At 67.3% G+C, this 55,838-nt stretch carries 54 protein-coding genes and 1 pseudogene (1 of these 55 running past the window's edge); 19 read left to right on the forward strand and 36 right to left on the reverse strand.

The features are described 5' to 3' along the window. A protein-coding gene (locus tag MH112_RS03280) for an aspartate/glutamate racemase family protein (RefSeq protein ID WP_296563757.1) crosses the window boundary here: on the reverse strand, positions 1-10 show its start. It extends 842 nt beyond the left edge of the window; only the first 10 of its 852 coding nucleotides appear in the window; it begins with the start codon at positions 8-10; its stop codon lies off the left edge, out of view. Between the two features lie 136 nt (positions 11-146). Here MH112_RS03280 and MH112_RS03285 point away from each other — a divergent pair, with 136 nt between their 5' ends. Next, positions 147-2,267 carry a M3 family metallopeptidase gene (locus MH112_RS03285; protein WP_296563760.1) on the forward strand — a complete coding sequence of 707 codons (2,121 nt, stop codon included), beginning with the start codon at positions 147-149 and terminating at the stop codon, positions 2,265-2,267. Between the two features lie 69 nt (positions 2,268-2,336). Here MH112_RS03285 and MH112_RS03290 read toward each other — a convergent pair whose 3' ends face one another. Together MH112_RS03290 and MH112_RS03295 are read right to left on the reverse strand one after the other, a co-directional pair. Beyond that, positions 2,337-3,116, reverse strand: a complete 780-nt coding sequence (locus MH112_RS03290) for an enoyl-CoA hydratase/isomerase family protein (RefSeq protein WP_296563762.1) — start codon at positions 3,114-3,116, stop codon at positions 2,337-2,339. Further along, a complete protein-coding gene (locus MH112_RS03295) occupies positions 3,113-4,279 on the reverse strand; it encodes an acyl-CoA dehydrogenase (protein WP_296563764.1) in 1,167 nt (388 codons plus the stop codon). The genes MH112_RS03290 and MH112_RS03295 overlap by 4 nt, the downstream gene beginning before the upstream one ends. 92 nt (positions 4,280-4,371) lie before the next feature. On the opposite strand from MH112_RS03295, the gene MH112_RS03300 reads away from it, so the two are divergent. Beyond that, entirely contained in the window at positions 4,372-5,595 is a 1,224-nt protein-coding gene (locus tag MH112_RS03300; RefSeq protein ID WP_296563767.1) for a CoA transferase, read from the forward strand. 3 nt (positions 5,596-5,598) lie between these two features. Here MH112_RS03300 and MH112_RS03305 read toward each other — a convergent pair whose 3' ends face one another. The 4 genes and pseudogenes from MH112_RS03305 to MH112_RS03320 all read right to left on the reverse strand — a co-directional run. Then, positions 5,599-8,424, reverse strand: a complete 2,826-nt coding sequence (locus MH112_RS03305; RefSeq protein ID WP_296563769.1) for a [protein-PII] uridylyltransferase — start codon at positions 8,422-8,424, stop codon at positions 5,599-5,601. Between the two features lie 101 nt (positions 8,425-8,525). Beyond that, positions 8,526-9,581: a RhuM family protein gene (gene rhuM, locus MH112_RS03310; protein WP_296563772.1), complete on the reverse strand. Its 1,056-nt coding sequence runs from the start codon at positions 9,579-9,581 to the stop codon at positions 8,526-8,528. A gap of 166 nt (positions 9,582-9,747) precedes the next feature. Beyond that, the gene (locus MH112_RS03315; protein ID WP_296563775.1) at positions 9,748-9,909 is read right to left on the reverse strand and encodes a hypothetical protein; all 162 of its coding nucleotides are present in this window, start codon (positions 9,907-9,909) and stop codon (positions 9,748-9,750) included. 1,212 nt (positions 9,910-11,121) lie between these two features. After that, a pseudogene (locus MH112_RS03320) lies at positions 11,122-11,340 on the reverse strand (molybdopterin biosynthesis protein MoeB); the annotation flags it as partial. Between the two features lie 280 nt (positions 11,341-11,620). Here MH112_RS03320 and MH112_RS14955 point away from each other — a divergent pair. Then, complete coding sequence (locus MH112_RS14955) at positions 11,621-11,851, forward strand: energy transducer TonB (RefSeq protein WP_365786074.1); 231 nt, start codon at positions 11,621-11,623, stop codon at positions 11,849-11,851. Here MH112_RS14955 and moeB read toward each other — a convergent pair. Beyond that, positions 11,808-12,605: a molybdopterin-synthase adenylyltransferase MoeB gene (gene moeB, locus MH112_RS03325; RefSeq protein WP_296563777.1), complete on the reverse strand. Its 798-nt coding sequence runs from the start codon at positions 12,603-12,605 to the stop codon at positions 11,808-11,810. The two genes, MH112_RS14955 and moeB, sit on opposite strands and share 44 nt — an antisense overlap. 41 nt (positions 12,606-12,646) lie before the next feature. Here moeB and hslV point away from each other — a divergent pair, with 41 nt between their 5' ends. Together hslV and hslU are read left to right on the forward strand one after the other, a co-directional pair. Continuing rightward, positions 12,647-13,198: an ATP-dependent protease subunit HslV gene (gene hslV / locus MH112_RS03330; RefSeq protein ID WP_296563967.1), complete on the forward strand. Its 552-nt coding sequence runs from the start codon at positions 12,647-12,649 to the stop codon at positions 13,196-13,198. A 31-nt stretch (positions 13,199-13,229) separates the two neighbouring features. Then, positions 13,230-14,534, forward strand: coding sequence for an ATP-dependent protease ATPase subunit HslU (gene hslU / locus MH112_RS03335; protein ID WP_296563779.1), 1,305 nt, complete (start codon positions 13,230-13,232; stop codon positions 14,532-14,534). 10 nt (positions 14,535-14,544) lie between these two features. Here hslU and MH112_RS03340 read toward each other — a convergent pair whose 3' ends face one another. Then, on the reverse strand, positions 14,545-15,600 hold the full coding sequence (locus tag MH112_RS03340; protein ID WP_296563780.1) for a lysine-2,3-aminomutase-like protein: 1,056 nt from the start codon (positions 15,598-15,600) through the stop codon (positions 14,545-14,547). A 48-nt stretch (positions 15,601-15,648) separates the two neighbouring features. Continuing rightward, positions 15,649-16,698 (reverse strand): EF-P lysine aminoacylase EpmA, encoded by a 1,050-nt coding sequence (gene epmA / locus MH112_RS03345; RefSeq protein ID WP_296563782.1) that lies wholly within the window; start codon positions 16,696-16,698, stop codon positions 15,649-15,651. 143 nt (positions 16,699-16,841) lie between these two features. Here epmA and efp point away from each other — a divergent pair, with 143 nt between their 5' ends. Continuing rightward, on the forward strand, positions 16,842-17,408 hold the full coding sequence (gene efp / locus MH112_RS03350; RefSeq protein WP_296563784.1) for an elongation factor P: 567 nt from the start codon (positions 16,842-16,844) through the stop codon (positions 17,406-17,408). Between the two features lie 26 nt (positions 17,409-17,434). On the opposite strand, the gene MH112_RS03355 is transcribed toward efp, so the two are convergent. From MH112_RS03355 to MH112_RS03385, 7 genes are all read right to left on the reverse strand, one after another. Continuing rightward, positions 17,435-18,949 (reverse strand): carboxylesterase family protein, encoded by a 1,515-nt coding sequence (locus tag MH112_RS03355; protein ID WP_296563787.1) that lies wholly within the window; start codon positions 18,947-18,949, stop codon positions 17,435-17,437. Between the two features lie 81 nt (positions 18,950-19,030). Further along, entirely contained in the window at positions 19,031-19,312 is a 282-nt protein-coding gene (locus tag MH112_RS03360) for a BrnA antitoxin family protein (RefSeq protein ID WP_296563789.1), read from the reverse strand. Next, positions 19,242-19,544 (reverse strand): BrnT family toxin, encoded by a 303-nt coding sequence (locus MH112_RS03365; RefSeq protein ID WP_296563792.1) that lies wholly within the window; start codon positions 19,542-19,544, stop codon positions 19,242-19,244. The genes MH112_RS03360 and MH112_RS03365 overlap by 71 nt, the downstream gene beginning before the upstream one ends. Before the next feature lie 77 nt (positions 19,545-19,621). Next, entirely contained in the window at positions 19,622-22,822 is a 3,201-nt protein-coding gene (locus MH112_RS03370; protein ID WP_296563795.1) for an error-prone DNA polymerase, read from the reverse strand. Between the two features lies 1 nt (position 22,823). Next, positions 22,824-23,228 (reverse strand): VOC family protein, encoded by a 405-nt coding sequence (locus MH112_RS03375; protein WP_296563797.1) that lies wholly within the window; start codon positions 23,226-23,228, stop codon positions 22,824-22,826. Positions 23,229-23,254: 26 nt separating this feature from the next. After that, positions 23,255-24,682 carry a DNA polymerase Y family protein gene (locus tag MH112_RS03380; RefSeq protein ID WP_365786077.1) on the reverse strand — a complete coding sequence of 476 codons (1,428 nt, stop codon included), beginning with the start codon at positions 24,680-24,682 and terminating at the stop codon, positions 23,255-23,257. 13 nt (positions 24,683-24,695) lie between these two features. Then, positions 24,696-25,547, reverse strand: coding sequence for a protein imuA (locus MH112_RS03385; RefSeq protein WP_296563803.1), 852 nt, complete (start codon positions 25,545-25,547; stop codon positions 24,696-24,698). 208 nt (positions 25,548-25,755) lie between these two features. Between MH112_RS03385 and MH112_RS03390 the strand changes: the two genes are divergently transcribed. Then, positions 25,756-26,301, forward strand: a complete 546-nt coding sequence (locus tag MH112_RS03390; RefSeq protein ID WP_296563806.1) for an NUDIX hydrolase — start codon at positions 25,756-25,758, stop codon at positions 26,299-26,301. Between the two features lie 18 nt (positions 26,302-26,319). On the opposite strand, the gene serA is transcribed toward MH112_RS03390, so the two are convergent. The 4 genes from serA to MH112_RS03410 all read right to left on the reverse strand — a co-directional run bounded on the left by serA (position 26,320) and on the right by MH112_RS03410 (position 30,127). Beyond that, positions 26,320-27,903 (reverse strand): phosphoglycerate dehydrogenase, encoded by a 1,584-nt coding sequence (gene serA / locus MH112_RS03395; RefSeq protein WP_296563970.1) that lies wholly within the window; start codon positions 27,901-27,903, stop codon positions 26,320-26,322. Between the two features lie 96 nt (positions 27,904-27,999). Further along, positions 28,000-29,184, reverse strand: coding sequence for a phosphoserine transaminase (locus MH112_RS03400; protein ID WP_296563811.1), 1,185 nt, complete (start codon positions 29,182-29,184; stop codon positions 28,000-28,002). Between the two features lie 97 nt (positions 29,185-29,281). After that, positions 29,282-29,743, reverse strand: a complete 462-nt coding sequence (locus tag MH112_RS03405) for a hypothetical protein (protein ID WP_296563814.1) — start codon at positions 29,741-29,743, stop codon at positions 29,282-29,284. Positions 29,744-29,794: 51 nt separating this feature from the next. After that, positions 29,795-30,127, reverse strand: a complete 333-nt coding sequence (locus MH112_RS03410; RefSeq protein ID WP_296563817.1) for a hypothetical protein — start codon at positions 30,125-30,127, stop codon at positions 29,795-29,797. A 191-nt stretch (positions 30,128-30,318) separates the two neighbouring features. On the opposite strand from MH112_RS03410, the gene MH112_RS03415 reads away from it, so the two are divergent. Both MH112_RS03415 and MH112_RS03420 read left to right on the forward strand, forming a co-directional pair. Then, positions 30,319-32,259: an ATP-binding protein gene (locus MH112_RS03415; protein WP_296563819.1), complete on the forward strand. Its 1,941-nt coding sequence runs from the start codon at positions 30,319-30,321 to the stop codon at positions 32,257-32,259. Positions 32,260-32,391: 132 nt separating this feature from the next. Next, positions 32,392-32,880, forward strand: a complete 489-nt coding sequence (locus tag MH112_RS03420) for a hypothetical protein (protein ID WP_296563821.1) — start codon at positions 32,392-32,394, stop codon at positions 32,878-32,880. A 66-nt stretch (positions 32,881-32,946) separates the two neighbouring features. On the opposite strand, the gene MH112_RS03425 is transcribed toward MH112_RS03420, so the two are convergent. From MH112_RS03425 to thiD, 3 genes are read right to left on the reverse strand one after another with little or no spacing between them, the layout of a single operon-like run. Continuing rightward, the gene (locus MH112_RS03425; protein WP_296563824.1) at positions 32,947-33,765 is read right to left on the reverse strand and encodes a PhzF family phenazine biosynthesis protein; all 819 of its coding nucleotides are present in this window, start codon (positions 33,763-33,765) and stop codon (positions 32,947-32,949) included. 25 nt (positions 33,766-33,790) lie between these two features. Continuing rightward, a complete protein-coding gene (locus MH112_RS03430) occupies positions 33,791-34,372 on the reverse strand; it encodes a nucleotidyltransferase family protein (RefSeq protein WP_296563826.1) in 582 nt (193 codons plus the stop codon). Then, entirely contained in the window at positions 34,369-35,178 is an 810-nt protein-coding gene (gene thiD / locus MH112_RS03435; RefSeq protein ID WP_296563829.1) for a bifunctional hydroxymethylpyrimidine kinase/phosphomethylpyrimidine kinase, read from the reverse strand. Before thiD ends, MH112_RS03430 begins: the two co-directional genes overlap by 4 nt. 84 nt (positions 35,179-35,262) lie before the next feature. Here thiD and MH112_RS03440 point away from each other — a divergent pair, with 84 nt between their 5' ends. Both MH112_RS03440 and MH112_RS03445 read left to right on the forward strand, forming a co-directional pair. Further along, positions 35,263-36,015, forward strand: a complete 753-nt coding sequence (locus MH112_RS03440; protein ID WP_296563831.1) for an SDR family oxidoreductase — start codon at positions 35,263-35,265, stop codon at positions 36,013-36,015. Continuing rightward, complete coding sequence (locus tag MH112_RS03445) at positions 36,008-36,775, forward strand: hypothetical protein (protein WP_296563834.1); 768 nt, start codon at positions 36,008-36,010, stop codon at positions 36,773-36,775. The genes MH112_RS03440 and MH112_RS03445 overlap by 8 nt, the downstream gene beginning before the upstream one ends. Before the next feature lie 5 nt (positions 36,776-36,780). Here the strand turns inward: MH112_RS03445 and folP are convergent, their stop codons facing one another. Then, entirely contained in the window at positions 36,781-37,572 is a 792-nt protein-coding gene (gene folP, locus MH112_RS03450; protein ID WP_296563974.1) for a dihydropteroate synthase, read from the reverse strand. Positions 37,573-37,807: 235 nt separating this feature from the next. On the opposite strand from folP, the gene MH112_RS03455 reads away from it, so the two are divergent. After that, positions 37,808-38,005, forward strand: coding sequence for a hypothetical protein (locus MH112_RS03455; RefSeq protein WP_296563836.1), 198 nt, complete (start codon positions 37,808-37,810; stop codon positions 38,003-38,005). Between the two features lie 31 nt (positions 38,006-38,036). Here MH112_RS03455 and ftsH read toward each other — a convergent pair whose 3' ends face one another. Both ftsH and rpsU read right to left on the reverse strand, forming a co-directional pair. Beyond that, positions 38,037-39,920: an ATP-dependent zinc metalloprotease FtsH gene (gene ftsH, locus MH112_RS03460; protein ID WP_296563840.1), complete on the reverse strand. Its 1,884-nt coding sequence runs from the start codon at positions 39,918-39,920 to the stop codon at positions 38,037-38,039. Between the two features lie 224 nt (positions 39,921-40,144). Continuing rightward, positions 40,145-40,378 carry a 30S ribosomal protein S21 gene (gene rpsU, locus MH112_RS03465; RefSeq protein ID WP_296563978.1) on the reverse strand — a complete coding sequence of 78 codons (234 nt, stop codon included), beginning with the start codon at positions 40,376-40,378 and terminating at the stop codon, positions 40,145-40,147. Between the two features lie 179 nt (positions 40,379-40,557). On the opposite strand from rpsU, the gene MH112_RS03470 reads away from it, so the two are divergent. After that, positions 40,558-41,226: a COQ9 family protein gene (locus tag MH112_RS03470; protein ID WP_296563843.1), complete on the forward strand. Its 669-nt coding sequence runs from the start codon at positions 40,558-40,560 to the stop codon at positions 41,224-41,226. A gap of 13 nt (positions 41,227-41,239) precedes the next feature. Here MH112_RS03470 and MH112_RS03475 read toward each other — a convergent pair whose 3' ends face one another. Further along, positions 41,240-42,322, reverse strand: a complete 1,083-nt coding sequence (locus tag MH112_RS03475) for a 5-(carboxyamino)imidazole ribonucleotide synthase (RefSeq protein ID WP_296563845.1) — start codon at positions 42,320-42,322, stop codon at positions 41,240-41,242. A 2-nt stretch (positions 42,323-42,324) separates the two neighbouring features. After that, positions 42,325-42,840, reverse strand: a complete 516-nt coding sequence (purE, locus tag MH112_RS03480; RefSeq protein WP_296563848.1) for a 5-(carboxyamino)imidazole ribonucleotide mutase — start codon at positions 42,838-42,840, stop codon at positions 42,325-42,327. A 109-nt stretch (positions 42,841-42,949) separates the two neighbouring features. Between purE and MH112_RS03485 the strand changes: the two genes are divergently transcribed. Both MH112_RS03485 and MH112_RS03490 read left to right on the forward strand, forming a co-directional pair. Beyond that, positions 42,950-43,669 carry a GGDEF domain-containing protein gene (locus tag MH112_RS03485; RefSeq protein WP_296563851.1) on the forward strand — a complete coding sequence of 240 codons (720 nt, stop codon included), beginning with the start codon at positions 42,950-42,952 and terminating at the stop codon, positions 43,667-43,669. Beyond that, entirely contained in the window at positions 43,669-44,460 is a 792-nt protein-coding gene (locus MH112_RS03490; protein ID WP_296563853.1) for a pseudouridine synthase, read from the forward strand. The genes MH112_RS03485 and MH112_RS03490 overlap by 1 nt, the downstream gene beginning before the upstream one ends. Before the next feature lie 3 nt (positions 44,461-44,463). On the opposite strand, the gene MH112_RS03495 is transcribed toward MH112_RS03490, so the two are convergent. The 3 genes from MH112_RS03495 to otsB all read right to left on the reverse strand — a co-directional run bounded on the left by MH112_RS03495 (position 44,464) and on the right by otsB (position 47,709). Beyond that, positions 44,464-45,417, reverse strand: a complete 954-nt coding sequence (locus MH112_RS03495) for an alpha/beta hydrolase (RefSeq protein ID WP_296563857.1) — start codon at positions 45,415-45,417, stop codon at positions 44,464-44,466. A 121-nt stretch (positions 45,418-45,538) separates the two neighbouring features. Continuing rightward, entirely contained in the window at positions 45,539-46,945 is a 1,407-nt protein-coding gene (locus MH112_RS03500; RefSeq protein WP_296563860.1) for a trehalose-6-phosphate synthase, read from the reverse strand. Further along, on the reverse strand, positions 46,942-47,709 hold the full coding sequence (otsB, locus tag MH112_RS03505) for a trehalose-phosphatase (protein ID WP_296563863.1): 768 nt from the start codon (positions 47,707-47,709) through the stop codon (positions 46,942-46,944). Before otsB ends, MH112_RS03500 begins: the two co-directional genes overlap by 4 nt. A 209-nt stretch (positions 47,710-47,918) precedes the next feature. On the opposite strand from otsB, the gene zwf reads away from it, so the two are divergent. Beyond that, positions 47,919-49,388 carry a glucose-6-phosphate dehydrogenase gene (gene zwf, locus MH112_RS03510; protein WP_296563866.1) on the forward strand — a complete coding sequence of 490 codons (1,470 nt, stop codon included), beginning with the start codon at positions 47,919-47,921 and terminating at the stop codon, positions 49,386-49,388. 8 nt (positions 49,389-49,396) lie between these two features. Here zwf and dut read toward each other — a convergent pair whose 3' ends face one another. Together dut and coaBC are read right to left on the reverse strand one after the other, a co-directional pair. Further along, complete coding sequence (gene dut / locus MH112_RS03515) at positions 49,397-49,852, reverse strand: dUTP diphosphatase (protein ID WP_296563869.1); 456 nt, start codon at positions 49,850-49,852, stop codon at positions 49,397-49,399. Then, positions 49,849-51,060, reverse strand: a complete 1,212-nt coding sequence (gene coaBC, locus MH112_RS03520) for a bifunctional phosphopantothenoylcysteine decarboxylase/phosphopantothenate--cysteine ligase CoaBC (protein WP_296563873.1) — start codon at positions 51,058-51,060, stop codon at positions 49,849-49,851. The genes dut and coaBC overlap by 4 nt, the downstream gene beginning before the upstream one ends. Positions 51,061-51,186: 126 nt before the next feature. On the opposite strand from coaBC, the gene MH112_RS03525 reads away from it, so the two are divergent. Further along, entirely contained in the window at positions 51,187-51,684 is a 498-nt protein-coding gene (locus tag MH112_RS03525) for a hypothetical protein (protein ID WP_296563880.1), read from the forward strand. Positions 51,685-51,719: 35 nt separating this feature from the next. Here MH112_RS03525 and ubiB read toward each other — a convergent pair whose 3' ends face one another. Continuing rightward, the gene (gene ubiB, locus MH112_RS03530; RefSeq protein ID WP_296563888.1) at positions 51,720-53,216 is read right to left on the reverse strand and encodes a 2-polyprenylphenol 6-hydroxylase; all 1,497 of its coding nucleotides are present in this window, start codon (positions 53,214-53,216) and stop codon (positions 51,720-51,722) included. A 1-nt stretch (position 53,217) separates the two neighbouring features. Then, entirely contained in the window at positions 53,218-53,976 is a 759-nt protein-coding gene (locus MH112_RS03535) for a class I SAM-dependent methyltransferase (protein WP_296563891.1), read from the reverse strand. A 115-nt stretch (positions 53,977-54,091) separates the two neighbouring features. On the opposite strand from MH112_RS03535, the gene mutM reads away from it, so the two are divergent. Both mutM and MH112_RS03545 read left to right on the forward strand, forming a co-directional pair. After that, positions 54,092-54,955 (forward strand): bifunctional DNA-formamidopyrimidine glycosylase/DNA-(apurinic or apyrimidinic site) lyase, encoded by an 864-nt coding sequence (gene mutM, locus MH112_RS03540; RefSeq protein WP_296563894.1) that lies wholly within the window; start codon positions 54,092-54,094, stop codon positions 54,953-54,955. 5 nt (positions 54,956-54,960) lie between these two features. Continuing rightward, positions 54,961-55,827, forward strand: coding sequence for a TraB/GumN family protein (locus MH112_RS03545; RefSeq protein ID WP_296563896.1), 867 nt, complete (start codon positions 54,961-54,963; stop codon positions 55,825-55,827). Positions 55,828-55,838 lie beyond the last annotated feature (11 nt).

Below are 55,838 nucleotides of genomic sequence, written 5' to 3' on the forward strand. Positions count from 1 at the left end.
CAATGGCCATGTCTGGCCTTTAGCCTCCCCTTGCCTGTCTCGCCAGGGGTGAGGCATGTGACATTACAAGCCTGTCATGTGACGTTCAGGCGGGAGGTGCCTAAGGTCGCGCCAAACGTCCCCCTTGATGAGACCGGAGTTCCCCCATGGATCGGCGCATGTTCCTGGCTGTGTCGAGCGCCACGCTCGCCGCTGCCGCCCTTCCGCTCACAGCCTTCGCCGCCGACGGCACCCCTCTGCTGGCCCCCTGGACCGGCCCCTTTGGCGGGGTGCCGCCCTTCGACAAGGTCAAGATCGCCGATTTCGCCCCGGCCCTGGAAGCCGCCATGGCCCAGGAGCTGACGGAGATCGAGGCCATCGCCGGCAACCCTGCTCCGCCGACCTTCGAGAACACCATCGCGGCCCTTGAGCGTGTCGGCGCGGCGGGCGAGCGCGTGGACACCATCTTCTGGATCTGGGGCAGCACCCTGTCCAATCCGGAGGTCCGGGCGGTGGAGACGGCCATGGCGCCGAAGATGTCGGCCCACGCCGACAAAATCCTCCAGAACGCCAAGCTGTTTGCCCGCGTTGAGCAGGTTTATGAGGCCCGCGAGAGCGCCGGTCTGACGCCGGAACAGCAGCGTCTGACCTGGAAGCGCTGGAACGCCTTTGTCCGCGCCGGCGCCAAGCTCGACACCACCGCCAAGGCTCGGGTGGCCCAGATCAATGGGGAGCTGGCCCAGGCCTTCACCAGTTTCAGCCAGAACCTGCTGGCCGACGAGACCGACTATGTTCTCTATCTGAAGACCGAGGCCGAGCTGCGGGGCCTGCCGGAGGACGTTCGCGCTGCTGCGGCTGCGGCGGCCACCGAGCGCAACCGCCCCGGCGAATTCGCCATCCTGAACACCCGGTCCTCCATGGACCCCTTCCTGACCTATTCCGAGCGCCGGGATCTGCGGGAAAAGGTCTGGCGCACCTTCTACAGCCGCGGTGACAACGGCGACGCCCATGACAACAACGCCCTGATCCGGAAGATCCTGAAGCTGCGGGCCGAGCGGGCCAAGCTGCTAGGCTATCCGACCCATGCCCACTGGCGCCTGGAGGCGGCCATGGCCAAGACGCCGGACGCGGCCATGGCGCTGATGATGCGGGTCTGGCCCTCGGCCATCGCCCGGGTCGCCGAGGAGGTGGCCGAGATGCAGGCCATTGCCGATGCGGAAAAGGGTGGTGTGAAGATCGAGCCCTGGGACTACCGGTACTATGCCGAGAAGGTCCGGACCGCCCGCTACGCCCTCGATATGAACGAGGTGAAGGCCTATCTGCAGATGGACCGGCTGGTGGACGGCATGTTCTGGGCCGCCGGCGAGGTCTTTGGCATGAGCTTCGCCCCGGTGACCGACGTGCCGGTCTATCATCCCGATGTCCGGGTCTGGGAGGTGAAGCGCAACGGCGGCCACCTGGGCCTGTTCTACTTCGATCCCTATGCCCGCACGGGCAAGCGGTCGGGGGCCTGGATGAACGCCTATCGCAGCCAGCAGAAGATGGACGGGGTCATCACCCCGATCGTCTCCAACAACTCCAACTTCGTGAAGGGGGCTGCGGGCCAGCCGGTACTGATCTCCTGGGACGACGCCACGACCCTGTTCCACGAGTTTGGCCACGCCATCCATGGCCTCTTGTCCAACGTCACCTACCCGTCCCTGTCCGGCACCCGAGTGCCCCGGGATTATGTGGAGTTCCCCAGCCAGGTCTATGAGGCCTGGCTGCCGACCCGCCAGGTGCTGAGCCAGTTTGCCCTGCATCATGAGACCGGCGCGCCCATGCCCGAGGCCCTGGCCCAGAAGATCGAGCAGGCCTCCACCTTCCGTCAGGGGTTTGAGGTCACCGAGTATCTGTCCTCGGCCCTGATCGACATGCAGCTGCACCTGGCCGGCGACGCCGACATCGATCCCGACGCCTTCGAGCGGGAGGAACTGGCCAAACTCGGCATGCCCCGGGAACTGCCCATGCGCCATCGCACCCCGCAGTTCGCCCACGTCTTCGCCTCCGACGGCTATTCCGCCGGCTACTATTCCTATCTCTGGGCTGAGGTCCTGTCGCAGGACGCCGTCGAGGCCTTCGAGGAGGCGCCCGGCGGGCTCTATGACAAGGACGTGGCCCAGCGCCTCACCGACCACATCATGTCGGTGGGCGACACGGTGGATCAGGCCGAGACCTATCGCGCCTTCCGCGGTCGGGACCCCGATGTGGGGGCCTATCTCCGCGACAAGGGCTTCCCGGTCAGCTGAGGGGTTCTGCGCGCCGCGGGCCTTGAGGCTCGCTGCGCGCGTACCTGAGCCTCAGGCGGGCGGCGGGCCTTACCGCCCCTTGAAGCGGCCGAGGCGTCGCTCGTTCACGGCCGCCACGCCTTCGGCGAAGTCCTCCGTGGCCCGCAGGATGGTCTGCTGCTGATGCTCATGGGCGGTGGCGGCGACGACGGCCTCAGCCAGCTTACCGCGGGTGGTCTTGCGGGTGGCGACCACGGCCAGGGGGGCGTTCTCCGCCAGCTCGGCGGCGAGCGCAAAGGCCGACTGGCGCAGCTCCTCATGGGGAACCAGTTCATCCACCAGACCCCAGGCCAGGGCCTCGTCGGCCCGCACCCGCCGGCCGGTGAGGAACATCAGGTCGGCCCGCTGGGCACCGATCACCCGGGGCAGGGTGTGGGTCAGACCAAAGCCCGGATGGAAGCCCAGCTTGACGAAATTGGCCGAGAACCGCGCCTCAGGGGCGGCGACCCGAAAATCGGCCACCAGGGCGAGGCCAAGGCCAGCCCCCACGGCGGCGCCCTGGACGGCGGCGACGATGGGCTTTTCCACCGAAAACAGTCGCGCGGCCTGGTCATAGAGCTCGGAGACCCCGTCCATCCCCGACCCGCCAATGCCGGTGGGGGAGGCGAGGTCGGCGCCGGCGCAGAAGGGCTTGCCCTCCGAGGCCAGCACCGTGGCGCGCACGGCGGGGTCGCGGTCGAAGGCCAGCAGGGTGTCGGCGATATCGCGGACCAGATCCACCGAAACATGGTTGGCGGGCGGGCGATGGAAGATCAGCTGGGCCACATGGTCCTGGACGCTGATGACGAGATGATCGGACTTGGTGGTCATTTGCGGGTTCCCAGAAGATTGCGGGCCACCACCCATTTGTGGACTTCGGTGGGGCCGTCATAGATGCGCATGGTGCGCAGGCGCGCGGCCATGAGCTGCAAGGGCAGCTCCTTGGTCATGCCCATGGCGCCGAAGGTCTGCATGGCGTGGTCGACCACCTCCCAGGCCATCTCCGTGGCATAGGCCTTGATCATGGAGATCTCCACCCGGGTGTCGCGGCCCTGGTCGAGTTTCCAGGCGCAGTCATAGGTCATCAGGCGGGCGGCGTGGATGCGGGTGGCGGCGTCGGCCACCCACCACTGGATGGCCTGGCGCTCTGACAGGGGCGAGCCGAAGGTGGTCCGCTGCGGGGCGTATTCCACCATCATGTCCAGGGCCCGCTGGGCCATGCCGATGGACCAGGCGGCCATCTCGATCCGCCGGGTGCCCAGGCGGATCTGCATGGGGGCAAAGCCCGCACCCTCCTGGCCGAGCAGTTTCCAGCCCTCGACCCGGCAATCCTCCAGCACCACCTCATAGGTGGACTGGCCGCCGATCATCGGGATCTGGCGCAGGACGTGGAAGCCCGGGGCGTCCCGGTCCACCAGAAAGGCCGAAATGCCGCCCCGGGCGCGCTTTTCGCCGTCAGTCACCGCCATCAGGATGGTGAAGTCTGCGTCGGCGGCCCGGGTGATCCAGATCTTGCGGCCGTTGATGATCCAGTCGTCCCCGTCGCGGACAGCCCTTGTGGTCATGGCTGAGGGGTCAGCCCCGGCACCGGGCTCGGAAATGCCGATGGCCGAGACCGTCTCGCCGCGCACATAGGGGGCGAGATAGGCCTCGCGCTGCCGCTCGTTCACCGTCGCCATGAGCATGCGCAGGTTCGGGCTGTCTGGGGGCAGGGTGTAGGGGGTGATGGTTCGACCCAGCTCCTCACCGACGCCGACCATGGCCACGAAGGGCAGGTCCGAGCCGCCCACATCCTCCGGGGCGTCCAGGCCCCAGAGGCCCAGCTCCTTGGAGATCTGATCCAGGCGGGCGTGGTCCTCAGCCCCCAAGGACAGGCCCTGGCCCTTGGCCTCCCGATCCAGCACCCCGGCCTCCAGGGGCATCAGCTGATCGCGGACAAACCGGGCGGTCAGTTCCTTGAGCATCCGATGCTCGTCGGACAGTTGAAATTCCATCGCACGCTCTCTTCAGGTCACTCAGATCGTCGCTTGGCGCAGCGCCAGGGCCACAGCATAAGCACGCATAGGGACCATATCGGAGAACGTCCATGGCGGAAGGCAAGCAACTGGGTCAGTCGGCGACCGGACCCCTTTCGGGGGTCCGCATCCTCGACCTGACCAGTGTGGTGTTCGGGGCCTACGCCACCCAGATCCTCGGGGACCAGGGCGCCGATGTGATCAAGCTGGAGGATCCGGGCTCGGGCCGCGGCGACGGCGGCGATATCATGCGCTGGGCCGGCCATCCCCCAGAGGGCGCGCCCAAGGACCTCGGCCCCATCTTCCTGACCATCAACCGCAACAAGCGCTCGGCCCTGGTGGACCTGCGCGACCCCAAGATCCGCCCGGCCCTGGAGGCCCTGATCGCCAGCTGCGACGTGTTCGCCGCCTCGGTCCGCTATGAGGGTCTCAAGCGGCTCGGTCTCGACTATGAAACGGTGAAAAAGCTTCGCCCCGACGTGGTCTATGTCCATGCGGCAGGCTACGGGTCTGAGGGCCCCTATGCGGGCGAGCCGGCCTATGACGACTTGATCCAGTCGGCCTCAGGGCTCGCCGATCTCCTGCCCCGCACCGACGGTGATCCTACCCCGCGCCTGCTGCCGACCCTGGCGGCCGACAAGGTCTCGGGCCTTTTCATGGCCCAGGCCATCACCGCGGCCCTGTTTCACAAGGCCCGCACCGGCGAGGGGCAGTTCGTCGAGGTGCCGATGCTGGAATGCGTCACCAGCTTCAATCTGGTGGAGAACCTCTATGACCACGCCTACGAGCCGCCCACCGGCCAGTGGTCCTACCAGCGGGTGACCAACCCCCACCGCAAGCCCTTCAAGACCAAGGACGGCTATATCGGTCTGCTGCCCTATACCGACAAGCAGTGGGACCAGTTCTTCGCCGTGGCCGGCTGGACCGAGACGGTGGCCCAGGACCCGCGCTTTGCCGACTATGCCGAGCGGGCCAAGCACACCCATGAGCTCTACGCCATGGTCGAGGATGTCACCTCCACCAAGACCACCGCCGAGTGGCTGACCCTGCTCAAGGGCCTGTCGATCCCGGTGCAGAGGACCAACCGGTTTGAGGATCTGGAAAACGATCCGCACCTTAAGGCCGTTGGCCTGTTCGAGCCCTACGACCACCCGCATCTGGGCCGCTACAAGGCCATCCGCCCGCCGGTGAAGTTCGAAAAGACCCCGTCCAACATCCGCCGCCACCCGCCCCGCCTGGGGGAACAGACTGCCGAGATCTTCGCCGAGGTGACCGGCGGGGACGACCGGGGCTGAGCCTTACCGGGCGATGCTGGCCGGGGCCCGTTGCAGGCCCGAGCGGTTGCGGATCCGGGCGGCGTCGCCCTCATTGAGGGCGGCCAGCAGGGCGGTCTTCAGGGGGGCGAGCGCCTTGGTTTCCGTCACCTTCCAGCCCGCCGCGTCGGTGACATAGAAGGCGTCCACCGCCCGCTCCCCATAGGAATCGATATGGGCCGAGGTGATGGAGAGGCCGGCGTCGGCGATCGTATTGGCCAGGGCCGTCAGGAGGCCCGGCCGGTCGCGGCCTGAGGCTTCAACGATGGTGGCGCTTTCTGAGGCCTCATTGTCGATCAGCACCGTAGACTTGATGGCAAAGGCTGCCGTGCGGGCCTCGCCCCCGGCCCGGGGCGCTTCCCCATGGGGCATGACCCCCCGGGCGGCGGCCTCCAGCTGTTCGGCCAGCTTGGGCAGGGCCTGGGGATTGTCCTGGCCAAACGGCCGGCCGGTGATGTCCTGCAGATAGAAGACGTCCAGGGCCTGGCCCTGGCGGGAGGTAAAGACCCGCGCCCCCAGGACGCTGGCCCCGGAGACGGTGATCGCCCGGGTCAGGTCCGCAAACAGCCGGGTGCGGTCCTTGGCGGCGACCACCAGTTCGGCGGCGTTGAGGTCCTCGCGCACATAGCCCATGGCTGCCGCGCCCTCCGCATGGGCCCGCTGGGATACCGCCGCATGGATGGCGATCTCGTCCTGACCAAAGCCCGTGAAATAGGCGTCCTCCATGGCCTCGCCCCAGGCCACGGCGGCGGGGTCGGCCTCGGTCAGGCGGGCGCGGATCTCGGCGGCGGCGAAGGCCTGGCGCTGGCGCACCACGGCCACGGCGTCATCGGCCCGCCCGCCCCGGAACACCGCTGAGGCCGAGGCGTAGAGATCGCGCAGAAGCTGGCCTTTCCAACCGTTCCAGACGCCGGGACCCACGGCGCGGATGTCGGCCACAGTCAGCACCAGCAACAGGCGCAGACGCTCAGGGGTCTGCACCATGCGGACAAAGTCGGCCACCGTCCGGGGGTCGGAGATGTCGCGCTTCTGGGCGTAGTCGCTCATCTCCAGGTGATGCTCCACCAGCCAGGCCACCAGGTCGATGCGGGCCCGGGGCAGGCCCAGCCGCTCGCAGGCCGCCCGGGCCGAGCGGGCGCCGGCCTTTTCCTGGCCGCCGGCCACGCCCCCCTTGCCGGTGTCGTGCAGCAGCATGGCCAGGAAGAGGACGTCCTTTTCCTGGATCTGCGGCATCAGGGCGGTGGCCAGGGGGTGCTCGTCGGCCATCCGCCCGCCGGCGATGTCGGCGATCACCCCCACGGCCCGCAGGGTGTGCTCGTCCACCGTATAGGAGTGGTACATGTTGAACTGCATCTGGGCGACGATGCGGCCAAACTCCGGCAGATAGCGGCCGAGCACGCCGGCCTCGGTCATCAGGGTCAGGGTCCGCTGGGGATCACGGCCCCCGGCCAGGATATCCAGGAAGATCTTGGCGGCCTTGGGGTCGCGGCGCATCTTCGAGGTGATCAGGGCCAGTGACCGGGTGGCGGCGGTAAAGGCGTCGGGATGCAGGTCCAGGTCCCGCCGGTCGGCGATCTGAAACAGCCGCAAGAGGTTGAGCGGATCGGCCTCGAACACCTCGGGCCCGTCCACATCCAGGCGCCCGCCCTCCTCGATGAAGCCCTCCACGTCCAGGGGCTTGCGGGTGGATTTGCGACCGCCGGGGAACAGCCGCGAAATGCCCCGCGGCGCGGACTTGACCCGTTCGGCCTCCAGCTTGGCGGCGAACACCCGGGTGAGCGCGCCGACCTCCTTGGCGATCAGGAAGTAGCGCCGCATGAAGCGCTCGACGGCCGGGTTGTCGGCCCGGTCCCCATAGCCCATGCGCTGGGCGATCTCCGGCTGCAGGTCGAAGGTCAGGCGCTCTTCGGGGCGGCCGGTGGCGAAATGCAGGTGGGCGCGCACGGCCCAGAGGAAGTCAAAGGCCCGGATGAAGGCGCGGATTTCCCGGCCCTCGAACATTTCCAGCTGCGGCACCCCGTCCACCGGCTTGGACGGGTTCAGATATTCGGCGATCCAGAACAGGGTGTTGAGGTCCCGCAGGCCCCCCTTGCCCTCCTTCACATTGGGCTCGACCATATAGCGGCTGGCCCCGGCCCGGGCCTGGCGCTCATCGCGCTCCTTGAGCTTGGCGGCGACGAACTCCGCGCCGGTGCCCTTGACCACCTCATTACGGAACCGGGTGGTCAGCTCCTGGGCCAGGGCCTCGTCGCCGGTCAGGCGCCGGGACTCCAGGATCGAGGTGCGGATGGTGAAGTCTTCCCGGGCGAGTTTGACGCACTCGTCCACCGTGCGTGAGGCATGCCCCACCTTGAAGCCCAGATCCCACAGGGCATAGAGCATGTACTCGATCACGCTCTCCACATGGGCGGTCTGCTTGTAGGGGCGCAGGAACAACAGATCGAGGTCGGAGAACGGCGCGAGGGTGCCCCGCCCATAGCCCCCCACCGCCATCAGGCACAGGCGTTCCCCCTCGGTGGGATTGCGCGCCCGGATCATGTGGACGGTGGTGAAGTCATAGAGCGCCGTGACCACCTCGTCGGTGACCCCGGACAACAGCCGCGCGGTCTCGATGCCGCCGGCCCCATTCTCCAGCCGCTCCTTGGCAATCATCCGACCGCGAAACAGGGCCTGTTTGAGGATCTCCAGCGCGCGGCGGCGCTGCTCGGCCTCATCGCCCGCCGCATCCAGGGCTGCGGCCGACAACTGCGCCCGCAGCCGCACCCCATCGACGACATATTCCAGGCGGGTGGGTTTGAGACGAGGGGGCATGGGCTCTGGGGGCTGTGGCGGCGCATTACAGCATATAGGCTCTCAGCCTTCGCCCGTCAGGTCGAGGGGTTTGGGCGCGCTATCTGGTTCGGATGCAGCCCCTAGTCAGGCTGCTTGGCGCGACGCGGCTTGGGCAGCCCCTTGGCGGCGTCCTTCAGGGCGGCATAATCCTCGTCGGCTCGCTGCTTGGCTTCAGCGCGGCGCTGCTCGGAGAAGCGTTGGTATTGCGTCTTGGCGTGCTGGTCGGCGCTCTCCTTAGAGACGGGACCACCGCCGCCCAGCACCAGACGGCCGAGTTGCCGAAGATTGCGGTCGAGGATTTCGCTCGCCTGCCCCATGGTCGTGAGCCGGCCGAGGTCGAGCTGATCTTCGAATATGCTCAGCAGGATGTCGGTGAGCCGGTTCAGCTCTTTGATCTCTGGCGGCCGGAGGAAGTTTTTCGCGACCGTCACATCGTTTGAACGGACATGGTCGCCCGACCACGCCTGAAGGCCCATATTGTCCTCCAAGGCGTTAGCGCGGGATTTGATGACCTGCGCCGGCGTCAGGTTGGTCACCGCGTAACAGAGCTTGGCCTGGGTGTTCCGATAGAACTCGCGCCATGAGTCCGACTTTGGATCGTAGTCCTGGCACATGGCGCAGATGTTGCGAATCTCCGCGTAGAGGTTCGCTTCTGCGCTTCGGATGTCGCGGATGATCTCGCGCAGTTCCGCCGCGCGGTCCTGCTCGGCGGGATTCTTCAGCCGCTCCACGTCGACCACGAAGCCCTTCGTGGCAAAGCGGACCAGCACGTCCGTCGCCCACCGCCGAAAGAGCGTGGCCTGCGCGGAGCTTACCCGGTAGCCCACCGAAATGATGACATCGAGGCTGTAGAGCGAGACCGGCTTCGTCGAGTGAGCAATGTGCACGCTTTGCACATTGCTCTCCTGTGGCAACTCACCCTCTCCGAAGATATTCCCGATGTGCCGGGCGATGACCGAAACGTCGCGGCCGAAGAGGTCAGCCATTTGCGCTCGGGTCATCCACAGCGCGTCACCCTCATAGCGCAGCTCGATCCGAACGCCCTTCTCCGTTCCGTAGACGAGGAAGCGGTCGCCGGTATCGGCGTCTTCGAAGAGTTGCACGGGCTCATCGCCCGACGGGTCAGGTCTCGACATGGAGTAAGGTCTCGGCGACTTTACGGGCGAGAACGATAGTAGAACATCGTCCCCCGTCTGGGCAATGGCGCTATCGTTTGCCAGGTCAGCGCCGACCCGCAAGACCAGCCGAGACCATCCTTCACAGACAGTCACAGAGCCAGCGTTCGGGCCGTTCCGACCAGCCTCAGCCCGGCCCTGCGCCGCAGACGGGACAAGTCAGGTCGCCGCCAGTGTGCACCGTGCGGGCCTCGGCGACCCCCTCCAGCGCTGCGTCCGACAACTGCGCCCGCAGCCGCACCCCATCGACGACATATCCCAGGCGGGTCGGTTTGAGACGAGGGGGCATGGGCTCTGGGGGCTGTGGCGGGGCAGGTACAGCAGATAGGGGATTGGCGTGGGCGCGTCAGGTCGAGGCTTGGGGGGTAAGCCCCTAGCCCGCTAGCGTGGCATTGCTGGCCGCTTTTGTGCGCTGAAGACGTTGGCGCCCAAAGCGGCGTTGGGCCGAGTTTGCGACAGTTCCACACTCCATCCTCGGAAATTTCGCACAATACCCATGTTGCCCATGAAGGCTGCGGGTTGAAATCCTACGTCAGTAACAACCCAAGGGGAGAAGGCCGAAGGCGCGCCCAATGCACTCGCTGCGTCATCTCTGGCGCCAGTTTCCGAAACAAGGGGATCAAACTGGCAAACGATCTTTCGTTGCCAAGGACCCCTCCCCCAAGATCGGTGATGGCTCGTCGGAATCATTATTTTCATTACGTGGGGACCGACCGTCACCGTCTTTGCTGCGGTTCTGCGAACTACTGAGGTGTGGATCGATGCGACGTGTGCCGCGAGCTGAAGCTCGTTTAACCGTTGTAAAATCGGCGCTTCTGAGCGGGCTTCATCTATCGTCGCACGAGTTGGGATGGTGCCTATCATCGCCTCCCGCCCAGCTTTGTCTGTCGATGGCCGCATCGTCATCATAGGGGCCTTCAGTGTCCCCTCGGCTCCATCGAAGGCAATTAGGAGAGGGGTGAACCGATTGCGGTAGTATCTGTACCCGACGGCCATGATCTCGACCTGATCACCACCCGGAGTCGCTCGGAGCCGATTCCTAAGCCCAAATAGAATTTGATTAATCCGCTTTCGGCCAGGGCGTTGGCCGCCCACCATGGGTATGCCCCCGGAGTCGTCCGCAACTATAGGCGCACCCCATAGCTCTTGGGCAAGCCATTGGTCAGTTGGGATTCGATCCAAATAGGCCACACCAGTGTATCCGAATACAAGAACGCAATCCGAACTAATAAAAATCACCGACTTATTAGACGAGGGATCAAATATTCTGGTTGGGTGCCCGCGCCGGCTGACGGTGATCATGCGGTCGCTGACCATCACAGCAAAGTAGCGCGACGCCGTTGCGATCACCAATGTCACAGTGGCAACCCCGATCCATGCACCAGCGCCCACTGAAAATGCGAACTGGATTCAAATTCCAGTCTAGGCCCTAAGATGTCGACACTGAAGCCTCTTGCTGCTTTCTCGGCCACTTTCTGAGGTGGATATCGCGCAGCTCCCCCTAGCCTCGCTGCCCCCTACACACCACACACCCCGGATCAGCGCCAATCCGCACCGTCCGCGTCTCTGCGGCCAGGCCGTCATGGATCAGCAGCCGGCCCTCCAGCGCCGCCCCCGCCCCCGAGATCACCTTGATCGCCTCCAGGGCCATCATGGAGCCGATGACGCCGGCGAGCGCGCAGATGAAGCCGACGGCGGCGCAGGTTTCGGCGTCGGGGGGATGGCCGGGAGCAGGCGCTGTTCGAAGGTCTGGCTGATGAGGATGTCAGCCCGGCCTGTCTAGCGGTCGTTGACTAAGGCCAAGCTATCCATTTGAACTTAGGCGAGCATCAGCTCGCAAGACGCGCGAAGGTTGGGTGGCTGATGGACATTCTGCGCACGGCCCGTTTCTCGACGCGGTTCGCGGTCACCTCCGCTGCGACACCAGAAAGGCACTGATGTCTTGGCTCCTTCTTTTCTTGCTGATGGCGACGCCGGAGACCATGACAACGGAAGCGCCGATGGCGGCGCCTGCCCATGATCAGCCCGGTCAGGTGGTTCTGATCTGCACAGTGGTTGCCAACGCTAAGCTTGATGACTGCACCGTCCAGAGCGAAAGCCCGGCTGGCGCTGGATTCGGCGAAAAGGCGATAAGGGCGTCAAAGGAAATGAGGTTCAGGGGACCGGTCGGTGCCAGAGTGAAGATTCCTATGACCTTTCGTCCCCCGGAATCAGAGGACTCGGAGCGATAGGCTGAACGCCTACCTCCCCGCCCCCACACACCGCACACCCCGGATCAGCCCCAATCCGCACCGTCCGCGTCTCCGCGGCCAGGCCGTCATAGATCAGCAGCCGGCCCTCCAGCGCCGCCCCCGCCCCGGTGATGACCTTGATCGCTTCCAGCGCCATCATGGCGCCGATGACGCCGGCCAGGGCGCCGATGACGCCGACGGCGGCGCAGGTCTCGGCGTCGGGGGGGATGGCCGGCACCAGGCACTGGTAGCAGGGCTGGCCTTTGAACACGCCGACCTGGCCGGTCCAGCGGCCGAGGGCGCCGGAGACCAGGGGCTTGGCGTGGGCCACGCAGGCGGCGTTGACCGCAAAGCGGGTGGCGAAGTCGTCGGTGCCGTCCAGCACCAGGTCGGCGCCGGCGATCAGGGGCCCGGCGTTGGCGCTGTCGAGGGCCAGGCGCACAGGGTTGATCTTCACATGCGGGTTGAGGGCGGACAGCTGGGCTGCGGCGGCCTCCACCTTGGGCGTGCCCACGTCTGCGGGGCGATAGATCACCTGGCGTTGCAGGTTGGAGAGGTCAGCGGCGTCGGGGTCCACCAGGGTGATCTGGCCGACGCCGGCAGCGGCCAGATAAAGCGCAGCGGGCGCGCCCAGGCCGCCGGCGCCAATGATGAGCACATGGGCGGCCTTCAGCTTCTGCTGGCCCGGCCCGCCCACTTCCCGCAGCACCAGATGGCGGGCGTAGCGCTCAACCTCGGCGTCGGAAAATTCCATGGCGCTTGACCTCACCTGCCCTGGTCGCCACATCCCGGCGGATGTCGCAGACAAATCCCAACTTCCCCGACTGGCACGGCACGACCATCCTGGCGGTGCGCAAGGATGGCCAGACCGTCATCGCCGGCGACGGTCAGGTCTCCATGGGCCAGACCGTGGTCAAGGGCAACGCCCGCAAGGTCCGCACCCTGGCCGGCGGTCGCGTCCTGGCCGGGTTCGCCGGGGCCACGGCGGATGCCTTCACCCTGATCGAGCGGCTTGAGACCAAGCTCGAACAGTACCCCGAACACCTGGCGCGGGCCTGTGTGGACCTGGCCAAGGACTGGCGCACCGACCGCTACCTGCGCAAGCTCGAAGCCATGCTGCTGGTGGCCGACAGGTCCGCCATCTACACGGTCACCGGGGTCGGCGACGTGCTGGAGCCGGAAAGCGGCGTGGCGGCCATCGGGTCTGGCGGCAACTATGCCCTGGCGGCTGGCCTTGCCCTGATGGACTCAGGCCTCACCGCCGAGGAGGTGGCCCGCAAGGCCATGGGCATCGCCGCGCGCATCTGCGTCTACACCAATGGCGAGCTGACGGTGGAGCGCCTTTAGGGCGCTGATCAGGCTCAAACCTTGTGAACCCATGACAGACTTCTCCCCCCGCGAGATCGTTTCCGAACTCGACCGCTTCATCGTCGGCCAGCAGGACGCCAAGAAGGCCGTGGCCGTGGCCCTGCGCAACCGCTGGCGGCGCCGTCGCGTGCCTGAGGCCCTGCGCGACGAGGTGACGCCCAAGAATATCCTGATGATCGGCCCCACCGGCGTCGGCAAGACCGAGATCGCCCGGCGGCTGGCCAAGCTCGCCAACGCGCCGTTCCTCAAGGTCGAGGCCACCAAGTTCACCGAAGTGGGCTATGTCGGCCGCGATGTGGACCAGATCGTGCGGGATCTGGTGGAGAGCGCCATCGCCATGGTCCGCGACAAGCGCCGCGCCGCCGTCGCCGCACGGGCCGAGGCGTCGGCCGAGGAGCGCCTGCTGGACGCGCTCACCGGCCCCGGCTCCACGGCGGCCCGCGAGAGCTTCCGCAAGAAGCTGCGGGCCGGCGAGCTGGACGACAAGGAGGTCGAGCTGACCCTGGCGGAGTCCGGCGGCATGCCCCTGTTCGACGTGCCGGGCCAGCCCGCAGGGTCCATGGGGGTGCTGAACCTCTCCGACATCATGGGCAAGGCCTTTGGCCAGGGCCGCACCAAGACCCACAAGACCACCGTGATCGGCGCCTGGGCGCCGCTGATCGCCGAGGAAAGCGACAAGCTGCTGGACCAGGAGGCCTTGACCCAGGAGGCCCTGCATCTGGCCGAGAACGACGGCATCGTCTTCCTCGATGAGATCGACAAGGTGGCCAGCCGGTCGGACCGGGCTGGTGCCGATGTGAGCCGCGAAGGGGTGCAGCGCGACCTCTTACCCTTGATCGAGGGGACCACGGTGTCCACCAAGTACGGGCCGGTGAAGACCGACCACATCCTGTTCATCGCCTCGGGCGCCTTCCATGTGGCCAAGCCCTCGGACCTCTTACCCGAACTGCAGGGCCGCCTGCCGATCCGGGTGGAGCTGAAAGCGCTGACGCGGGATGACCTGCGCCGCATCCTCACCGAGCCCGAGGCCAATCTGATCCGTCAGAACCAGGCGCTGCTGGCCACCGAGGGGGTGACGCTGACCTTCACCGAGGAAGCCATCGATGCCCTGGCCGATTCGGCTGTGGCCGTGAACGGCTCCCTGGAGAATATCGGCGCCCGACGCCTGCAGACGGTGATGGAAAAGGTGCTGGAGGAGATCAGCTTCACCGCCGCCGACAAGGATGGCGAGACGCTCACCGTCGACGCCGACTATGTCCGCGAGCGCCTGGGCGGCCTGACCGGGGACACCGACCTGTCGCGCTACATCCTCTAGGGCTCAGCCCTTAGGTAGAATGGGGCGGCGGATAGGCGTGCCGGACCCCTTGCGGGTCCTCGACCTCGTATGCGCCGTCGGCCCCTTCGATATAGGCCGGGCCGATGGGCGACTTGCCGTAGCCCCCGGGGATGTCCAGCACATAGGTCGGCTGGCAGAGGCCCGAATAGTCGCCGCGTAAGCTGCGCATCAGGGCCTGGCCTTCTGAGATCGGCACCCTTAAGTGGCTGGTGCCCGGCGCGAGATCCCCCTGGTGCAGATAGTAGGGCTTGATGCGGGTTTCGACGAAGCCGCGCATCAGGGCACCCAGGACCGCCGCATCGTCATTGATCCCGCGCAGCAGCACGCTCTGGCTGACCATGGCGATCCCTGCGTCGATCATCTTGGCGCAAGCCGCGCGGGCCTGCGGCGTCAGCTCATCGGGGTGGTTGGCGTGCAGGGCCACATAGACCGCCTTGCCGGGCGCGCTCAGGGCCGCGACCAGCTCGTCGGTCACCGCGGCTGGATCGACCACCGGCAGGCGGGTGTGGAAGCGCACCACCTTCACATGGTCGATGGCGGAAAGGCCGGCCATAAGCTCAGAGAGCCTTCGCGGCGACAGCACCAGGGGATCGCCGCCGGTGACGATGACCTCCCAGATCTCCCTGTGGTCGGCCAGATAGGCGAGCGCGTCGGCCAGTTCGGCGGGCGTCAGGGCGCCTTCGCCCCCTGGCCCCACCATCTCCCGGCGGAAGCAGAAGCGGCAATAGACCGCGCAGACATGGGTGATCTTCAGAAGCGCCCGGTCGCCATACCGATGGACGATCCCCTTGACCGGCATATGGGCGTGATCGCCGATGGGATCGGCCCGCTCCTCGGGCTGGATGTCCAACTCGGCGGGGTCCGGCAGGTACTGGCGGGAAAGCCCCGGCCCACCCTTGGCGATCTGCTGGGCCAGATAGGGGGTGATGGCCACGGCGTAGCGGGCGGCCACAGCCTCCAGGGGGGCAATGTCGGCAGGCGCAATCAGCCCGGCCTCGGCCAGGGCCGAGGGCGTGCGCAGGGTCTTGGTGGCCGGGCTCGTCATCGGCGGCATATGGCTGAGATGGGGCCGGCCTGCAATGGAAGCCCCCTGTCAGACCTGCGCCACCGGGGTCCAGATCACCTGTTCGATCCGCTGGGCGCCCGACGCCAGCATCACCAGACGGTCAAAGCCAAGCGCCGCCCCACTGGCGGGTGGCATGTGGGTCAGTGCCGCCAGAAAGTCTTCGTCGATGGGATAGCGCTCCCCATAGACCCTGGCCTTCTCGTCCATCTCGGCGTCGAAGCGGCGGCGCTGTTCGGCAGGGTCGGTGAGCTCGCCAAAGGCGTTGGCCAGCTCCACCCCGCAGGCATAGAGCTCGAAGCGTTCGGCCACCCGAGGATCGCTGGCCTTGGGGCGGGCCAGTGCGGCCTCGGCGGTGGGATATTCACAGAGGATGGTGGGCCGGCCAAAGCCCAGGTTGGGCTCCACCTTCTCCACCATGATCCGGCTGAAGATATCGGCCCAGGTGTCGTCGGCCGCCACCCGGATGCCTGCCTCGGCTGCCACGGCCGCCAGGGCCGCCCGATCGGTGGTTCCGTCCTCGCCCACCGTGGCCAGGAGGTCGATGCCGGCGAAGCGCGCATAAGCCTGGGCCACGCTCACCCTTTCTGGCTCGGCGAAGGGATCCGCCACAGCGCCCCGCCAGGTCAGCGTCCGGGTGTCCAGGGTCTGGGCTGCCAGGGCCAGCAGTCGGGCGCAGTCCTCCATCAGGGTCTCGTAAGCAGCGTGCGTCCGGTACCATTCCAGCAGGGTGAACTCCGGATGGTGCAGGGGTCCACGCTCCCGGTTGCGCCACACCCGGGCCAGGTCGAAGATCTTCGTCTCCCCAGCCGCCAGCAGCTTCTTAGCCGCGAATTCCGGGGAGGTGTGCAGGTGCATGGCGCTGCGCTGTCCATCGGGCCCGATGGCCTCTGTGGAAAAGGCGTGCAGGTGGGCCTCATTGCCCGGGGAGACCTGCAGGGCGGCGGCCTCTACCTCGGTGAAACCCTGGTCCTCGAACCAGCGGCGCACGGCCTTGGTGATGGCGCTACGGGCGGTCAGGAAGGGCCGGCGATCCTGGTGCGCGCCCTTGTCCCACCAGGGTGTGGTCGTCTGCGTCATGGGAGAAGCTGTCCGGGGGAAGGGGAAAATGGGCGCAGACGCTGGCGAAAACGCCTGCGATCCTATAGGTGCCCGTGAACCTTTAGAGGTTTTGAGATCAAGCGGGCCCCTGCCGGCCCGACCAGGTTTGAGGAAGACATCACGTGAAGGTCGCCGCCAGCTCGCTCCGCAAGGGTAATGTCGTCGATATGGACGGCAAGCTCTACGTGGTCCTGACCGTCGAGAACATCCATCCCGGCAAGGGCACGCCGGTGACCCAGCTGAACATGCGCCGCATCTCCGATGGGGTGAAGGTGTCCGAACGCTATCGCACCACCGAGCAGGTGGAGCGGGCCTTTGTGGAGGAGCGGGAGCACACCTACCTCTACAATGACGGCGAGGGCTATCACTTCATGAACCCGGAGAACTACGACCAGCTCGTGGCCCCGGAAGACGTGATCGGCGACGCCAAGGTCTATCTGCAGGACGGCATGAAGGTGCAGCTTTCCACCCATGAGGGGGTGCCGATCGCCATCTCCCTGCCGTCTCGGGTGACGGTGGAGATCACCGACACCGAGCCGGCGATGAAGGGCCAGACGGCCTCATCCTCCTACAAGCCGGCCATGACCGATGTGGGACTGCGGGTCATGATCCCCCCCTACATCACCGCGGGCACCCGCATCGTCGTCCTCACCGAGGACGGCTCCTATGTGGAACGCGCCAAGGACTAAGCCGCCGCCTTCGCGCCCGCCGCCGGCTACTGCGCCGGCAGGGCCAGGGTGGGCAGGGTGAACTGTTCCAGGGCGTCGAAGGGGCGCCTGGAAAAGCCCTGGCGCACACCGGTCTCGGCGCCGAACTCCAGCAGCTGGTCCTCCACCGGGCTATAGGCGGGCCAGGGCTGGCCCTCGCACTGCGGGGTTCCCGTCCGGGCAAAGGCGACCCAGCAGCCGTGCATCAGCCGGGCCATGGCCCGATCTTCTGCCCCGACCATGCTCTCAGGGGTGCGGCGGCCCCAGTACTCGAACACATACTGGATCTCGGCGGCGTGGTGGGCCCGGCTCAGCATTCCCCGGAACCGCTCGCCCACATAGGAGAAGTGGTAGAGATAGGCCGGGGCGCCACCGGACGCCTGGCTAGCGACCCAGCGGGCCGGGGCACCGAACACCCGGTCGGTGAACACCGCCCGGCCAAAGGCCTCGTCACCCTCACCTGCGGCATCTGGATAGAAGGCCCTGGCCATGGGGGGCAGGCCAGCGGCGAACCGCGCCCCGCCGCCGGGTCCGCCGAGCAGGCTGTCCTCGCCATTGTTCCAGCCGATGATCAGCGGCACATCGGCGGCCTGGCCGGCGGCGAAAGCCTGGCTTGCGGTCCGGGGCAGGAGGCGGCCATCGGGGAAGGGGCCGAAGTCCCCCTCGACCGTCTTGATCAGGCTATCGACGGGGACGGCCCGCAACTGGGCCACTGTGGCCCTGGGGGGCAGGCCGAGCTTTTCACCGGCGGCGACGCCGATCTTTTCCTGGGCCGCCAGATTGTCTGGCTCAAACCAGCCGCCCCCGGACTGGACGATAGCTTTGTGGAACAGGCCCTTGGCCTCTGGGGTGGCGAGGATCGCCAGGGTGCTCATGCCGCCGGCGGATTCGCCAAACACCGTCACATTGTTCGGATCGCCCCCAAAGGCGGCGATATTGCGCTGGACCCACTTCAGGGCCGCGATCTGGTCCATCAGACCATAGGACCCCAGCGGCGCTTTGGCCCCGGCCGCCTTGGTCAAGGCGGGGTGGGCGAAGTAGCCCAGGGGGCCAAGCCGGTAATTGATGCTCACCAGCACCACCCCGTCCCGGGCGAAGTTCTGACCGTCATAGACCCAGCCGGCGCCGGTACGGTGCGAGCCCCCATGGATCCAGACCATGACCGGGGCGGGTTTGGCCCCGGGGCTCGACAGGGGGGCGAAGACGTTGAGCTGCAGGCAGTCCTCGCTCATGGGGCCATTGGCGCCACCGGCATTGGGGGCACCGTCCTCGCGCATGGGCTGGGGACAGGAGGGGCCCGCGGCCACCGCCGGCCGGGTCCCACTCCAGGGGGCGGGCGCCTGGGGCGGGGCCCAGCGCAGCGCCCCTACCGGGGCGGCGGCGAAGGGGATATTACGGAAGATCTGTGCCCGCGCGGTGGCTTCCCCGGCCAGGACCCCGCTCTCGACGGTGGCCCGCACCGTCTCGGCGCCGGCCGGCGTCCCCAGGAGCGCGATGGCCGCCGCTACAACCCAAGCTCGCATGGTCAAGATTCCCTCCCTGTCCGGGAGGGGAGGAAACGGGGCGGCGGCGGCGGGGTCAAGGGGGTTGAGTTTCGGAGGGTCTTAGACCCCGACCGCCTTGCGCAGGAGGTCGTTGATCCGGCTCTGCCAACCTGGTCCCGTGGCCCGGAGCTGGTCCAGAAGGTCGCTGTCCAGACGCAGGGTCACCTGGCGCTTCGGATTGTCCAGCGGTGGGCGTCCGCGTTTCGTCAGGGTGCCGGAGGCTGGGCGCAGAATCCGGTCACCGTCTCGCAATTCGGCCCGCGACAGAACCTCATCGGACCATTCGACCGCCTCGTCCGGATCCGTCCAGCCAGGGGGCGTAACGTCGCTGCTCGCGGTCATTGCATTTCCTCATTGAGATGACATGGCGCGCCTCGATCCGAGGCGTCCAGACCACCATCACCATTCGTCCCTTCAGCCAGCCGATGCTTTGAAAGCGTGGCTCTCCATAATCTTGCCGGTCATCTCTCAGGGTCAGGTGTCGGCCGGCGAAGACCTGATGGGCGTCGGCAAAGTCCAGACCCCGGTGAGTTAGGGTGTCGGCTCGCTTACCTTCGTCGAAGCTGATCTCCATCCAGCGACCCCAAAAATGTAGTTACAATAATTCTGCGGTCAAGGGTTCTGGAGCTGTAGAAACAGGCGCGCCCGCCCTCAATGAAAGTCCCGGCTGCGGATCAGGCGGCCGGTGACCTTAGAGCCGACGCCGATCTCGGCCCGGTCTTCGCGCAGGCGGGAGAGCTGGGGGGTCAGGTCCTCGAAGCGTTCGGCAACCACATGGATCACCTCACCGGCCTTCTGCAGCCGGCCATGGACCAGCAGGAAGGCCGAGGTCATCACCAGGCGGCGGTGGGCCTCGAAGGCGTCCTTCCAGATCACCAGATTGGCCGGCCCGGTTTCGTCCTCCAGGGTGACGAAGGTGACCCCCTTGGCTGTGCCGGGCCGCTGGCGGACCAGGACGAGGCCGGCCACACAGACCTTGGCGCCATGTCGCAGGGCGGGAAGCTGGGCGGCGGGAACCGCGTCCTGCTCGGTAAGCCTGCGGCGGAAGAAGCCGCAGGGATGGGCCTTCAGGGACAGGCGCGTGGTCCGGTAATCCTCGGCCACCTGGTGGGGCAGGCTCATGAGGGGCAGGTCGGCCTGGATCTCTGACGCCCCCATGCCCCCCCTGTTGGCGAACAGGGGGGCTGTGTCCTCCACCCGGCCCTCGCCCACCAGCCCCTTGGCCAGCCACAGGGCTGCGCGCCGGTCGAGGCCAAGCGACCGGCAGGCGTCGGCCTCGGCCAGCAGCTCCAGGGACCGCTGCGACAGGCGAGCCTGACGGGCCAGCTGCGGCAGGGTGTCGGCACCGGCCGCCCGGGCCTCGATCAGTCGGTCCATCTCCTCGCGGTTCAGGCCCTTGATCATCCGCAGGCCCAGGCGCACGGCCTTCAGCCGCCCCGCCGCGTCCGGAGTCTCGAGCGTGCAGTCCCAGGCGCTGGCCAGAATGTCGGGGCCGCGCACCTCCACCCCGTGGTCACGGGCGTCCCGGACCAGCTGGGCGGGCTGGTAGAAGCCCATGGGCTGGCTGTTGAGCAGGGCGGCGCAGAACACGTCGGGCCAGCGCTGCTTGACCCAGGCCGAGGCGTAGACCAGCAGGGCGAAGCTGATGGCGTGGCTTTCGGGAAAGCCATAGGCGCCGAAGCCCTCGATCTGGGCGAAGCAGCGCCTGGCGAAATCGGGGTCATAGCCCCGGGCGACCATGCCCTCGATGAACTTGACCCCATAGTCCCCCACATTGCCGTGGTGGCGGAAGGTGGCCATGGCCCGGCGCAGGCCGTTGGCCTCGGCGTCGGTGAACTTGGCCGCCTCGATGGCCAGGCGCATGGCCTGCTCCTGGAACAGCGGCACACCGAGCGTCTTGCCCAGCACCTGTTTCAGCTCATCGGCCGGCCCGTGGTCGGGATGGGGGGCGGGGAAGTGTACCGGGTCCTTGCCTTCGCGCCGGCGCAGATAGGGGTGGACCATGTCGCCCTGGATCGGGCCTGGCCGCACGATGGCCACCTCGATCACCAGGTCATAGAACCTGCGGGGCTTCAGGCGGGGCAGCATGGACATCTGGGCCCGGCTCTCCACCTGGAAGACACCGACGGAATCGGCCCGGCTCAGCATGTCATAGACCGCCGGGTCCTCCTGGGGGATGTCGGCCAGGTCGTGCAGGTGCTGGCCATGGTCGGCCCGCAGCATGGCGAGGCTCTTGCGCAGGGCGCTCAGCATGCCCAGCGCCAGGACATCGACCTTCATCAGGCCGAGCGCGTCGATGTCGTCCTTGTCCCATTCGATGAAGGTGCGGTCCTTCATGGCCCCGTTACCGATGGGCACGGTCTCGTCCAGCCGCCGCTTGGTGAGGATGAAGCCCCCTACATGCTGCGACAGGTGACGGGGAAAGCCGATCAGCTGGGTCGCCAGGGTGGTGGCCCTGCGGATCTGGGGGTTGTCCGGATCAAGGCCGGTCTGGCGGATATGGTCGTCGGGCGTGCCGGTTCCGTAGCTGCCCCAGACCGTGCCGGCCAGGGCCGCGGTCACGTCCTCGGTGAGGCCCAGCGCCTTGCCCACCTGGCGGATGGCCATGCGGGGGCGATAGTGGATGACGGTGGCGCAGATCGCCGCCCGGTCGCGGCCATAGCGGCCATAGACATACTGCATCACCTCCTCGCGGCGCTCGTGCTCGAAATCCACGTCGATGTCCGGGGGCTCGCCGCGCTCTTCGGAGATGAAGCGGGAAAACAGCAGGTCCTGGTCGGGCTTGGTGGGGTCCACCGCCGTGACGCCCAGACAGAAGCAGACGCAGGAATTGGCCGCAGACCCTCGCCCCTGGCAGAGGATGCCCTGAGCCCTGGCCCAGGCGACGATGTCGTGGACGGTGAGGAAATAGTTGGCGTAGTCCAGCCGCTCGATCAGATCGAGCTCGTGGTTCAAGAGCTTGCGGACCTTGTCCGGCACGCCCCGGCGGTAGCGCTGAGAAGCCCCGCGCCAGGTGATGTCGCGCAGGTGGGCGATGGGGGTCTTGCCCACAGGCACGGGCTCGTCGGGATATTCATAGCGCAGCTCTGACAGGTCGAAACCAATCAGGCCGGCGACGGCCACCGACTGTTCCAGGGCCTCTGGGAAGCGGGCAAACAGCCGGGCCATCTCGGAGGGTGACTTCAGGTGCCGCTCGGCATTGGCCGCCAGGTGCCAGCCGGCCTGATCGATGGTGGTCTTTTCAGCGATGCAGGTCAGCACGTCCTGCAGGGGACGCCGCTCTGGCCCGTGATAGAGCACGTCATTGACTGCGGTCATGGGCGCGCCGCTGGCCTTGGCCAGGGCCTGCAGATGGGCCAGCCGGGGCAGGTCGCGGGCCCCATAGCTCCGGGCGGCCGCCAGCCAGACCTGGCCCTGGAAGTCGCCGGCGATCCTGGCCAGGGCCTGAGCGAAGGTCTCGTCCAGCTGGGTGGGCGGCACGGCCAGCACCATCTGGCCCTTCGCATGGGCGGCGAAGTCCTCGTAGAAGAGCTCGCAGCTCCCCTTCCTCGCCCGCCGTTGGCCGAGCGTCAGCAGGCGGGTCAGGCGGCCATAGGCTTCCCGGTCCTTGGGGTAGCAGACCAGGCTCGGCGTCCCGTCGGCGAAGTCCAGCCGGGCGCCGGTCAGAACCTTGATGTTGCGCTCGCGCCCGGCGCTCCAGGCCCGCACCACGCCGGACAGGCTGTTGCGGTCGCAGACGCCTATGGCCGAAATCCCCAAAGCCTCGGCGGTGGCCACCAGCTCCCAGGGGTGGGAGGCACCCCGCAGGAAGGAGAAGTTGCTGGCCGCCATCAGCTCGGCATAGGCGGGCATGTCAGCTCAGATCGGTGAATGGATTGTGAGCGACTTCCCAGAGGTTGCCCTCGGGGTCGGCGAAGTAACCGGAATAGCCGCCCCAAAAGACCTCATGGGGCGGTTTGATCTCCTGGGCTCCAACGCTCAGCGCATGAGCAAAGACGCTGTCCACCTCGGTGCGAGAGGGCGCGTTGTGAGACAGGACCACGCCTGAAAAACCAGAGCCCTCTGGAGAAACGCCTGCGTCCTCAGCAGAGGCCTCGCGAGGGAACAGGGCCAGCCAGCTGCCCTCCAGGGCGAACATGCAGAAGTCTTCCCCCTCCTGGAAGTTGTGGGTCGGGAAGCCTAGCCCGTCTCGATAGAAGGTCAGCATCCGCGGGAAGTCGCGAACCGCCAGGGTGATCAGTGAAATCTTGGGTTTCATCAGGTCCTCGTGTCTGAGTGTGAGGGTCAGGGAAAAAGGCCGTGCAGCCACCACCTGGCCGGGGCGCCCGCCGCATAGAGGCCTGAGCGGAAGATCCAGAACCGGCCGCCGTCCTGGTCCTCCACCCGGTAATAGTCCCGCACATGGGTTGTGGAGGCGGCTTCGATGGGCACCTTCCACCATTCCTCGGCGATCCGCTCGGGCCCCTCGGCCAGGCGCACCCGGTGCAGCCGGCCCCGCCAGCGGAACTGCACCGGCGGGTCGTCGGGGACGGGCGCTGTCGCCTCAATGGGCTCGGGCCGGCGAAACAGGCGGATGGGCCTTGGCCGCGCCGGGTCCCAGCGGGCTGGCGTCTCAGGGGAAAAGGGCGCGCGCCGGGCCACCGCCCGCTCAGGCACATGGCTTTCCACCGCCTGGCTGGTCCAGACGCGTTCGGTCCCCAAGCGGTTGGCCAGGCGGTCCACCAAAGGCGCGATCTCCACAGAGCTCTGGCCCACAGGCTCCCGGGCCAGGGCCGCCTGGCGGGCGCTTAAGGTTTCCACCTCGAAGGCCGCGAGCGTCACCTGCTCCACCCCAAAGCCCGGATCCACCTGGTCGAGCCTCGGCAGGAAGAGGCGGGTGATCCGAGCAGCCTCCCGGGCGCCCACGGCCAGGCCCACCTCCACGGTCTGGGGGCGACCATCCACCCGGTGATAGGCGAGCTCGAAGCGCCGGGCGCCCTGGCCCTCGGCGCTCAGCCGGGCGCAGAGGCGTTCGACGATGTCGCCGCACACCCGGGCCAGATCCTCTGGCGTGCTGATGGGCTCGGCGAGGGCCAGGCGGTCAAACCAGGGATTGGGGGGCCTGCGAAAGGTCAGGGCCTCGGGCGCCTCGCCCATCGCCTGATCCAGGCGGGTGATCAGCTCCAGGCCAAACCGCCGGGCCAGCTGGCTGCGGGGCAGGCGGCGGACCTCTGCGATCCTGCGCAGGCCCAGGCGCTCCAGCTGGGCGCAGGCGGCCGCAGAAATCCTCAGGGCGCTGGGGGGCAGATGGTCCAGCAGCTCGCCCTGCCGGCTAGGCGGGCAAAGGCTGGCCCCGTCCCCATGGCGGGCCAGGGCCCAGGCGGCGCCCGGCGTATCGGCCACGCCGCAGACCACCGGCAAGCCGTTGCGGGCCAGACGCCGGCGAAAGTCGGCCACCAGGGCGGCCTCGCCCCCCCACAGATGGGCCAGCCCCGTCACGTCCAGGAACAGGCCGTCGGGGGGATCGGGCGCGACGGCCGGCGAAAACCGCACGCACCAGTCCACCAGGGCCAGCAGGGCCTGGGCGTCGGCCTCGGGCTCGGCCTCGGCGGTGACGAGGTTCGGAACATAGGCCAGGGCGTCGGCGGCCTTCTGGCCGGGAAACAGGCCCAGGGCCGCAGCCGCCCGATCCACAGCCGCCAGCCGGCGGGTTCCGCGGCTCGTCTCCACCAGGGCCAGGGGCGCCTCAGGCGCGGCGGCGGACGGCACCGTCGCCCCTGACGGGGAAGGGGATGGCGGGGCTTGCGGGGCGGGCGGGTTGCGCCGGTGCCAGTTGTCGATCGCCCAGCTCGGCGACCAGGCGCAGAGGATGCGCGTCATCCTGGATCTCCGTGTCTGAATAGGCCCCGGGACTTTCGAACAGCCAGGTGCCGGGACGCCCGCCGCGACAGCGCTCCAGGGTCGCCCGCCAGCGGGGCGCTCCCAGGCCAGGCCGCCCGGCTGCGGGCGCGCTAGGTGCCGAGGCGATGGACCAGCGGGTGGCCGCCGCCGATCCGCCTGCCGTCCCCTTCGCTCCGCCGCCAAAGGGCCGGCGGATGATCAGAAAGCCGGTGGCCTGCCCCTTTTCGCAGGCCAACTGCAGCCGGCGGCCCGCCGTCAGGTCGCAGGCGTCGGCCTCCACCACCACCGCCCCCACCCCGGACGCCCCCAGGGCGTCCTCGGCTGCAGCCAGGGCCTGGGCCTCGTCCCGGACCCAGACCTCGACCAGCCCGCCTGCGGGAAAACCCAGCCCCGCCAGGCCGGGCGGGTGCAGGTCGTCCCGCCGGGCGATCCAGACCGCTGGCCCCATCTTCAGCAGTGGCCGCGCCAGCAGGGCGACGAAGGCGGCCGGCGCCGCAGCCGTCTCGGCCTCCATGCCTTCGCCCCCCACCTCATGCCAGCGGTGCAGGGGCAGGCCCCGGCCGCCGGGGAAGCAGCGGTCGATGCGCGGATCGCCGAAGGCGAGCGACGGAGTCTCTCCCCGCCCGCCGGTCTCCAGGGCGGCGATCTTCGCCCGTACGGCGTCCAGAGCGCGTTCGGTCACGGCGGAACCTGACATCCTCCTCATCCCTTTGTTCTACTTTTGTTCTAGTCCGGAGTCCGCCAGAGTCAATCAACCCAGAATGAGTCACAGGCTTCCCCGCCCTCGCCAGGGCTGCCGAATCTGATACGCCCAGGGATCGTGTGGGCTGCTCCGGACCGAGAACCTGGGGCCTGCGTCTCGCGTTGCGTCCGAGAGACGCCGCATCGCCAGGAAGGGCGCGCAGATGTTGCGATGGATCATCAACCGGTGGCGGGGGCATGCGCCGATCCCCCAGCCCAACCCCGAGGCCTTGGAGCTACCCGTCTCGCAGGCCGGGGCGATCCCCTATCGGGTCACCAATAAGGGACTGTCGCTGCTGCTGGTCACCTCCCGGCGCACCGGGCGTTGGGTGTTTCCCAAGGGCGGGCTCATGAGCGGTCGCACGCCGTGGGCGTCCGCCGCTCAGGAGGCTCTGGAGGAGGCCGGCGTCGAGGGCGAGGTCGAGGACCAGCCGCTCGGCGTCTATGCCTCAGTCCGTATCCGGGGGGAGCGGCAGCAGCCTTTGGAGGTCACCCTCTATCTGCTGCGGGTCACCCGCCAGCTGGACCGCTGGCCTGAACGGGGCCAGCGCCGCCGCCAGTGGATGAGCCTGCCCGACGCCCTCGCCCGCCTGGGCGACCCAGGGCTGATCGAGGTGCTGGAACAGGCGGCCCCACGCCTTGCCGCCCTGGCCCCGCCTGCCAAGCGAGGCAAGGGGGGCGGAAAGGACAAGATCAAGGCGGGGCCATGATGATCCCGGCGAAGGGATTCAGAAGCGCAGGGTGCGCGCTTCCTTCACGTGGGGCAGGGCCTGGATGTTGGCCAGCAGGGCCTCGCTGGGCACCTGGTCGACGCCCACCAGGGCGATAGCGTCATCGCCGGCCGAGACCCGGCCAAGGTTGAAGGTGGCGATGTTGACGCCCGCCTCGGCCAGCATGACGCCCAGGGCACCGATAAAGCCCGGCTTATCCTCGTTGTTGACGTAGAGCATGGTCGGGCCGAAGGGGGCGTCCAGGTCCATGCCCTTGACCTCCACCACCCGGGGCGTACCGGCCAGGACGGAGCCTGCGAAGGAGCGCTTGCCCTTCTCGGTGGTGACGGTGATGCGGATCAGGCTTTCATAGATCGGCGAGTCTTCCTGGTGCGATTCCGAGAGCGTGATGCCACGCTCCTTGGCCACGGCCGGGGCCGAGACCATGTTGACCGCGTCGCCCAGCATCGGCCGCAGGACGCCGGCCAGCGCCGCAGCCGTCAGCGGCTTGGCATTCAGCTTGGAAACCTCGCCCTCATAGGCGATGTCGATGACGGCCACTCCGTAATCAACCATCTGACCCGCAAAGACCCCGAGCTTTCCGGCGAGCGCGATGAAGGGGGCCAGGCGCGGGGCCTCTTCAGCGGTCACCGAGGGCGAGTTCAGGGCATTGGTCACAGCGCCAGTGAGCAGATAGTCGCTCATCTGTTCGGCCACCTGCAGGGCGACATTTTCCTGGGCCTCGTTGGTCGAGGCACCCAGGTGCGGGGTGGCGATGAAGTTCTCGGCCCCGAACAGCACATTGGCCTTGGCCGGCTCCTCGACGAACACGTCAAAGGCTGCGCCGCCGATGTGCCCCTCGTCCAGCAGCTTGCGGAGCGCAGCTTCGTCCACCAGGCCGCCGCGGGCGCAGTTGATGATCTTCACGCCCTTCTTGGCCTTGGCGAGGTTTTCCGCCGACAGGATGTTGCGGGTCTTGTCGGTGAGCGGGGTGTGCAGGGTGATGAAGTCGGCCCGGGCCAGCAGCTCGTCCAGCTCGACCTTCTCGACGCCCAGCTCCACGGCGCGCTCCGGCGACAGGAAGGGGTCATAGGCCACCACCTTCATCTTCAGACCCAGCGCCCGGTCGGCGACGATGGAGCCGATATTGCCGGCTCCGATCAGACCCAGTGTCTTGGCGTAGACCTCCACGCCCATGAAGCGGTTCTTCTCCCACTTGCCGGCCTGGGTGGAGGTGTCGGCGGCGGGGAGCTGGCGGGCGAGCGCAAACATCATGGCGATGGCGTGTTCGGCCGTGGTGATCGAGTTGCCGAAGGGAGTGTTCATCACCACGATGCCGGCGGCGGTGGCGGCCGGGATGTCGACATTGTCGACCCCGATGCCGGCCCGGCCGATGACCTTCATGTTCTTGGCGGCGGCGATGACGTCCTTGTCGGCCTTGGTGGCCGAGCGGACGGCCAGGCCGTCATAGTCGCCGATGATCTGGAGCAGTTCGTCCTTGGTCAGGCCGGTCTTCACATCGGCGTCGACGCCGCGCTGTTTGAAGATCTCGATGGCGGCGGGGCTCAGCTTGTCAGCGATCAGGACGCGGGGCATGGGGATGTCTTTCTGGGTGCGCGCCTGCCGGTCGCGGCGAGGCGGTGAATTCTGGGAAAAAGGGGCGCGCTGGGGGCGCGCCACCTCAAGGTCTGTCGGGGATCAGGCGGCCTGAAGGTCGGCGGCCAGGGACTCAAAGGCCCAGTCGAGCCAGGGGGTCAGAGCCTCCAGGTCGGAGGTCTCCACCGTAGCCCCGCACCAGATGCGCAGGCCCGGGGGGGCGTCACGGTAGCCGCCGATATCCAGGGCCACGGCTTCCTTTTCCAGGAGCGAGGCCAGCTTCTTGGCGAATTCGGCCTGGGCGGCCTCATCCAAGGCGGTGACCCTCTGGTCCACCACCTTCAGACAGACCGAGGTGTTGGAGCGGATGGCCGGATCGGCGGCCAGGAACGCCACCCAGTCGGTTTTTTCAACCCAGCGGGCCAGGACATCGAGATTGGCGTCGGCCCGGCGGCGCATCTCCGTCAGGCCGCCAATGCGCTCGCCCCACTTCAGGGCGTCGATGGCGTCTTCCACGCACAGCATGGACGGGGTGTTGATGGTGGCGCCCTCGAAGATCTCGAGGTTCACCTTGCCGCCCTTGGTCATCCGGAACAGCTTGGGCATCGGCCAGGCGGGGACGTAGCTTTCCAGGCGGGCGACGGCGCGGGGCGACAGGATCAGGACGCCGTGCGCGGCCTCGCCGCCGAGTGCCTTCTGCCAGGAGAAGGTGACCACATCGAGCTTGGCCCAGGGCAGGTCCTGCGCGAACGCCGCGCTGGTGGCGTCGCAGATGGTCACGCCTTCCCGATCGTCAGCGATGAAGTCGCCGTTCGGGACCCGCACCCCAGAGGTGGTGCCGTTCCAGGTGAAGACCAGGTCGGCGTCCTTGCGCACCTTGGTCAGGTCGGGCAGTTGGCCATAGGGGGCCGACAGGACCTCGGCCTCGATCTTCAGCTGCTTGGTCACGTCGGTGACCCAGTCCTTGCCGAAGCTCTCAAAGGCCAGCAGTTGCACGGGCCGCGGGCCCAGCATCGACCACATGGCCATCTCGACGGCACCGGTGTCGGAGCCAGGGACGATGCCGATCAGGAATTCGTCGGGGACAGCCAGCACCTGGCGGGTGCGGTCGATGGCGTCCTTCAGCCGCGCCTTGCCCGGCTTGGAGCGGTGCGAGCGCCCTAGGACGGCGTTGGTGAGGTTTTCGGGGGTCCATCCGGGGCGCTTGGCGCACGGGCCGGACGAAAACTCGGGGCGAGCCGGCCGCATGGCGGGCTTGGTATGATCAGTCACTGCGATGTCTCCCATCCTTGCAGATGAGCAGCGCCCCGTTGGGAGGGCGTGGCCCGCCGGGCAGAAACGCGCATTTGCCTCTCAGGACAAGCAGTTTTTGCGGGGGTCGATCTCAGAGGGTCTCGGCGGGGCTCGACGCCGCCCCGCCCTGGGTCAGCCTTCGGCGGGCAACCCAAGTGCCCACGGCCAGACAGATCAGAATCCCAAGGAAGTTCAGATTATTCAAGACGACATAGAATATGTCGTGGTGGCGATCTGTTACAAAGTAAAAGGCTTGGATTGAAAATTGTGCGGCCTGCAGGATCATGACGCCGCCAATCCAGAGGCTCGAAAACCTGAAGGCCAAAGCCAGAAAGCCCAGGGCGGCCACCCCTTCAGCAATCAGCCTTGGAACCAGGATATCTTCCTGACTGAAGAAAATGCGGGCAACTGTACTTAAGATAGCAATCAGCAATATGAGGACAGCTGCTGATCTCTCGGCAGGCCCCCCATATCGAAAGGCATAGCCGCAGGACGCGGCAAGGGCGAGCCAAAGCAGCAGCCATGCCGCGAGATAGGTTAGATTGGGTGACATCGTTGCGCCTCTAACGCTGATTAGAGGCGCAACGAAGTTAATCTATTGCAATCAGCCCACGTCACGCATGGCGGGCATATCCCGAGCAGGCTCGAACGGCTTATCGGGGCCAAACAGCTTGGTGCGGATGCCCAGGCGGAGCTTGGCTTCGTTGAGCTCCCCATGCACGCCGACCATGGCAGTGCGGGCCTCGCCGAGCGCCTTGATGGCTTCGATGAGCTTGGCCGCAGCCTCGTCCCCGAACACGGTGGAGACGCCGACTTCCTTACGGGCCTTGAGCATCTCGGTCATCAGCTCGGTGGCCTCGACCAGGGCCGCATCGACGGACTCTTCGGTCGCAAACAGCTTGTTGGCGACACGCTGGGCGACAAACGCTTTTTCCATGGGGGCATCCCTCCTGGGGGTTAACGGAATGTTAACCAAGCTAAACCAGAAGTTAACGTCTGTCACCACTTGCAACCGCGACACCTTCACGCACAGGTTGCGCTTTCTTCGGGGGGCCGGTGACCAGAAGCGAATGATTAGGACTATTCCCCTAGAACGAGGGACCCGCCCGCCAAGGAGCTCCCCCGATCTTGGTCAAGGACCGCCCTTCTGACCCTGCCGGTGCCCGGCATGAGGCGACCTTCCATGCGAAGGTCGCCGGTGTGGCGCTTGTCACGACGGTGGTGGTCCTGCTGGCGGCCTGCGCGACCTTCATGCTGCAGCAGTGGGCTGTGGCCCGGGAACAGGCGCGGTCCAGTTATGAAGCCCTGGCGGTGGTCACCGCCGATCTCGCCGCCCCGGCCGTGGCCCGAGGCGATCTTGCGGCGGTGGGTGCTGCCGTAGGTGCCCTCAGCCGAGATCCGCGGATTTCCAGCGTCCGTCTCACCGACGCCAAGGGCGGCGTCCTGGCCCAGTTCACCGCGGCAGGCGAGGCTCCCAAATCGGTATTGACAGTGGCCCACCGTCTGAGCTGGGGCGGGGCCATGATCGGCGAGCTCAGCGTCCAGGCGCGGCCCCCCCGGCTGGCGAGCCTCCTGCCCCAATTTGCCGCCCTTACCGGCGCCCTGTTTTTCGGCGGCGTCGGGGTAGCCCTGTTCCTGTCCCGCAGCCTCGCCCATCAGGTGATCGCGCCGGTGCAGAATCTTTCGGAGGCCATGCGCAGGGTGGCGGCCAGCGGCCAGTTCACGCCCATCAGCCTTACGGCCCGGGACGACCTGTTCGGCAGTCTGGCGGTCAGTTTCAATCATCTGCTCAGCCGTCTGGACGCCCGGGAGCAGGACCTCAACAAGACCTTGGACGAGCTGGTGGAGGCGCGGGATGCGGCCAATGCCGCCAATGTGCTCAAGTCCCAGTTTCTGGCCAATATGAGCCACGAGATCCGCACCCCCCTGAACGGGGTGCTGGCCATGGCTGACGTGATGGCCATGGACCGGCTGCCTGCCGTTCAGCGCGGGCGGCTGGAGGTGATCCGCCAGTCCGGCGGACTCCTGCTCACCGTGATCAATGATGTCCTCGACATCTCCAAGATCGAGGCCGGCAAGCTCACCCTGGTGGAGGAAGACTTCGACCTGGAAACCGTGGCGGCCACCGCCCGGGCAAGCTATGGCGTCATGGCGCAGAGCCGTGGCCTGGCCTTCTCCGTCGAGATCGAGCCCAGCGCCCAGGGATTGTGGCGGGGCGATCCCAATCGCATCCGCCAGATCCTCGGCAACCTGTTGTCCAATGCCGTCAAGTTCACCCTGACCGGCAGTGTTTCGGCCCGGTTTGTCGCCGATCCGCTGGGGGGGCTGATCCTGACGGTCCATGATACCGGGGTCGGCGTGCCGGCCGGCAAGCTGCCGCAACTGTTTGAGAAGTTCACCCAGGCCGATTCCACCGCCACCCGGCGGTTTGGCGGCACGGGCCTTGGCCTGTCCATCTGCCGAGAACTGACCGAGATGATGGGCGGCGAGATTCTCGCGCGCAGCCGAGAGGGCGAGGGCTCCCTGTTCGAGGTTCGCCTGCCGCTCGCCCGGGGACAGGCCGCGACGACGGTGCAAAGGGTCGAGTCACACGATCTGACCTTGGAGCCCATCCAGGATCTCGACGCAGATCCTGACAATGGGGCCCCCGATCCGGGCCAGGGGCCGCCCCTGCGCATCCTCGCGGCGGAGGACAATCCCACCAATCAACAGGTGCTGTCAGCGGTGATGAGCGCCCTGGGGCTTGAGGTCGAGGTGGTTGCGGACGGTGCTGCGGCGGTGGAGGCCTGGACCCATGGTGCCTACGACCTGGTCTTGATGGACATTCAGATGCCGGTCATGGACGGCATCGCCGCGGCCCGGGAAATCCGTCGTCAGGAGGCCCAGGCCCGGCGGCCGCGCATTCCGATCATCGCCTTGACCGCCAACGCCCTGTCGCATCAGGTGAGCGACTATCTGGCGGCCGGCATGGACGATCATGTGGCCAAGCCCATCGAGATCGCCAAGCTCTACGAGACCATCTGCACGGTCATGCGCCGGGCCGATGAGGCGAACGCCCAGGTGGCTTGAGCGCGTAGGCGCCACCCGCTGGGTGCTTGGTGAACACCACATAACCGCCCGCTCAGAATCCGGTCAGCGCCCCTGTGGCTTTCTCTCCTCAACGCCGCCGAGCGCGGTGGAACCTGTCCCGAGGAGTTCGCCATGAAGACCCTGCTGATTGCCCTGAGCGCGGGCGCCGCCCTTTCTGCCGGCCTTGCCACTGCCGTCGCCGCTGCACCGGGCGGGTATGGCGCCCCCCATCATGCTCCGGCCTATGGCGCCCCCCATGGGGGAGGCCCGCAGTATGGCCCGCCCCGGGGACCCGTGGGTCAACCCGCCTGGATTTCCATCGCCCAGCGCAAGGCCAATCTGGAGCGCCGCATCGACATGGGTCAGCGCAATGGCAGCCTGACCCGCAGAGAGGCCTTTCACCTGCGCGCCGAGTTCCACGATCTTCAGCGCCTGGAGCACCACTATCGCCAGGGGGGCCTGACCCGCTGGGAAATGGTTGACCTGGATCGCCGCATGGACGCCCTCAGCGCCCGGATCTATGTGGAGCGCCGCGACGGTAACCGCCGCTATGGGCAAGGCTATGGCCAGGGCCAAGGTTATGGCCAGGGCTACAGCCAGGGTCACGGCTATCGTCGCTAAGACCTGCAGTGAACGTTCGGACGAGCCGGAGCCCATAGCTCCGGCTCGTTTGCGGTGGTTGAGGCCTCAGGGTGCCTCTGTGCGCAGGCGGCTTTCAATCACGGTGACGGCTTGGCCGCGCAGGATCACCCGGTCGCCCACCTGTTCGCAGTCCAGGTCCCCACCCCGGCCCGGATAGGCCTGATGGAAGGCCAGTCTTGAACGCCCGAGCTTCTCCGCGAAGATCGGGCTCAGCATGCAGTGCAGAGAGCCTGTGGCGGGGTCTTCCGGGATGCCTGACCCCGGGGCGAAAAAGCGGCTCACCACCTGATAGGACGGACCTGCCGCCACGGCGCTGACCCCTACATTGCCGCGACCTTGGGTGGCGACACTGGAAATGGCCTTCAGAGCCGCCAGATCGGGGTCCACGGCGCGTACGGCGGCCTCATCCTTGAGGATCGCCACCAGAAACTGGCCGGCCCAGACTTCCTCGGGTTCGACCCCAAGGGCGGCGGCCAGCCCGGGCGGCGTCTCGATATGCCGGACCTGTGAGGCCGGGAAGTCCATGGCGTAGACCTCGCCCTCCCGCGACACAGTCAGGGGTCCCGAAAGGGTGTCGAAGGTGATGGCGGCGGCCTTAACACCCAGTTCGGCAAAGAGCATGTGCGCGCTGGCCAGGGTGGCGTGGCCGCATAGGGGCACCTCCAGAGCCGGGGTGAACCAGCGCAGGCCAAACCGGACTGGGTCCTCGGTGCACAGCAGGAAGGCGGTCTCGGCCTGGTTGTTCTCCGCCGCCAGGGTCTGCATCCAGCTCGCCTGCGGCCAGGCGGAAAACGGTTCCACCACACAGGCCGGATTGCCCCGGAACGGGGCTGAAGCGAAGGCGTCTATGGTCCACTGGCGCATGACAGCGCTCCTCAGGTGAAGGCGTTCAGTCAGCCAGGGTCAGTTCTGGCCATCGGTCCAGGGCGGCCGCAGCGGTCCTGGCAAATCCCTGGGTCTGGCGCAGGGGATTGGGCACCAGCCGCAGGGCAAAGAGATCAGCCAGGCCAAAGGGAGCAAAGATCCTCAACCGTCCGTCTGGCTCAAGGCGGGCACCTACGGCGAACATGGTGGTGGTGAAGCGGCGCAGCGCCTCGGCGCTGGAGGCCAGGGGAGCATAAGGTTCGCCAAACCGGTCTTCGAACCAGAGATGCACCCGGGCCTGGTTGCGCACCTCCACCAGGGTGTCCAGGGGCGGCGGATAGGACGCCGCCGCCCGGCGGATAACGGCATCCTCAGCGTCATAGCTGAGGTCGCCGGCATCGAAATAGCCGAGGTCATAGTCCTTCAGGCCATAGTCGGGATCGCGGCCAGTCAGGTGGTTGACCGCCTTCTGATAGATGGCGCCGGAAAAGATCATCCAGTCGGGCAGGGCAAGGTCGCGGGCGATCTCCATCACGCCCATCAGGCTGGGGGCGTCGCGCAAAATCGCCTCCAGCCGTCGTTCCAAAATGGCGTCTTCGGGAGTCATCTGCTCAGGGGCCAGCCATGGTCCAGGGGGCCGTGGCCCTGGCCAAGGCCCGGCGCACTGGCCAAGGCTTCCTGGACATAGGCCCAGGCCTGGGCCACGGCCGTCGACAGGTCCAGCCCCTGGGCCAGACCCGTGGCGCAGGCCGAGGCCAGGGTGCAGCCGGTGCCATGGGTGTGGCGGGTTTCCAGGCGATCGGTTTCGAACACAGTGTCGCCGGTGGGGGTCAACAGCAGATCTACCACCCGTTCGCCGCTCACATGGCCTCCCTTCATCAGCACCGCCCGGGCGCCGAGCCTAAGCAAGGCCTCTCCGGCCCGGCGCTGGTCGTCGAGGGTTTCCACTGTCAGGCCGGTCAGGGCGGCGGCCTCCGGGGCATTGGGCGTCAGCAGGGCGGCCCTTGGGACCATCAGGCTGCAGACGGCGGAAATCGCCACGTCGGCCAGCAGGGGGGCACCGCCCTTGGCGACCATCACCGGATCAATCACCGCTGGAATGGGGGTGGCCTCATCCAGCAGGGCGGCCACGGCCTCGACCATGGCCACATCGCCAAGCATGCCGGTCTTGATGGCATCGGCACCGATGTCCCCAAGGACGGCGCGGGCCTGGGCCTGGACGATGTGGAGGGGGATGGGATGGACGCCGGTGACACCCAGGGTGTTCTGCACGGTCACCGCGGTAATCGCCGTAGTTCCATAGCCCCCGAGGGCCATGACGGTCTTGAGGTCGGCCTGGATTCCGGCCCCGCCGCCGGAATCGGAGCCGGCGATGATCAGGACCCGGCCAAGGGGACGCGCTGAAGTGGTCATGGCCGCTTTTTCCATATCCGCTCGTCTCTGACGAGGGGCGCTTGCGGGCTTGCCCACAGGACGGCGCCGGGCGAGGCTGGCCCCATGACGCAGCTTACGAAAATCGCCCTGGTCACCGGGGCAGGCTCAGGGATCGGCCGGGCCTGTGCGCGCGCCCTGTATGAGGCCGGTTTCGCCCTGGTCCTCACCGGCCGACGCCAGGAGGCCTTGGAGGCGACCGCCGCAAACCTGCCGGCCTCCCATGTGTTGATCCACCCGGCCGATGTCTCAGACGAGGACCAGGCCAAGGCCCTGTTTGCAGCGACGGCGGCCCGGTTTGGCCGGCTGGACCTGTTGTTCAACAATGCCGGGACGGGCGCGCCGCCGGTTCCCCTGGAGGACCTGTCGCTCAAGGCCTGGCGGCGGGTGGTGGACGTCAATCTCACCGGGGCCTTTCTCTGCACCCAGGGGGCCTTTCGCCTGATGAAGGCCCAGGACCCACGGGGCGGGCGGATCATCAATAACGGCTCGATCTCGGCCCACGTGCCCCGCCCCCGCTCGGTGGCCTATACGGCCACCAAACACGCCATCACCGGCCTGACCCGGTCGACCAGCCTGGATGGCCGTGCCTATGACATCGCTTGCGGCCAGATCGATATCGGCAACGCCGCCACGGAAATGACCGCGGCCATGGGCAGCGGCGTACCCCAGGCCGATGGATCCCTGCGGCCTGAGCCCATGATGGATGTGGATGCCGTGGCCCGGGCGGTCGTCTACATGGCCAGCCTGCCCCTGGAGGCCAATGTGCAGTTCATGACCGTGATGGCCACCCAGATGCCCTATATCGGCCGTGGCTGAGCCTTTCGATTCCCGACGGGTCCGGGCTGAAGCCTATCGGGACTATGTCGGCCTGCAGTTGCGTTTCGCCGAGGCTTTGGCGGACCGGGGGGACCTCAGCCTTGGGGAGGCCCTGCGGCGCTATACCAGCCTCCACCGCCGCCTGGGTCTGGGCAATGTGACGGCCGACCCCCCGGGCCCCGATTGGACCCTGTTTGCTAAGCGGCTTGAAGAGGCACCGGATACCCAGGCGCGGCTGGACTGGATCGTGACCACCTTGGCGGCGGCGCCCGACGAACAGCCCCAGCCCAACCAGGTTCGCTTCGGCTGCTTCAGCTATGAACCGCCGCAGGACGGCGTGCTTCGCATCCACTTCACCAACCGCGACAGCGAAGGCGGGGCAGGCCCTTTGGCGCTGTCCAAGGCGGCGATCCGCCGGTCCGAGCTTTCGCGGATGTTTGATCATGTGCGGCGTCTGGAACCGGAGGCGAAGATCGTGGCCGGGGCCTCCTGGCTCTATCATGTGCAGGCCTATCGCCGCCTGTACCCCCCCGACTACACGGCCACCGCCACCCCGGCGGGGGAGATGAACCTCACGGGAAATTCCAGCTGGGGCCAGTTCCTGACCCATGGAGGGGCCATACGCCCGGCGCTCAGTGCAGAATTCCTGGCTGGCCTGGCGAAGCTGGACCCGCAGGCACCCTGGCTGGCCTTTCCCCTGCGCCCCCTGCGGGTTAGCGCGCCCCTGGCGGTCTTCACCGCGCACTTCAGCCTGGGTTGACGGCCTCAGGCCCGCGCCGAGGCGATGGCCGACCAGACGGCCAGCCCCTGGGCAGTCAGGGCCACATCATGGACCCGGAGGGCGGCGACGCCGGCCTGGGCACCTGCCAGGGCTGCTGCCAGGGAGCCTGGCCCGCGCCCGTCGGGTGCCTCCGCAGCCGGGTGGAGCGCCTGGATGAACCGCTTGCGACTGGCCCCCAGGATCACCGGGAACCCCAGGGCGCAGACCGTGTCCAGATGCGCTAGCAGGGCCAGATTATGGTCCAGGGTCTTACCAAAGCCGATCCCGGGGTCGAGCCAGATCTTCTCCCGTGCCACCCCTGCGGCCATGGCGGCGTCCGCCCGGGCCCCAAGAAACTGACAGACCTCGGCCACCACATCCTCATAGTGCGGGGCCGCCTGCATGGTGCGCGGCTCGCCCTGCATGTGCATCAGCACCACCTGGCAGCCTAGCTCGGCGGCCACGTCAGGCGCCTCGGGGGCGTGGCGCAGGGCGGTGACATCGTTCCAGATCGCCGCCCCTGCAGTGATGGCTGCCCGGGCCACGACCGGCTTCATGGTGTCCACCGACAGGGGCAGTGCCGTCTCGGCGGCCAGGGCCGCGATTACGGGCACGACCCGGGCGATCTCCACCTCAGGGCTGACCTGAGTCGCCCCCGGGCGTGTGGACTCGCCGCCGAGATCGAGGAGGTCGGCACCCTGGGCGATCAGGCGCCGCGCCTGGGCCAGGGCGGGCTCGAGGGCGTCAAATCTTCCCCCATCGGAAAAGCTGTCGGGGGTCAGGTTCAGGACCCCCATGATCAGGGGGCGGAGAGGCGCGGCGGGACGGGTCACGGCAGGCCTCCTGGGGTCAGGTGATCGATCCGCCCAATCCCTTGCCCCATAAGGGCCTGGGGTGCCAATCCAAGCGGCGCCTGGGGTGAAATTCGGCGAGGGCTCACAACGGGCGCAGGAAGTCTGTCACAGGCGCATCCTAGGGTGTCGGGAGGGATGGCCAACCGAGCTTTTGGCCAAGCACCTGGGATGCAAGATCGTGATCATCAATCCGCTACGCCACTTCCGGCGGCGCAAACGGCTCATGGCCGAGGCCGAGGAAGAGGTCCTCTATCTCCGCCGGCGGTTCGGCGCCGAGGCCCATGCCGCCGCCCTCGGAAAACTGAGCCGCTCAGACCTGACCCGTTGGGGCCGCCAAGTGATCACTGAGGCAGCCCGGCGCCTGAAGGCGGGCTAGTCCCCACCCCAGGCGCCGATCACGGTAATCGTCAGGCCGGCTCGGGGCCCGGGCGCGGCGAGATCGGTACCGCCACGGTGGGGCCGAGGCTCCGATGGCTTTCCGGCTCCTCGCGCTTCGGCATCACGCCCTTGATCACATTGATGATTTCATCGCCGGACAGGGTTTCGTACTCAAGCAGAGCCTGAGCGATCTTGTGCAGCTCCTCGGTTTTCTCGGTCAGGATGCGGCGGGCCTCGTCAAAGGCGTTCTGCACCAGCAGCTTGACCTCCTGGTCGATCAGTCGGGCGGTCTCCTCGGAGACACTCTGGGTGCGCGACACCGAATGGCCGAGGAACACCTCGTCCTGATTTTCCCCATAGGAGACCACGCCGAGCTTATCGGAGAAGCCCCACTTGGTGACCATGGCCCGGGCCAGGCGGGTGGCCTGGTCGATATCTGAGGAGGCGCCAGAGGTGATCTTTTCCTTGCCGAAGATCAGCTCCTCGGCCATGCGGCCGCCCATCAGGATGGTCAGGCGTGAGGTCATCTGCTCATAGGACATGGACAGCTGGTCCCGCTCGGGCAGCTGCATGACCATGCCCAGCGCGCGGCCCCGGGGGATGATGGTCGCCTTGTGCACCGGATCGGTGGCCGGGACGTTCAGGGCCAGCAGGGCGTGGCCGCCTTCGTGATAGGCCGTCAGACGCTTTTCATCGTCGGTCATGGCCATGGATTTGCGCTCGGCGCCCATCATGACCCGGTCCTTGGCGTCCTCGAAGTCCCGCTGCGTGACCATGCGGCGGTTCTTGCGGGCCGCCATCAGGGCCGCCTCATTGACCAGATTGGCCAGATCGGCACCGGAGAAACCCGGGGTGCCGCGGGCGATGGTCTTGACTTCCACATCGGCAGCCAGCGGCACATTCTTCATGTGGACCCGCAGGATACGCTCGCGGCCATTGATGTCGGGATTGGGCACCACGACCTGACGGTCGAAACGGCCGGGCCGCAGCAGGGCCGGGTCGAGAACGTCGGGACGGTTGGTCGAGGCGATGACGATGATGGCGTCGGTGGGATCAAAGCCGTCCATCTCCACCAGCAGCTGGTTCAGCGTCTGCTCGCGCTCGTCATTGCCGCCGCCCAGGCCTGCGCCACGATGGCGGCCCACGGCGTCGATTTCGTCGATGAAGATGATGCAGGGCGCGTTCTTTTTGGCCTGCTCAAACATGTCGCGGACCCGGCTGGCGCCGACGCCCACGAACATTTCCACGAAGTCCGAACCTGAGATGTAGAAGAACGGCACACCGGCTTCGCCGGCCACGGCACGCCCGAGCAGGGTCTTACCGGTACCCGGAGGGCCGACCATCAGGGCGCCCTTGGGAATCTTGCCCCCCAGGCGCTGGAATTTCTGCGGGTCCTTCAGGAAGTCGACGATCTCGGTCAGCTCTTCCTTGGCCTCGTCAACGCCGGCCACATCATCAAAGGTGACGCGGTTTTTGTTTTCCGTGAGCATCTTGGCCTTGGACTTGCCAAAGCCCATGGCCCCGCGGGCCCCACCCTGCATCTGGCGCATGAAGAAGATCCACACCCCGATCAGCAGCAGAATGGGCAGGCTCTGCAGGATGAAGCCCACCAGGGTGAAGCCCCCGGCCGGCTTGACGGAGATGTCGGCGTTCTGCGCCTCCAGGCGCTTGACCAGCTCTTCCTGGTTGTTCGGGGTCACCGCCGTGAAAGCCTGGCCCTCGGCGTTGCGCACCTCGACGGCGGATCCGCGGATGACAGCCGACGCCACCTGACCGGTATCGATCTGGGTGAGCAGCTGCGAGTAGGTGATCTCGCGCGAATTGGCCGCCTGGCCTCCGCCGCTCATCATGCTGTAGAGGCCAATCAGGACGACGACGATGACGCCCCAGATCGCCATATTGCGCATGTTCATGGTCTTTTTGATCCGTCTCGGGAAAACTCGGGTTCAGGACCTAAGATAGGATGGCCTGAGCCGTTTCACCAGCAAGGGGCGGGCCAGAGTCTCACTGGGGCGCTCCTTTTGGCTGGAAACTGCACCAGCGCCCACGAGAAAGGCCGCGCAGGCAGGCTGCGCGGCCAGACTTTAACCAAGTATGTCCCTGTAAAGCGGCCCAGGGGGCCGCCTGTCCGCGTCCCTTAGCGGGTCGGCCGCTTCGGCGCAGCGATCAGGCCTTCACGCTGGGCGCGCTTGCGGGCCAGCTTGCGGGCGCGACGGACGGCTTCGGCCTTCTGACGGGCCCGCTTCTCCGAGGGCTTCTCGTAATGGACGTGGCGCTTCATCTCGCGGAACGAGCCTTCGCGCTGCATCTTCTTCTTCAGGGCCTTGAGGGCCTGGTCGACGTTGTTGTCGCGGACGAAAATCTGAACCAGGGGACTCTCTCCTGCCTACCTGAATGTTGCGCCACCCGGCGCACATGGCGGTGGCGGTGAAACAAAAATACCAATGAACCCCGCAAGCGACCGCTCCGGAGCCGAGGGCGGCGAAATAGCAGAAGGCTTAGGCTGTGTCCACGCAAGACGGCGGCTTTCGACGGGGTTAGACTGGGCAAATGTCAGACGCCGCCTCAACGCCCCACCCTGATCCCGATGCCTGGGCCCGTGAAGTCGAGGACCAGGTGCTTTCTTGCGCCCTGCCCCACGTAGCGCAGATGGGCTGGAGTCCCCTGCTGGTGGCTCGCGCGGGGGCCGAGGCCGGACTGTCGACCGGGGAGATCGAGCTTCTGTTCCCCAATGGGGCGGCGGACTTGGCCGCGCTGCTCTGCCGCCGCCATGACCGCGAGACGGGGGCCATCCTGGCCAACATCGATCCCCAGACCCTGAAGATCCGCGAGCGCATCCGGCTGGCGGTGGAAACCCGTCTGGATGCCGCCGCCCGGGACGAGGTTATCGCCCGTCGCTGGTGCGGCTTCCTGGCTCTGCCCTACAACCTGGGCCTGGCCAGCCGTCTCCTGTGGGACAGCGCCGACCAGCTCTGGCGTTGGGCCGGCGACACCGCCACCGACGAGAACCACTATTCCAAGCGCGCCATTCTGTCGGGCATTCTGTCAGCCGCGCTGGCTCTCCGGGTGGCCTCAGGCCGCGAGGCGGCCATGGCCTTTGTCGACGCCCGCATCGCCAATGTGATGAGCTTTGAAAAGTGGAAGGCGACCACCAAGATCCGCCCATCTGAAGCCCTCAAGACCCTCGCCCAGACCTTGGGCCGCCTGCGCTACGGCTGAGGGACGGCCCCGCCTAAAGCCGCGATAGCCGGTTGATGTGGCCCATCTTGCGGCCGGGCTTGGCCTGTCGTTTGCCATAGAGGTGCAGCCGCGTCTCCGGCTCGCTGGCCAGCTTGGCCCAGGCATCAGCCTCATCGCCCAGCAGGTTCAACATCTCCACCCGGGCCCGGGCATCGGTGGGTCCCAGCGGCCAGCCGGCTACGGCGCGGATGTGCTGCTCGAACTGGCAGACCTCGCAGCCGTCCTGGGTCCAGTGGCCGGTATTGTGCACCCTGGGCGCAATCTCATTGGCCAGCAGGCGACCATCGGCCAGCTCGAACAGTTCGATGCCGATCACCCCCACATAGTCCAGGCGGGTGAGGATCTGGGCGGCGATGCGTTCGGCCTGGGCGGAAAGGTCAGGGCTGGCCGGGGCCGGGGCGACGGTGCGGCGCAGGATGCCGCCTTCGTGGTGGTTCTCCCCCAGGGGATAGATGGCCAGGGCCCCATCGCGGCCGCGGGCGGCGATCACCGAGAGCTCGCGCACGAAATCGGCCGGGGCTTCCAGAATGCAGGGGACCCCGCCAAGGGCGTCGAACACAGCGCCAGCCTTGGCGGCGTGCTCGACCCACTTCTGGCCCTTACCGTCATAGCCCTCCCGGCGGGTCTTCATCAGGGCCGGGGCGCCCAGCTGAGCTGCTGCGGCCACAGCATCCTGGGCGCTGTCCACCGGCAGGAAGGCCACCGTGCGGACCCCGGCCTCATTGAGGAAGGTCTTCTCCGCCACCCGGTCCTGGGCCACGGCCAAGGTCTTTTCATTGGGGGCCACAGGGGCGCCCAGGGCCTTCAGCCGTGCGACGGCAGCGGCCGGCACATTCTCGAATTCATAGGTGATCACGTCGCAGAGGTCGGCCAGCCGGCCCAGGGCGTCGGGATCATCAAAAGGAGCGATCAGGGTTTCCCGGGCCACCCGGGAGGCCGGGGCATCCAGCTCAGGGGTCAAGATCACCACGTCGAAGCCCAGGCGACCGGCGGCCAGGGCCAGCATCCGGCCAAGCTGTCCGCCGCCCAGGATGCCGATGACGGTGCCTGGCGCCAGGGGGAAGCCCTCGTTCACCTTCAGAGGTCCTCGACGCTCTCGGCCACGGCCTCGGCCAGGGCCTGGGCGAAGGCGGTCAGACGGTCGGCCAGGTCAGGGTCGGACAGCGCCAGGATACGGGCGGCCAAAATGCCGGCGTTCTTGGCCCCGGCCTCACCGATGGCCAGGGTGGCCACGGGAATGCCGCCGGGCATCTGGACGATGGAGAGCAGACTATCCATGCCCTTCAGCGCCTTGGATTCCACCGGCACGCCCAGCACCGGCAACTCGGTCATGGAAGCGGCCATGCCCGGCAGATGGGCAGCCCCGCCGGCCCCGGCGATGATCACCTTATAGCCCGCCGCCTTGGCGGTGGTGGCGAAGTCATAGAGCCGCTGTGGGGTGCGGTGGGCCGAGACCACCTTGGCCTCCCAGGCGACGCCGAGGCCATCGAGCTGCTCGGCCGCCAGGCGCAGGGTGGGCCAGTCGGAGCGGCTGCCCATTATAATGGCGACGGGCGGGCGACCGCCTGGACCGGCGGGGTTGGAACTGGCCATCAGACGGCCCCCTTGATGGGAAAGGCGCGGAGTATAGGCGCCACCTTTGCGCCGGCAACCGATCACCGGTACGATTCTTATGGTTAAGGCTGGATGTGATTCCCTCACCATGAAGATCACGGGCGCGCGTACTGAACCCTTTGCGGCCATCCGCAAGCGGGCTCTGGCTCAGGCTGGCGCCCAAAGCTCTGCGGCCCGGGCCCTGCCTGCGGACAAGGCCGGCTTTCTCGGGGTGTCAGAAACCGAGATGACCCCGGCGGTTCGCGGGGCGCTGCAGACCCTGTTGACCGAGATCGACGACCTGCGCGGCGAGGTCGGGCGGCTCAAGGCCAAGCTGGTGGAGGCCGAAAGCCTGGCCGACCGGGACGCCCTGACGCCGGTGCTCAACCGCCGGGCTTTCATGCGGGAACTGGCCCGGGTCCAGACCTTCTCCCGGCGCTATTCTTCGCCGGCCAGCCTGGTCTATTTCGACCTGGACGACTTCAAGAGCGTCAATGACCGGTTTGGCCATGCTGCTGGCGATGCGGTGCTCAAGGCGGTGGCCGAGCGCCTCACCGGCCTGGTGCGCGACAGCGATATTGTCGGGCGCATGGGCGGAGATGAGTTCGCTGTGGTCCTGGTCCAGGTCACCGCCCTGACCGCCCAGGCCAAGGCCGAGGCCCTGGCGAGGACCCTGGAGCAGGCACCCATCCAGTTCGGTGACTGGTCTGCGCCCCTGCATCTTTCCTATGGGGTCTGCGAAATCCCCCATGATGGCGAGCCCGAGGCCATCGTCGCCGAAGCGGATGCGGCCATGTACCTGCGCAAGCGCGAGCGCCACGCCGGCTGATGGCGTTTGTCCGCACCTATGAGGAAGAGGCGCCCCAGCGGATCAACCGCTGGCTGGCCCAGAGCGGCGTCTGTTCGCGGCGGGAGGCTGAAGCCCTGATCGCCGCCGGTCAGGTTTCCATTGACGGTCATACCGTCACCGATCCCGGCCGCAAGATCGAGAAAGGCCAGACGCTTACCCTCGACGATGGCGCCCAGGCGCGGCTGCAGGGTCAGCTGACAGTGATCATCAACAAGCCTGTCGGTTACGTCTCAGCCCAGCCGGATCCGGGGCAGATTCCAGCCGCCAGACTCCTGACCCGGGAAGGCTTGTGGGGAGACCCCGTCGAGATTCCCGCCGCCGATCGTAGCCTCGCGCCGGTGGGCCGCCTGGATCTGGATAGCCGGGGCCTGCTGATCCTGTCGGAGGACGGGGTGGTGACCAAGGCGGTGATCGGCCCGGACTCGCAGATGGAGAAGGAATATCTGGTCCGGGTGCGCGGCGATATCTCAGAGCCGGTCCTGACCAGACTGCGCCACGGCCTGTCCCTGGACGGTCGCCAGTTGAAGCCGGCCAAGGTCACCCTGGCTGGCGACCAACGCCTGCGCTTCATCCTGACCGAGGGGCGCAACCGCCAGATCCGCCGGATGTGCGACCTGGTGGGCCTGTCGATCATCGATCTCTACCGGCTCAGGGTCGGCCCCCTGAAGGTCGGCGATCTTCCGGAGGGCCGTTGGCGGCCGATCACCCCGCGCGAACGCGAGGCCCTACTGACCCCGGGTTTCAGCCCCAAGCCCGCCCGGCGCCGCTGAGGCTCAGGCCATGGCCCGGGCCAGGGCGTCGCGGCTATCGCGGGCTGCGGTCTGGCTGACCCTCGCCTCCGCCGCCCACTGGAACCCGTGGAAGGCACCAGGATAGACGTGCAGCTCCACCGGCACGCCGGCCCGGAGCAATCGCTGGGCGAAGGCGAGGTCCTCCTCCAGGAACAGGTCCAGGGCGCCGGTGGCGATATAGGTGGGGGGCAGGCCGGAGACATCGGCCGCCCGCGCCGCCGCCGCATAGGGCGAAACCCCTTCAGCGCCGGGCGTCTGTCCCAGCAGGGCGCGCCAGCCAAATGCGTTGGCCTGGGGCGTCCAGACGAACGCTCCCGCAAAGGGGTGCGGATCGGTGGTGATGCAGGTGCGGTCGTCGATCATCGGATAGATCAGGTGCTGGAACGCCAGCGGGTACTCTCCCCGGTCCCGGGCCAAGAGGGCCAGACCTGCCGCCAAACCACCGCCGGCGCTCTCGCCCATGAGGCCAATACGGGCCGGATCGATCCCGAGGTCCCCGGCATGGTCGAACACATAGGCCAGGGCGGCATAGCAATCCTCCACCGGGCCCGGGAACGGGGTCTCCGGGGCCAGTCGATATTCCACCGAGACGATGCAGCAGGCCAGATCGGCGGCTAACGGCCGGTGGACCGCCTCATTGTCAGCAGCCGCCCCGGCCACATACCCACCCCCGTGGATGTGCAGAATGCAGGGCAAAGGTCCTGAAGCCTGTTGCGGGCGATAGATCAGCACCTCGACCGGCGGCGCGCCGGCGGGTCCTGGAACGCTGCGCCGCTCCAGGCTGGTGCGGGCCAGATCTTCAGGCCGGACCTGGAAGCGGGCCGGGCGGCCACGCATGAAGGGCAGGATCGCCTCGGTCAGCTCAAAGGCCGGGAAGGTGTCGAGCAGAGGGAGCAGGTCGGGGTCGACCCGGTCTCTGTTGGCGGCCTTGTCCATGTCGTGCTCCCCCTGTCATGTGCCGCCAGATTGGCAGGCGCTGCGGCGATGGGGAAGCCTGGAGCAGGAGACGCGGTGTCCGTGTCTGGTCTGGGTTATGGCCGGGGATGATGGGCCAGTGTCAGCTTGTCAGGGCGTGTGCCGCCTTGGCTTTGTCGCTGGCGGCCAGGGCCGTGACGAAAGCGTCTCGCCAGGCGCTCACATCCTCCCTCTGAACGTTGTCAAACAAGGCGCGCCAGCGCTCGATCCGCTCTGCCAGCGGCATTGTCAGGGCGCGCTTCAGGGCTTCGGAGATTTCTTCGGGGCTGTTGGGGTTGACGATCAGGGCAGACGCCATCTGACCGGCTGCCCCGGCGAACCGTGACAGGATCAGCACGCCGGGATCGGCGGGGTCTTGGGCCGCCACATACTCCTTGGCCACCAGGTTCATGCCGTCTCGCAGGGGCGTCACCAGCCCGACCTTGGCAGCCCGGTAAAGGCCAGCCAGTTGGTCCCGGCGGTAGGTGCTGTTGACGCAGCGCAAGGGATTCCAATCCAGGTCGGCGTGCTCGCCATTGATGCGCCCAGAAAGGGCATCCAGGCGCGTCCGGATGTCCTGATAGGAGTCAACGGCTTCTCGGCTCACCGTAGCAACCTGAACCATCAGAACGTCCCGGCGCAGGTCAGGATTGTCGGCCAGGAACCGCTCAAAGCCCACGAATCGTTCTTCCAGACCCTTGGAGTAGTCGAGCCGGTCGACGCCGACGATCAGCTTTCGGAACACCGTATGGGCGACCATCCGGTCGTGGGTCAGGCGGGCCTGATCGGTGTCGACCATTTCGGCAAAGTCGGCCGCATCAATGCCAATGGGAAAGGCACCGATCTGCACCGTTCGACCAAAGGCCTTCAAACAGCCTGGCGAAACCACCTCCCCGCCGGCCTCAGCCAGGACGTATTCAGTGAAGGCGGTGGCGTATTCGGGGGTCTGGAAGCCCACCAGATCGTAGTCGAACAGGGCCGCCACCAGGGCCTTGTGGCTGGGCAGGGTGACCATCAGCTGGTGGGCTGGCCAGGGGATATGCAGGAAGAAGCCGATCCGGTTCTTCACCCCTAAGCGGCGCAGCTCCCGCGCCATGGGGATCAGGTGGTAGTCGTGCACCCAAATCAGGTCGTCTGGCTCGATCAGTGGTCGCAGGGTCTCAGCGAACCGGCGGTTCACCCGCTGATAGCCCTCATCGAAGGTGCGATCATAGGCGGTGAGATCCACCCGGTAGTGGAACAGCGGCCAGAGCGTCTTGTTGGCGTAGCCATTGTAATACTCGTCATAGTCGCTCTCCTCGAGGTCGACCGTGGCCACGGTGACGCCGTCGACCCGGCGCATGGACAGTTGCCCCGTGAAGGCTGGGACGGTCGCGCCGCTCCAGCCGAACCAGATTCCGGAATACTCCCGCAGCGCGGCGGCCAGGGCCATGGCCAGGCCCCCGACGCTCTCCTCGCCCTTGCCGCCTGGGGGATTGACCCGGTTGGAGACGACGATCAGGCGGCTCACAGGGCGGCCTCCAGCCAGGCCAGTACGGCGTCCACATCAGCGAGTCTGCGGGTCGCAGCGCTCTGGCGCGGCGGGCCGACCAGAACGCCTAGGCCCCCCAGGGAGCGGGCAGCAACAAAGGCGGGCTCATCGGTGAGATCATCGCCCACGACGATCGGGATCGCCCCCAGAAACGGCGGCGTCTGCATGAAGTGGCGCAGGGAGTCCCCCTTGTCAGGGCCTGGCCCCCGCAACTCTATGACCATGTGACCCGGTTGCAGGCCAAGCCCGGTCTGAGCAGCGAGGCGTTCGGCCAGGGCCAAGGCTGCGCCGGTGGCTTCGGGGGCGAGACGGTAGTGCAGCGCTGCACTCACCCCCTTGTCTTCCACCAGCAGTCCCGGGGTCGTCGCGGCCAGGGCGCGGAAGGCGGCGGTCACCTGGGGCAGGGCAGGGTGTGCAGGGGGCGGGCTGTGGTCAGCCCCTTGTCCCCGACGGTCCAGGCCGTGGACGGCGGCGACGGTATGAACTGAACCCTCCAGAATGCGGTCAACCTCGGTCAGGGGGCGGCCTGATAGAATCGCGACCCGGCCGTCCATCCGCGCAACCAGGGCCCGGAGGAGGGCCGACCGGCGGCGGTCTGGGCCAACGTCCCTGGGCCGCGCCGCGAGGGGCGCCAGCGTCCCGTCCAGGTCCAGGAAGAGGGCCGCGCCGTCGAGGTCCAGAAGAGGGGGTGACGGGTCCCCCGCCCACGGATTGGTCTGGCTCAGTTCCGGTGATCGCCCCATGGGCTCACAACGCCTGAGCGCCCCGTTGGCTCCGCCCGGCCAGGATGAAGGCACCAGACTGGCCGCCCTGACGCTTTCCTGCGGCCTCTTGGACGGGCCTATGGCGGTAATGGGCGAACCGGGGCATGGCCTTGGCGTTTGTTCATGGGAGACTAGGTCAGGTCTCCGACGCGCTGCCGATCGTTTCTCCAGCCCCGAAAGGTCATCCCATGCCCAAGGCGCCCCAAGCCGATGCGATCGTCCTGTTCGGGGGCGTGGGGGATCTCGCCCTGAGGATGCTGTTTCCCGCCCTCTATTTCCTCGATGCCGACGGCTTTCTGCCGGACGGGTTCAGGATCATCGCCGCAGCCCGGGGCGAGCTCATGCCAGATGCTTTCCGGGCTAAGGTCCGGGATGCGGTTGTCGAACGGGCGAGACCTCAGGCCCTGGACGAGGCGGTGTGGGCCCGGTTTGTCCAGCGCCTGGACTACCAGGCCGTCGACGCGACCCAAGCTGAACGGCTGTCGTCCGTCCGCACGGCCTTGGGGCCAGCCCAGGCACCGATCTTCTATCTCGCCCTGTCGCCCAGTCTCTATGTGGGGGTCTGTCAGGCCTTGGCGGGGGCCGGCCTGATCACGGATCGAAGCCGGATCGTGTTGGAAAAGCCCATCGGCCACGATCTGGAAAGCTCCCGCGGGATCAATGGGGCCCTGGCTGAGGTGTTTGAAGAGGAGCAGGTGTTCCGCATCGACCACTATCTCGGCAAGGAAACGGTCCAGAACCTCATTGCCCTGCGGTTCGCCAACACCCTGTTCGAGCCCCTCTGGAACAACCTGACCATCGACCACGTGCAGATCACCGTGGCCGAGACCGAAGGGGTGGGTGAGCGCTGGCCCTATTATGACGAGCACGGTGCCCTGCGCGACATGATCCAGAACCATGTGCTGCAGCTCCTGTGCCTGGTGGCCATGGAGCCGCCCTCGGACATGGAGGCGGAGTCCCTGCGCAACGAGAAGGTCAAGGTGCTCCGCTCCCTGCGGTCCATCACCCGGCAGGACGTGGCCCAGACCAGCGTGCGCGGCCAGTATGTGGCGGGCGTCGCCCAGGGCCAGTCGGCGGCGTCCTATGAGGACGAGCGGGGGGAAGAGAGCGCCACAGAGACCTTCGTGGCCCTACGGGTGGATATCGACAACTGGCGCTGGGCCGGCGTGCCGTTCTTCCTGCGCACCGGCAAGCGCCTGCCCGAACGGCGGACCCAGATCGCCATCCAGTTCAAGGGGGTGCCGCACTCCATCTTCGGCGGCCAGGCCAAGGATGACCTGGTGGCCAACCGGCTGGTCATCGACCTGCAGCCGGACGAGGACATCGAACTGCTCCTGATGAACAAGGCGCCCGGGATCTCCCAGGGGGGCATGCGGCTGCAGTCCCTGCCCCTGTCGCTGTCGCTGCTGCGGGCCTATTCAGGCCCCAATGCCCGCAGGCGCATCGCCTATGAGCGGCTGATCCTCGATGTGATCTTGGGCAACAGTGCCCTGTTTGTCCGCCGCGACGAGGTGGAACAGGCCTGGCGCTGGGTGGACGGGGTGGCTGAGGCCTGGGCTGAGGCCAGCATGGCGCCCAAGCCCTATGCGGCGGGAAGCTGGGGACCTGCGGGCGCCTTTGCCCTGATCGAGCGGGCGGGACGCGCCTGGTACGACTGAATGGGGGTCTAGCTTGCGCCGGTGGAGCCAAAGCCACCGGCCCCCCGGGCGGTTTCGTCCAGGCTGTCGGTCTCGTCCCAGACCGCCTGGATCACCGGGGCGATGACCAGTTGAGCGATGCGGTCGCCCCGGCGGATGGTGAAGTCCTCTTCCCCCAGATTGACCAGGATCACCTTCATTTCCCCCCGATAGTCCGCGTCGACCGTTCCCGGCGAATTGAGGCAGGTGATGCCGGACTTGGCCGCCAGCCCTGAGCGCGGACGCACTTGACCCTCGAAACCGGGGGGCAGGGCCATGGCCAGGCCTGTCGGGACCATGGCGCGTTCCATGGGCCGCAGCACGATGGGGGTGTCCTCGGCTACGGCGGCGCGCAGGTCCATGCCGGCGGCGAGCGCGGTCTCATAGGCCGGCAGGGGCAGGTCGGGGTTATGGGCCAGACGGATGATCTTGATGGTCGGGGTCATGTCAGGGCCTTGGCCATGCGCAGGGCGAGCTTGGTTGCCACCTCGGATTTCGCGGTCTTCTCCCACCGCTCGACGTCCGTGGCACTGACGATGGAGACGGTGTTGTCGTCGCCCCCCATGACACCTTCCACGCTGACGTCATTGGCCACGATCCAGTCGCAGCCCTTCCGGGCGAGCTTGGCCTTGGCATAGGCCTCCACATCGTTGGTCTCGGCGGCAAAGCCCACCACCAGCCTGGGCCGTGCAGGGCCTTGCGCCGAGAGGGTCGCCAGAATGTCGGGGTTCTCCACCAGCCGCAGGGCCGGCGGGGCGTCTCCGGTCTTCTTGATCTTCACCGTCCCCTCATCGGCGGGCCGCCAGTCGGCGACGGCGGCGACACAGACGGCGAGATCAGCGGGCAGGGCGCCCTGACAGGCGGCCAGCATCTGGCGGGCCGTTTCCACCTGCACCCGGGTGACCCCAGCCGGGGCCGACAGCGCCGTAGGGCCCGAGACCAGGGTGACCTTGCAGCCCAAGGCCGCCAGGGCCTCGGCTATGGCATAGCCCTGCTTGCCGCTGGAGCGGTTGGTCAGATAGCGCACCGGATCGATGGGTTCGGCTGTGGGGCCGGCGGTGACGATGGCGTGGCGCCCGCTCAGGGGGCCTTTGGCGCTGGAGGGGGCTTGCGCCCCGCCCAACATCCCCATGATCGCCTCGAGGATCGCAGGGGGCTCAGCCATGCGGCCGGGGCCAAACTCGCCACAGGCCATGGCACCGTCATCTGGACCCACAAAGGCGACGCCGTCGGCCTTGAGGGTGGCCAGGTTCCGCCGGGTGGCGGGATGATCCCACATGCGCACATTCATGGCCGGGGCCATCAGGACGGGCTTGTCGGTGGCCAGCAGGGTGGTGGTGGCGAGGTCCCCGGCCAAGCCCTGGGCGGCCTTGGCCATCAGGTCGGCAGTGGCGGGAACAACGACAACCAGATCGGCGGACCGGGACAGCTGGATGTGCCCCATCTCGGCCTCGTCGGTGAGCGAAAAGAGCTCGGAATAGACCTTGTCTTCGGCCAGGGCCGCCAGGGACAGGGGGGTGACGAACTGGGCACCAGCGCTGGTCAGGATCGGGCGTACCGCAACCCCGGCCTTGCGCAGCAGCCGGGTCAGCTCCAGGGCCTTATAGGCGGCGACCCCGCCGCCGACGATCAGGAGAACTCGCTTCTGCGTCAAAGCCCAGAATCCCTTGTGACACCCTCGATCGCTATAGCCGCATATGGCCTCTGGACAAAACCGCACATCTGTTCTTAGTTCGTTCCAATACATCCTAGGGATGCGATCTTGGAGATGGACACGGTGATGATGCGGTCAGCTTTGGCGCTTGCGGCGGGCGCCTGCCTTTTCATTCTCAGCGCCTGCGACAATGGACCCTCGGCGGTAGCCCCGGCCCCCAGCGCCGGCGAGGCGGGGCAGGACGCCGTGGCCACCGCGCCGGGGGCGACTCCGCCGGGCCGGGCCTCTGCCCCCCTGGTGGATGGCCGCCCCCTGTGGTCGGAAACCCAGCGCTATTCCGCCCAGGAGAATGCCGAGCGGGCCTTTGCGCGCAATGGCACGGCCTTTGAGGCCACGGACCTGGATGATTTTGTCCGCAAGGCCCATGCCTTCGTCAATGATCCCCCGGCCGGGGCCGAGACCCTGAGCCGGGGCAATGGCGACACCCTGATCTATGATCCGGCTGCCAATGTGTTTGCTGTGGCCAATGCCGAAGGGGCGCCACGGACCATGTTCAAGCCCGACAATGGGCCGGCCTATTGGGAAGAGCAGAAGGCCCGGGAGGCTGATCGCAACGGCCAATGAGCTCAGGCGCGCTCTGACTTCGCGGGGGTCTGGGCTCAGGCCAGGGCGCCCAACAGGAAAGCGCCGCCTGCGGTCAGGGCACCCATGACAAACCAGATCCAGCTGGGATCCCGGGGGGCGACCACGGGGGCTTCGGGCTCGGGGGCCTGTAGGCGGCGCTTGAGGCCGTGCAGAACCTCCAGGCCGTCCTGTATCAGGCGCAGGGCCTGGGCCGGGGGGGCGAGTTCACGGGTGATCCAGCGGCGGACCACCGGATCAGCGGCGCTCCAGATGTCGCATTCAGGGTCGATGCGCCGGGCCACGCCCTCCACGGTCATCATGGTCTTCTGCAGCAGCACCAGTTCCGGGCGCAGATGCATGTCGAACAGGGCGGTGATCTCGAACAGCTGGATCAGCACCCGGCTCATGGAGACTTGGCTGGCGGATCGGCCAAACACCGGCTCGCCCACCGCCCTCAGGGCCTGGGCGAAGGCCGCCCGATCATGGTGGGCGGGCACATAGCCAGCGCGGAAATGGACCTCGGCGACCCGGGGATAGTCCCGGTTGAGGAATCCCCAGAGAATTTCCGCCAGATAACGCCGTTCGTCCGGGCCAATCCGCCCGATGATGCCGTAGTCGACGGCGACGATCTGGGCCGGGGCGGCCACGAACAGATTGCCCTCATGCAGATCTGCGTGGAACACCCCGTGGTCGAGGGCCTGGGACAGGAAGGCCCGCAACAGGTTGGCCGCCAGCATCGGGCGGTCGAGCCCGGGCAGATCCAGGGTCGCGGGGTCTGACAGGGGCGCGCCGTTCGCCCATTCCAGGGTCAGCACCTGTTTGCCGACCCCTTCCCAGATGACGGCGGGGGCGGACATGTAGCCATCCTTGGCCATCACTCCGCCCAACTCATCACAGCCGGCCGCCTCCAGGCGCAAGTCGAGCTCAAGTTCGGTGGCGCGGATCACGGTCTCGGCAAAAGCCACAGGCTCCAGGCGGCTGGCGGCGGGCACATAGCGGTCCACCAGCCGGGCGGCCAGGAGCACGGCCCCGGAGTCCCGGGCGACCCGCGCGGCGATGTTGGGCCGCAAGACCTTGACGGCCACTCGGCGGCCGTCGTGCAGGCGCGCCTCATGGGCCTGGGCCAGAGAGGCCGCGGCCACAGCCTCGCCAAACTCGGAAAACTGGCGCTCCAGCGGCGCGCCGAGGGCGGCTTCCACCTGTGCGCGGGCCATCTCGGCGGGAAAGGGTGCCAGCCGGTCCTTCAGCCGTGACAGGTCTTCGGCGAAGGCGGCCCCGAAGATGTCGGCGCGGGTGGACATCAGCTGGCCGATCTTGATGGCCACCGGGCCCAGCTCTACCAGGGCCAGGGCCAGGCGCTCGCCCGGGCGGCCTGTCTTTGCTTTCTTGCCGGCCAACCGGCGCAGGACCCGCCCCAAATCACGGATCGGCGGCGGGTACTGGGTCTCCAGTTCCACAGGCAGCAGGGCGTCGTAGCGGGTCAGAGTCCAGGCTGCGGCGGCGAGCCGGCCAAGGGCGGCGGGACGCGCCATGTCAGATGGCCCAGCCCTGATGCAGGGCCGCCACGCCGCCGGTGAAGTTGGTGTAGCTCACCCGGGAAAAGCCGGCCTCACGCATCATCTGGGCGAAGCTCTGCTGGTCGGGGAAGCGGCGGATACTCTCCACCAGGTACTGATAAGACTCCCGGTCCCTGGCCACCAGCTCGCCCACGGCGGGGATCACCTTGAAGGAGTAGGCGTCATAGGCCCGCCGCAGGGGCTCGGTGATCGGTCTTGAGAACTCCAGGCACAGAAACCGTCCGCCCGGCTTGAGCACCCGCCGGGCCTCCCGCAGGGCCGCCGGGATATCGGTGACATTGCGGATACCGAACGAGATCACATAGGCGTCGGCGCAGGCGTCTGCCAAAGGCAGGGCCTGGGCGTCGCCGACGTTCCAGCAGATCTCCGGCTCCGAGCCCTTTGCGCGGCCCGCGGTGATCATCTCGCCATTGTAGTCCATCAGGAAGATGGTGGCGTCCGGGCCGCCCCGGCGCTGCTGGGCGCGCCGCGCCATCTTTGCAAAACGCCGCGCCATATCGCCGGTGCCACCCGCGCAGTCGATGATCACCTCGCCAGGCTGAGGGTTCAGGCGGGCGGCGACGGCATCCTTCCAGAGTCGGTGGACACCACCGCTCATCAGGTCGTTCATCAGATCATAGCTGCGCGCGACGCTGTCGAAGACCCCGCGCACCAGGCGTGGCTTCTCGTCGGCCGCAACGTCGCGGAATCCGAAGGTGGCGGCTGGTCCGGTCATGGCTCGCCTCATAGCCTCCCTGGACCGCGCGCGCCAGCGCAAGGCCGCTGCGCGCAGGCGAAGTTGATGACGCTTAAAGTTGATCCCAGGCCTGGCCTCTGCCAATCGATGACCCATGCCCGAACTTCCCGAGGTTGAGACCGTCTGCCGCGGACTGGCGCCTGTCCTGGATGGCCAGCGCCTGACCCGTGTGGAGGCCCGCCGTCCCGATCTGCGGTTTCCCTTCCCGGAGGACTTTGTCCAGCGGCTGGCCGGGGCGCGCATCGAGGCCCTGTCCCGCCGAGCCAAGTACGTTCTGGCCCCCACCGATCGCGGGGACACCCTGGTGATGCACCTGGGCATGAGTGGGCGCTTCGAAATCGCCCGCCCTGAGGGGACGGTCCGGCCTGGGCAATTTGTCTATGCCGCCGACCCTGACCCCCGGCACGCCCATGTGGTTTTTGAAACCGAGGCTGGGGGCCGGGTCACCTATTATGACCCCCGGCGTTTCGGCTATATGGGCCTGATCCCCACAAAATCGCTTAGTGCGCATCCGTGGTTTGCCGCCATGGGGCCAGAACCTCTGTCAGAGTCCTTCGACGCAGGTCTGCTGGTCCGGGCTTTCGAGGGGCGTCGACAGGGGCCAAAGACCCTGTTGCTGGACCAGAGGATCGTGGCGGGCCTGGGCAACATCTATGTCTGCGAGGCCCTGCACATGGCCCGCATCTCCCCGTTCCGCCCGGCGGGAGACATCTCTCGCCCCCGATTGAAGGGCCTGGCCCAGGCCATTGTCCAGGTGCTGGAGGCCGCCATCGCGGCAGGGGGCTCCACCTTGCGCGACTATGCCGGTGCCGATGGAGCGCTCGGATACTTCCAGCACAGCTTCCGGGCCTATGGGCGGGAGGGAGAGGCCTGTTCCAACCGGGCCTGCGGCGGAACCATCGCCCGGGAGGTCCAGGCAGGGCGCTCGACCTTCTTTTGCCCGACCTGTCAGAGATGAGCCCCATGCGGCATCTGCACGCCCTGATCGCTTTGATCCTCGCCCTGGCTGTGGCCCCGGCGGTCAGGGCCGAGCCCGCCATCTGGATCGTCCGCGACGAGGACTCCGAAATGGTCCTGTTCGGTTCCATCCACCTTCTGCCGCCAGGCCTGGCCTGGCGCCCCGCTGCCCTCGACGCCGCCCTGGTCAAGGCCGATGACCTCTGGTTTGAACTGCCCATGGGGGCAGAGACCCAGCAGCAGGCCGCCCGTCTGGCCATGCGCCAGGGGACGTTGCCCCCAGGGCCTGGGCTCTATGAACGCCTGCCCACCGACAGTCGTCAGCGTCTGGAGCGGCTGGCCGCCGAATATGGTCTGCCGGCCAATTTCCTGGACCAGCTCAAGCCCTGGTTTGCTGAGGTGCTGCTGGTCACCACCATGCTGGGCCGTCAGGGGGCCGATATCGCCCATGGGGTCGAAGAGCAGGTGAACATCACAGCCTCGCCTGAGGTTCGCCGCCAAGCCCTGGAGACTGTCGAAGAGCAACTGGGGGCCTTTGACGCCGTCCCTTTGGAGGAACAGCTCGCCAGCCTCGCCTATAATCTTCAGGCCATGGAGGAGGACCCCGGCGCCTTTGATCGGCTCTTGGCGATCTGGATGGCCGGCGACCTCGCCGCCCTGGAGGCCGAGGCCCTGGACCCCCTGGAGGCCTTTGCCCCCTCGCTCTACCAGCAGCTCATTGTCGATCGGAACACTGACTGGCTGGAGCAGCTCCGAACTCGACTGGCCGGCTCAGGCCGCACGGTGGTGGTGGTGGGTGCCGGTCATCTGGTCGGGGATGTGGGCCTGCCCGCGCGGCTTCGCGCCCTGGGCTATGAGGTCGAGGGCCCCTAGGGGCTGATGTC

The sequence above is a fragment of the Phenylobacterium sp. genome (genome assembly GCF_022402485.1).
Lineage (GTDB): Bacteria > Pseudomonadota > Alphaproteobacteria > Caulobacterales > Caulobacteraceae > Phenylobacterium.

Bases quoted from the DNA above. Each gene is read 5' to 3' on its own strand.
- MH112_RS03425 (WP_296563824.1), bottom strand. From the start codon at position 33,765: ATGCGCCAGTGGACCATAGACGCCTTCGCTTCAGCCCCGTTCCGGGGC.
- MH112_RS03315 (WP_296563775.1), bottom strand. From the start codon at position 9,909: ATGCCCCCTCGTCTCAAACCGACCCGCCTGGGATATGTCGTCGATGGG.
- moeB (WP_296563777.1), bottom strand. From the start codon at position 12,605: ATGGAATTTTCCGACGCCGAGGTTGAGCGCTACGCCCGCCATCTGGTG.
- MH112_RS03365 (WP_296563792.1), bottom strand. From the start codon at position 19,544: ATGGAGATCAGCTTCGACGAAGGTAAGCGAGCCGACACCCTAACTCAC.
- MH112_RS03355 (WP_296563787.1), bottom strand. From the start codon at position 18,949: ATGCGAGCTTGGGTTGTAGCGGCGGCCATCGCGCTCCTGGGGACGCCG.
- zwf (WP_296563866.1), top strand. From the start codon at position 47,919: ATGCCCAAGGCGCCCCAAGCCGATGCGATCGTCCTGTTCGGGGGCGTG.
- dut (WP_296563869.1), bottom strand. From the start codon at position 49,852: ATGACCCCGACCATCAAGATCATCCGTCTGGCCCATAACCCCGACCTG.
- MH112_RS03490 (WP_296563853.1), top strand. From the start codon at position 43,669: ATGGCGTTTGTCCGCACCTATGAGGAAGAGGCGCCCCAGCGGATCAAC.
- ubiB (WP_296563888.1), bottom strand. From the start codon at position 53,216: ATGGCGCGTCCCGCCGCCCTTGGCCGGCTCGCCGCCGCAGCCTGGACT.
- MH112_RS03440 (WP_296563831.1), top strand. From the start codon at position 35,263: ATGACGCAGCTTACGAAAATCGCCCTGGTCACCGGGGCAGGCTCAGGG.
- MH112_RS03470 (WP_296563843.1), top strand. From the start codon at position 40,558: ATGTCAGACGCCGCCTCAACGCCCCACCCTGATCCCGATGCCTGGGCC.
- MH112_RS03295 (WP_296563764.1), bottom strand. From the start codon at position 4,279: ATGGAATTTCAACTGTCCGACGAGCATCGGATGCTCAAGGAACTGACC.
- MH112_RS14955 (WP_365786074.1), top strand. From the start codon at position 11,621: ATGGCGGCGCCTGCCCATGATCAGCCCGGTCAGGTGGTTCTGATCTGC.
- MH112_RS03545 (WP_296563896.1), top strand. From the start codon at position 54,961: ATGCGGCATCTGCACGCCCTGATCGCTTTGATCCTCGCCCTGGCTGTG.
- MH112_RS03410 (WP_296563817.1), bottom strand. From the start codon at position 30,127: ATGGAAAAAGCGTTTGTCGCCCAGCGTGTCGCCAACAAGCTGTTTGCG.
- MH112_RS03400 (WP_296563811.1), bottom strand. From the start codon at position 29,184: ATGGGAGACATCGCAGTGACTGATCATACCAAGCCCGCCATGCGGCCG.
- ftsH (WP_296563840.1), bottom strand. From the start codon at position 39,920: ATGAACATGCGCAATATGGCGATCTGGGGCGTCATCGTCGTCGTCCTG.
- mutM (WP_296563894.1), top strand. From the start codon at position 54,092: ATGCCCGAACTTCCCGAGGTTGAGACCGTCTGCCGCGGACTGGCGCCT.
- MH112_RS03420 (WP_296563821.1), top strand. From the start codon at position 32,392: ATGAAGACCCTGCTGATTGCCCTGAGCGCGGGCGCCGCCCTTTCTGCC.
- rhuM (WP_296563772.1), bottom strand. From the start codon at position 9,581: ATGTCGAGACCTGACCCGTCGGGCGATGAGCCCGTGCAACTCTTCGAA.
- MH112_RS03375 (WP_296563797.1), bottom strand. From the start codon at position 23,228: ATGAAACCCAAGATTTCACTGATCACCCTGGCGGTTCGCGACTTCCCG.
- epmA (WP_296563782.1), bottom strand. From the start codon at position 16,698: ATGACGCAGACGACCACACCCTGGTGGGACAAGGGCGCGCACCAGGAT.
- hslU (WP_296563779.1), top strand. From the start codon at position 13,230: ATGACAGACTTCTCCCCCCGCGAGATCGTTTCCGAACTCGACCGCTTC.
- MH112_RS03485 (WP_296563851.1), top strand. From the start codon at position 42,950: ATGAAGATCACGGGCGCGCGTACTGAACCCTTTGCGGCCATCCGCAAG.
- MH112_RS03385 (WP_296563803.1), bottom strand. From the start codon at position 25,547: ATGTCAGGTTCCGCCGTGACCGAACGCGCTCTGGACGCCGTACGGGCG.
- hslV (WP_296563967.1), top strand. From the start codon at position 12,647: ATGTCGCAGACAAATCCCAACTTCCCCGACTGGCACGGCACGACCATC.
- MH112_RS03290 (WP_296563762.1), bottom strand. From the start codon at position 3,116: ATGACCACCAAGTCCGATCATCTCGTCATCAGCGTCCAGGACCATGTG.
- MH112_RS03360 (WP_296563789.1), bottom strand. From the start codon at position 19,312: ATGACCGCGAGCAGCGACGTTACGCCCCCTGGCTGGACGGATCCGGAC.
- MH112_RS03305 (WP_296563769.1), bottom strand. From the start codon at position 8,424: ATGCCCCCTCGTCTCAAACCCACCCGCCTGGAATATGTCGTCGATGGG.
- MH112_RS03535 (WP_296563891.1), bottom strand. From the start codon at position 53,976: ATGACCGGACCAGCCGCCACCTTCGGATTCCGCGACGTTGCGGCCGAC.
- folP (WP_296563974.1), bottom strand. From the start codon at position 37,572: ATGGGGGTCCTGAACCTGACCCCCGACAGCTTTTCCGATGGGGGAAGA.
- MH112_RS03370 (WP_296563795.1), bottom strand. From the start codon at position 22,822: ATGCCCGCCTATGCCGAGCTGATGGCGGCCAGCAACTTCTCCTTCCTG.
- MH112_RS03525 (WP_296563880.1), top strand. From the start codon at position 51,187: ATGATGCGGTCAGCTTTGGCGCTTGCGGCGGGCGCCTGCCTTTTCATT.
- MH112_RS03285 (WP_296563760.1), top strand. From the start codon at position 147: ATGGATCGGCGCATGTTCCTGGCTGTGTCGAGCGCCACGCTCGCCGCT.
- MH112_RS03405 (WP_296563814.1), bottom strand. From the start codon at position 29,743: ATGTCACCCAATCTAACCTATCTCGCGGCATGGCTGCTGCTTTGGCTC.
- MH112_RS03390 (WP_296563806.1), top strand. From the start codon at position 25,756: ATGTTGCGATGGATCATCAACCGGTGGCGGGGGCATGCGCCGATCCCC.
- purE (WP_296563848.1), bottom strand. From the start codon at position 42,840: ATGGCCAGTTCCAACCCCGCCGGTCCAGGCGGTCGCCCGCCCGTCGCC.
- thiD (WP_296563829.1), bottom strand. From the start codon at position 35,178: ATGACCACTTCAGCGCGTCCCCTTGGCCGGGTCCTGATCATCGCCGGC.
- MH112_RS03300 (WP_296563767.1), top strand. From the start codon at position 4,372: ATGGCGGAAGGCAAGCAACTGGGTCAGTCGGCGACCGGACCCCTTTCG.
- MH112_RS03495 (WP_296563857.1), bottom strand. From the start codon at position 45,417: ATGGACAAGGCCGCCAACAGAGACCGGGTCGACCCCGACCTGCTCCCT.
- MH112_RS03430 (WP_296563826.1), bottom strand. From the start codon at position 34,372: ATGACTCCCGAAGACGCCATTTTGGAACGACGGCTGGAGGCGATTTTG.
- otsB (WP_296563863.1), bottom strand. From the start codon at position 47,709: ATGGGGCGATCACCGGAACTGAGCCAGACCAATCCGTGGGCGGGGGAC.
- MH112_RS03340 (WP_296563780.1), bottom strand. From the start codon at position 15,600: ATGACGAGCCCGGCCACCAAGACCCTGCGCACGCCCTCGGCCCTGGCC.